This is a genomic window from Herbidospora cretacea, from assembly GCF_001570605.1.
GTDB lineage: Bacteria > Actinomycetota > Actinomycetes > Streptosporangiales > Streptosporangiaceae > Herbidospora > Herbidospora cretacea.
Genome location: NZ_BBXG01000004.1, coordinates 567,727 through 622,997, shown reverse-complemented (window position 1 = coordinate 622,997; position 55,271 = coordinate 567,727). Strand labels below are relative to the sequence as shown.

General features: G+C 72.0%; 58 protein-coding genes (2 of these 58 only partly in view). 27 read left to right on the top strand and 31 right to left on the bottom strand.

Annotated elements, in window-relative coordinates; genetic code table 11:
- The 5 genes from AW270_RS10925 to AW270_RS10905 form a co-directional block, all read right to left on the bottom strand.
- Positions 1-707, bottom strand: partial view of an NAD(P)/FAD-dependent oxidoreductase gene (locus AW270_RS10925; protein ID WP_061293404.1) — the 5' portion only. It extends 523 nt beyond the left edge of the window; 707 of the gene's 1,230 nt are visible here — the first part of the coding sequence; it begins with the start codon at positions 705-707; its stop codon lies beyond the left edge, outside the window.
- A 122-nt stretch (positions 708-829) separates the two neighbouring features.
- Positions 830-1,558 carry a hypothetical protein gene (locus AW270_RS10920; protein ID WP_061293403.1) on the bottom strand — a complete coding sequence of 243 codons (729 nt, stop codon included), beginning with the start codon at positions 1,556-1,558 and terminating at the stop codon, positions 830-832.
- Positions 1,545-3,068, bottom strand: a complete 1,524-nt coding sequence (locus tag AW270_RS10915) for a VWA domain-containing protein (protein ID WP_061293401.1) — start codon at positions 3,066-3,068, stop codon at positions 1,545-1,547. Before AW270_RS10915 ends, AW270_RS10920 begins: the two co-directional genes overlap by 14 nt.
- Positions 3,065-4,333 (bottom strand): hypothetical protein, encoded by a 1,269-nt coding sequence (locus AW270_RS10910; protein WP_061293399.1) that lies wholly within the window; start codon positions 4,331-4,333, stop codon positions 3,065-3,067. The genes AW270_RS10915 and AW270_RS10910 overlap by 4 nt, the downstream gene beginning before the upstream one ends.
- Before the next feature lie 313 nt (positions 4,334-4,646).
- Positions 4,647-5,408, bottom strand: a complete 762-nt coding sequence (locus AW270_RS10905) for an SDR family oxidoreductase (protein ID WP_061293397.1) — start codon at positions 5,406-5,408, stop codon at positions 4,647-4,649.
- A gap of 189 nt (positions 5,409-5,597) precedes the next feature.
- On the opposite strand from AW270_RS10905, the gene AW270_RS10900 reads away from it, so the two are divergent.
- The 4 genes from AW270_RS10900 to AW270_RS10885 all read left to right on the top strand — a co-directional run bounded on the left by AW270_RS10900 (position 5,598) and on the right by AW270_RS10885 (position 10,958).
- Positions 5,598-6,470: a helix-turn-helix transcriptional regulator gene (locus AW270_RS10900; RefSeq protein ID WP_061293395.1), complete on the top strand. Its 873-nt coding sequence runs from the start codon at positions 5,598-5,600 to the stop codon at positions 6,468-6,470.
- Positions 6,471-7,161: 691 nt separating this feature from the next.
- Positions 7,162-7,497: a hypothetical protein gene (locus AW270_RS10895; protein ID WP_061293393.1), complete on the top strand. Its 336-nt coding sequence runs from the start codon at positions 7,162-7,164 to the stop codon at positions 7,495-7,497.
- 161 nt (positions 7,498-7,658) lie between these two features.
- Positions 7,659-9,371 carry a glycoside hydrolase family 6 protein gene (locus AW270_RS10890; RefSeq protein WP_169807287.1) on the top strand — a complete coding sequence of 571 codons (1,713 nt, stop codon included), beginning with the start codon at positions 7,659-7,661 and terminating at the stop codon, positions 9,369-9,371.
- Between the two features lie 96 nt (positions 9,372-9,467).
- On the top strand, positions 9,468-10,958 hold the full coding sequence (locus AW270_RS10885) for a sensor histidine kinase (RefSeq protein ID WP_245674653.1): 1,491 nt from the start codon (positions 9,468-9,470) through the stop codon (positions 10,956-10,958).
- On the opposite strand, the gene AW270_RS10880 is transcribed toward AW270_RS10885, so the two are convergent.
- The 9 genes from AW270_RS10880 to AW270_RS10835 are packed head-to-tail and all read right to left on the bottom strand — an operon-like array spanning position 10,955 to position 21,348.
- On the bottom strand, positions 10,955-11,332 hold the full coding sequence (locus AW270_RS10880; RefSeq protein WP_061293386.1) for a nuclear transport factor 2 family protein: 378 nt from the start codon (positions 11,330-11,332) through the stop codon (positions 10,955-10,957). The two genes, AW270_RS10885 and AW270_RS10880, sit on opposite strands and share 4 nt — an antisense overlap.
- The gene (locus AW270_RS10875; protein ID WP_061293385.1) at positions 11,329-12,567 is read right to left on the bottom strand and encodes an amidohydrolase family protein; all 1,239 of its coding nucleotides are present in this window, start codon (positions 12,565-12,567) and stop codon (positions 11,329-11,331) included. The genes AW270_RS10880 and AW270_RS10875 overlap by 4 nt, the downstream gene beginning before the upstream one ends.
- Positions 12,564-13,574, bottom strand: a complete 1,011-nt coding sequence (locus AW270_RS10870) for an LLM class flavin-dependent oxidoreductase (protein WP_218009159.1) — start codon at positions 13,572-13,574, stop codon at positions 12,564-12,566. The genes AW270_RS10875 and AW270_RS10870 overlap by 4 nt, the downstream gene beginning before the upstream one ends.
- Entirely contained in the window at positions 13,571-15,910 is a 2,340-nt protein-coding gene (locus tag AW270_RS37620; protein ID WP_218009158.1) for a DUF885 family protein, read from the bottom strand. Before AW270_RS37620 ends, AW270_RS10870 begins: the two co-directional genes overlap by 4 nt.
- Before the next feature lie 34 nt (positions 15,911-15,944).
- Complete coding sequence (locus AW270_RS10855) at positions 15,945-16,886, bottom strand: ABC transporter ATP-binding protein (protein WP_061293383.1); 942 nt, start codon at positions 16,884-16,886, stop codon at positions 15,945-15,947.
- Entirely contained in the window at positions 16,883-17,857 is a 975-nt protein-coding gene (locus AW270_RS10850) for an ABC transporter ATP-binding protein (protein WP_063819169.1), read from the bottom strand. The genes AW270_RS10855 and AW270_RS10850 overlap by 4 nt, the downstream gene beginning before the upstream one ends.
- Before the next feature lie 2 nt (positions 17,858-17,859).
- Entirely contained in the window at positions 17,860-18,696 is an 837-nt protein-coding gene (locus AW270_RS10845; protein WP_061293380.1) for an ABC transporter permease, read from the bottom strand.
- Positions 18,693-19,775, bottom strand: a complete 1,083-nt coding sequence (locus AW270_RS10840) for an ABC transporter permease (RefSeq protein WP_082801447.1) — start codon at positions 19,773-19,775, stop codon at positions 18,693-18,695. The genes AW270_RS10845 and AW270_RS10840 overlap by 4 nt, the downstream gene beginning before the upstream one ends.
- Positions 19,762-21,348 (bottom strand): ABC transporter substrate-binding protein, encoded by a 1,587-nt coding sequence (locus tag AW270_RS10835; protein ID WP_061293376.1) that lies wholly within the window; start codon positions 21,346-21,348, stop codon positions 19,762-19,764. The genes AW270_RS10840 and AW270_RS10835 overlap by 14 nt, the downstream gene beginning before the upstream one ends.
- 280 nt (positions 21,349-21,628) lie before the next feature.
- Here AW270_RS10835 and AW270_RS10830 point away from each other — a divergent pair, with 280 nt between their 5' ends.
- The 3 genes from AW270_RS10830 to AW270_RS10820 are packed head-to-tail and all read left to right on the top strand — an operon-like array spanning position 21,629 to position 23,507.
- The gene (locus AW270_RS10830; protein WP_061293374.1) at positions 21,629-22,165 is read left to right on the top strand and encodes a helix-turn-helix domain-containing protein; all 537 of its coding nucleotides are present in this window, start codon (positions 21,629-21,631) and stop codon (positions 22,163-22,165) included.
- Positions 22,162-22,482: a TIGR04076 family protein gene (locus AW270_RS10825; protein ID WP_061293372.1), complete on the top strand. Its 321-nt coding sequence runs from the start codon at positions 22,162-22,164 to the stop codon at positions 22,480-22,482. The genes AW270_RS10830 and AW270_RS10825 overlap by 4 nt, the downstream gene beginning before the upstream one ends.
- Positions 22,479-23,507 carry an LLM class flavin-dependent oxidoreductase gene (locus AW270_RS10820; protein WP_061293370.1) on the top strand — a complete coding sequence of 343 codons (1,029 nt, stop codon included), beginning with the start codon at positions 22,479-22,481 and terminating at the stop codon, positions 23,505-23,507. Before AW270_RS10825 ends, AW270_RS10820 begins: the two co-directional genes overlap by 4 nt.
- Here the strand turns inward: AW270_RS10820 and AW270_RS10815 are convergent.
- The gene (locus AW270_RS10815) at positions 23,479-23,928 is read right to left on the bottom strand and encodes an Lrp/AsnC family transcriptional regulator (protein WP_061293368.1); all 450 of its coding nucleotides are present in this window, start codon (positions 23,926-23,928) and stop codon (positions 23,479-23,481) included. The genes AW270_RS10820 and AW270_RS10815 overlap by 29 nt on opposite strands.
- Before the next feature lie 119 nt (positions 23,929-24,047).
- Here AW270_RS10815 and AW270_RS10810 point away from each other — a divergent pair, with 119 nt between their 5' ends.
- The 12 genes from AW270_RS10810 to AW270_RS10755 are packed head-to-tail and all read left to right on the top strand — an operon-like array spanning position 24,048 to position 35,401.
- On the top strand, positions 24,048-24,905 hold the full coding sequence (locus AW270_RS10810) for a tryptophan 2,3-dioxygenase (RefSeq protein ID WP_245674652.1): 858 nt from the start codon (positions 24,048-24,050) through the stop codon (positions 24,903-24,905).
- Positions 24,906-24,915: 10 nt separating this feature from the next.
- Entirely contained in the window at positions 24,916-26,151 is a 1,236-nt protein-coding gene (kynU, locus tag AW270_RS10805; protein WP_061293363.1) for a kynureninase, read from the top strand.
- Positions 26,148-27,467 carry an FAD-dependent oxidoreductase gene (locus AW270_RS10800; RefSeq protein ID WP_061293362.1) on the top strand — a complete coding sequence of 440 codons (1,320 nt, stop codon included), beginning with the start codon at positions 26,148-26,150 and terminating at the stop codon, positions 27,465-27,467. The genes kynU and AW270_RS10800 overlap by 4 nt, the downstream gene beginning before the upstream one ends.
- Complete coding sequence (locus AW270_RS10795) at positions 27,464-28,951, top strand: 2-hydroxymuconic semialdehyde dehydrogenase (RefSeq protein WP_245674651.1); 1,488 nt, start codon at positions 27,464-27,466, stop codon at positions 28,949-28,951. The genes AW270_RS10800 and AW270_RS10795 overlap by 4 nt, the downstream gene beginning before the upstream one ends.
- Positions 28,948-29,736, top strand: a complete 789-nt coding sequence (locus AW270_RS10790) for a 2-keto-4-pentenoate hydratase (RefSeq protein ID WP_061293359.1) — start codon at positions 28,948-28,950, stop codon at positions 29,734-29,736. Before AW270_RS10795 ends, AW270_RS10790 begins: the two co-directional genes overlap by 4 nt.
- Entirely contained in the window at positions 29,733-30,638 is a 906-nt protein-coding gene (locus tag AW270_RS10785; protein WP_061293358.1) for an acetaldehyde dehydrogenase (acetylating), read from the top strand. Before AW270_RS10790 ends, AW270_RS10785 begins: the two co-directional genes overlap by 4 nt.
- A complete protein-coding gene (gene dmpG / locus AW270_RS10780; protein WP_061293356.1) occupies positions 30,635-31,642 on the top strand; it encodes a 4-hydroxy-2-oxovalerate aldolase in 1,008 nt (335 codons plus the stop codon). The genes AW270_RS10785 and dmpG overlap by 4 nt, the downstream gene beginning before the upstream one ends.
- Positions 31,639-32,364 carry a 2-keto-4-pentenoate hydratase gene (locus AW270_RS10775; protein WP_061293354.1) on the top strand — a complete coding sequence of 242 codons (726 nt, stop codon included), beginning with the start codon at positions 31,639-31,641 and terminating at the stop codon, positions 32,362-32,364. Before dmpG ends, AW270_RS10775 begins: the two co-directional genes overlap by 4 nt.
- A gap of 46 nt (positions 32,365-32,410) precedes the next feature.
- Complete coding sequence (locus AW270_RS10770) at positions 32,411-32,836, top strand: RidA family protein (protein WP_061293352.1); 426 nt, start codon at positions 32,411-32,413, stop codon at positions 32,834-32,836.
- A complete protein-coding gene (locus tag AW270_RS10765) occupies positions 32,833-33,357 on the top strand; it encodes a 3-hydroxyanthranilate 3,4-dioxygenase (RefSeq protein ID WP_061293351.1) in 525 nt (174 codons plus the stop codon). Before AW270_RS10770 ends, AW270_RS10765 begins: the two co-directional genes overlap by 4 nt.
- The gene (locus tag AW270_RS10760; RefSeq protein ID WP_061293349.1) at positions 33,357-34,358 is read left to right on the top strand and encodes an amidohydrolase family protein; all 1,002 of its coding nucleotides are present in this window, start codon (positions 33,357-33,359) and stop codon (positions 34,356-34,358) included. Before AW270_RS10765 ends, AW270_RS10760 begins: the two co-directional genes overlap by 1 nt.
- Entirely contained in the window at positions 34,355-35,401 is a 1,047-nt protein-coding gene (locus AW270_RS10755) for an alpha/beta hydrolase (protein WP_061293347.1), read from the top strand. The genes AW270_RS10760 and AW270_RS10755 overlap by 4 nt, the downstream gene beginning before the upstream one ends.
- On the opposite strand, the gene AW270_RS10750 is transcribed toward AW270_RS10755, so the two are convergent.
- Genes AW270_RS10750 through AW270_RS10740 form a run of 3 tightly spaced genes read right to left on the bottom strand, consistent with a single transcriptional unit; the run spans position 35,385 to position 37,466 of the window.
- Positions 35,385-36,158, bottom strand: a complete 774-nt coding sequence (locus AW270_RS10750) for an SGNH/GDSL hydrolase family protein (RefSeq protein ID WP_061293345.1) — start codon at positions 36,156-36,158, stop codon at positions 35,385-35,387. The two genes, AW270_RS10755 and AW270_RS10750, sit on opposite strands and share 17 nt — an antisense overlap.
- Positions 36,155-36,727: a PadR family transcriptional regulator gene (locus tag AW270_RS10745; RefSeq protein ID WP_061293580.1), complete on the bottom strand. Its 573-nt coding sequence runs from the start codon at positions 36,725-36,727 to the stop codon at positions 36,155-36,157. Before AW270_RS10745 ends, AW270_RS10750 begins: the two co-directional genes overlap by 4 nt.
- A gap of 22 nt (positions 36,728-36,749) precedes the next feature.
- Positions 36,750-37,466, bottom strand: a complete 717-nt coding sequence (locus AW270_RS10740; RefSeq protein WP_061293343.1) for a FadR/GntR family transcriptional regulator — start codon at positions 37,464-37,466, stop codon at positions 36,750-36,752.
- A gap of 189 nt (positions 37,467-37,655) precedes the next feature.
- Between AW270_RS10740 and AW270_RS10735 the strand changes: the two genes are divergently transcribed.
- From AW270_RS10735 to AW270_RS10725, 3 genes are read left to right on the top strand one after another with little or no spacing between them, the layout of a single operon-like run.
- A complete protein-coding gene (locus AW270_RS10735) occupies positions 37,656-38,726 on the top strand; it encodes a sugar ABC transporter substrate-binding protein (RefSeq protein WP_061293341.1) in 1,071 nt (356 codons plus the stop codon).
- Between the two features lie 23 nt (positions 38,727-38,749).
- Positions 38,750-40,255: a sugar ABC transporter ATP-binding protein gene (locus AW270_RS10730; protein ID WP_245674650.1), complete on the top strand. Its 1,506-nt coding sequence runs from the start codon at positions 38,750-38,752 to the stop codon at positions 40,253-40,255.
- Positions 40,248-41,282, top strand: coding sequence for an ABC transporter permease (locus AW270_RS10725; protein WP_061293337.1), 1,035 nt, complete (start codon positions 40,248-40,250; stop codon positions 41,280-41,282). The genes AW270_RS10730 and AW270_RS10725 overlap by 8 nt, the downstream gene beginning before the upstream one ends.
- Before the next feature lie 27 nt (positions 41,283-41,309).
- Here AW270_RS10725 and AW270_RS10720 read toward each other — a convergent pair whose 3' ends face one another.
- Positions 41,310-42,032, bottom strand: a complete 723-nt coding sequence (locus AW270_RS10720) for a FadR/GntR family transcriptional regulator (RefSeq protein ID WP_061293336.1) — start codon at positions 42,030-42,032, stop codon at positions 41,310-41,312.
- Positions 42,033-42,054: 22 nt separating this feature from the next.
- Positions 42,055-43,350 (bottom strand): enolase C-terminal domain-like protein, encoded by a 1,296-nt coding sequence (locus AW270_RS10715; protein ID WP_061293332.1) that lies wholly within the window; start codon positions 43,348-43,350, stop codon positions 42,055-42,057.
- Between the two features lie 196 nt (positions 43,351-43,546).
- Here AW270_RS10715 and AW270_RS10710 point away from each other — a divergent pair, with 196 nt between their 5' ends.
- Together AW270_RS10710 and AW270_RS10705 are read left to right on the top strand one after the other, a co-directional pair.
- Positions 43,547-45,787: a S8 family serine peptidase gene (locus AW270_RS10710; RefSeq protein WP_061293330.1), complete on the top strand. Its 2,241-nt coding sequence runs from the start codon at positions 43,547-43,549 to the stop codon at positions 45,785-45,787.
- A gap of 287 nt (positions 45,788-46,074) precedes the next feature.
- The gene (locus tag AW270_RS10705) at positions 46,075-46,722 is read left to right on the top strand and encodes an HAD-IA family hydrolase (protein ID WP_218009157.1); all 648 of its coding nucleotides are present in this window, start codon (positions 46,075-46,077) and stop codon (positions 46,720-46,722) included.
- 110 nt (positions 46,723-46,832) lie between these two features.
- On the opposite strand, the gene AW270_RS10700 is transcribed toward AW270_RS10705, so the two are convergent.
- The 3 genes from AW270_RS10700 to AW270_RS10690 all read right to left on the bottom strand — a co-directional run bounded on the left by AW270_RS10700 (position 46,833) and on the right by AW270_RS10690 (position 48,740).
- Positions 46,833-47,303, bottom strand: coding sequence for a hypothetical protein (locus tag AW270_RS10700; protein ID WP_061293326.1), 471 nt, complete (start codon positions 47,301-47,303; stop codon positions 46,833-46,835).
- Positions 47,304-47,349: 46 nt separating this feature from the next.
- Complete coding sequence (locus AW270_RS39485; protein WP_169807286.1) at positions 47,350-48,339, bottom strand: AraC-like ligand-binding domain-containing protein; 990 nt, start codon at positions 48,337-48,339, stop codon at positions 47,350-47,352.
- Positions 48,340-48,431: 92 nt separating this feature from the next.
- On the bottom strand, positions 48,432-48,740 hold the full coding sequence (locus AW270_RS10690) for a helix-turn-helix transcriptional regulator (protein WP_061293321.1): 309 nt from the start codon (positions 48,738-48,740) through the stop codon (positions 48,432-48,434).
- 138 nt (positions 48,741-48,878) lie between these two features.
- On the opposite strand from AW270_RS10690, the gene AW270_RS10685 reads away from it, so the two are divergent.
- On the top strand, positions 48,879-49,238 hold the full coding sequence (locus AW270_RS10685; RefSeq protein WP_157521807.1) for an anti-sigma factor antagonist: 360 nt from the start codon (positions 48,879-48,881) through the stop codon (positions 49,236-49,238).
- A gap of 45 nt (positions 49,239-49,283) precedes the next feature.
- On the opposite strand, the gene AW270_RS10680 is transcribed toward AW270_RS10685, so the two are convergent.
- From AW270_RS10680 to AW270_RS10645, 8 genes are read right to left on the bottom strand one after another with little or no spacing between them, the layout of a single operon-like run.
- The gene (locus tag AW270_RS10680) at positions 49,284-49,700 is read right to left on the bottom strand and encodes a CBS domain-containing protein (RefSeq protein ID WP_061293316.1); all 417 of its coding nucleotides are present in this window, start codon (positions 49,698-49,700) and stop codon (positions 49,284-49,286) included.
- A 59-nt stretch (positions 49,701-49,759) separates the two neighbouring features.
- A complete protein-coding gene (locus tag AW270_RS10675; protein WP_061293314.1) occupies positions 49,760-50,431 on the bottom strand; it encodes a polysaccharide deacetylase family protein in 672 nt (223 codons plus the stop codon).
- A 1-nt stretch (position 50,432) separates the two neighbouring features.
- Positions 50,433-50,708, bottom strand: a complete 276-nt coding sequence (locus AW270_RS10670) for a hypothetical protein (protein ID WP_061293312.1) — start codon at positions 50,706-50,708, stop codon at positions 50,433-50,435.
- Positions 50,709-50,717: 9 nt separating this feature from the next.
- On the bottom strand, positions 50,718-51,533 hold the full coding sequence (locus AW270_RS10665; RefSeq protein WP_061293310.1) for a class II fructose-bisphosphate aldolase: 816 nt from the start codon (positions 51,531-51,533) through the stop codon (positions 50,718-50,720).
- Positions 51,527-52,417, bottom strand: coding sequence for a 1-phosphofructokinase family hexose kinase (locus AW270_RS10660; RefSeq protein ID WP_061293309.1), 891 nt, complete (start codon positions 52,415-52,417; stop codon positions 51,527-51,529). The genes AW270_RS10665 and AW270_RS10660 overlap by 7 nt, the downstream gene beginning before the upstream one ends.
- Positions 52,414-52,701, bottom strand: a complete 288-nt coding sequence (locus tag AW270_RS10655; protein ID WP_061293307.1) for a hypothetical protein — start codon at positions 52,699-52,701, stop codon at positions 52,414-52,416. The genes AW270_RS10660 and AW270_RS10655 overlap by 4 nt, the downstream gene beginning before the upstream one ends.
- A 2-nt stretch (positions 52,702-52,703) precedes the next feature.
- The gene (locus AW270_RS10650) at positions 52,704-53,606 is read right to left on the bottom strand and encodes an SIS domain-containing protein (RefSeq protein WP_245674649.1); all 903 of its coding nucleotides are present in this window, start codon (positions 53,604-53,606) and stop codon (positions 52,704-52,706) included.
- The gene (locus tag AW270_RS10645) at positions 53,603-54,529 is read right to left on the bottom strand and encodes a carbohydrate kinase family protein (RefSeq protein WP_061293305.1); all 927 of its coding nucleotides are present in this window, start codon (positions 54,527-54,529) and stop codon (positions 53,603-53,605) included. Before AW270_RS10645 ends, AW270_RS10650 begins: the two co-directional genes overlap by 4 nt.
- A 151-nt stretch (positions 54,530-54,680) precedes the next feature.
- Between AW270_RS10645 and AW270_RS10640 the strand changes: the two genes are divergently transcribed.
- Both AW270_RS10640 and AW270_RS10635 read left to right on the top strand, forming a co-directional pair.
- Positions 54,681-54,998, top strand: coding sequence for a Rossmann-fold NAD(P)-binding domain-containing protein (locus AW270_RS10640; protein ID WP_157521805.1), 318 nt, complete (start codon positions 54,681-54,683; stop codon positions 54,996-54,998).
- A 168-nt stretch (positions 54,999-55,166) separates the two neighbouring features.
- Positions 55,167-55,271 carry the 5' portion of an ABC transporter substrate-binding protein gene (locus AW270_RS10635; RefSeq protein WP_061293296.1) on the top strand. 1,230 nt of this gene lie beyond the right edge of the window, so 105 of the gene's 1,335 nt are visible here — the first part of the coding sequence; its start codon is at positions 55,167-55,169; its stop codon lies off the right edge, out of view.

Here is a 55,271-nt window from a genome sequence, read left to right as displayed (position 1 = left end):
AGGACCACGCCCGTGCCGCTCACCTCCCGCACCGGGCACTCCAGCCGCACGGCCCCGGCGGGCAGCCGGCCCGCAAGCTGCGCCGGGACCTCCCCCATGCCCAGCGCCGGCACGCCGATCGTGCCCCGCGCGAACGACCGCCAGATCAGATGGAAGACCCTGCTGGAGGTCTCCAGCTCCCGTTCCAGCAGCACACCGGCCAGGAACGGCCGGATCAGCCGCTCGACCATCACCGGCGACATGCCCCACAGACGCAGCTCGTCGAGGATCGTGCGGTCGCCGCCCCCGCGCAGCATCCCGGCCGGGAAGGTCATGTCACGCGCCGTCATGGCCGCCAGGACCGCCTTGTCGACCGGCGTGCCCAGATCGGCGGTCAGGCCGGTGAGGGCGTGCCGCGGATGCTTCCACGGCAGCATCACCCTCTCCTTGCCGCCCCCGTCGCGGAAGACGAGCATGCCGGAGTTGAACGCCCGCAGCCGCAGCGCCGCCACGTCCAGCACGCGCGGCACCTCCGGATAGCCGGTGTTCAGCACCTGGAAACCGCGATCGAGCCGGAAGCCGTCCACCACGTCGGTGCGCATCCTGCCGCCCACCCCGTCGGAGGCCTCCAGCACCGTGACGGGCACGCCCGCCCGATGCAGCCGCACCGCGCAGGCCAGCCCGGCCAGCCCCGCGCCGATCACGATCACCGGATGTTGGTATGCCATGAGCTGGTCGTACCCGACAGATCCCGTCGAATGCGACGCCCCACAGATCGGCATGGGCCGGCACCGGCGGCGGAGCGTCGACCGGCAGCGCGCCCGCGCCGGGGTGACCCCACCCCCGGCGCTCAGCGGAAGACCGCCACCGGGTCGACCGTCAACGTTCGCGTCCGGGCGTTCCAGGCCTGGACCTTGCCCAGGCAGGCGCGGACGTGAGAAGGCGGCGCGTGCGGCTCAAGGGGAACGAAGCTGATCGCCACCCGGGCGTCACCGCCGTAAGGAGCCTCGAAGGTCAGGCGCGGGCCGGCGTCCCCGGTGGACGCGAAGTCGCCGGTGACCCAGACGTAGTGGTCGCCCAGCCCGCTCAGCCGCGACGTCCGGCCGAAAGCCTCGGCGACGGCCGCGCCCGGAGCGACGGTCCCCTCCCGCAGATCCACCCGGAACAGGACGCGGCGCTTCTCCAGCCGCGCCATGACCGCACCCAGCGCGGCGACGGCCTCCGCCCGCGACGGCGCGTCGTCCTCCTGGGCGGGCGGCTCCTCCTCCTGGACATTCTCCCGCGCGACGGTCTCCTCGGCCGACAGCCCGGCCGTCAGCCCGGCCACCCCTACGTTCACCGCGAACGTCCGGTTCCGGGGCTCCCTTCGCCGCCTGCCCCGCCTGACCGCCAGCACCCGCGGCACGTCCAGGTAGACGCAGAGCAACAGATCCAGGTCGGGAAGGGACCGCCCGCGCCGGTCACGCCGGTGAACACCGGCCAGATGGACCGCCAACGCCGCCAGCCAGACGAACGTCACCGCCCACAGCAGCATCCAGCCCGCATTGACGCTCCGCCACAGCTCGTCAGTGACACCCACGGATCTCCTTGAGAGCGGCCGGCAACTCGCCGCCGTCCAGGGCCCGGCCCCCGGTCGCCTCCGCCACCCGGCGCAGATCCGAACGGTCGGCGTCGCCGAAAGCGATGGCGAACGTGGGAACCGCACCCGGGCGGCTCCGGTTCAGGAAGGCCTCCGCCGACATGCCGGCGTTGTTCCGGCCGTCGGTCATCAGGACGACCGACACCCGGCCGCCGCCTTTCAGCAGGCGGGCCGCGCGGGCGTAGGCGCGGTCGAGAGACGACCAGATCGCGGTACGGCTGTCGAAGCCGCCGGACGCCAGATGCCGCAGCAGCCCGTCCATGCCGCGAGGCGTCCCGACGGCGAAGGTCCGCTCGTCGAGGACCCGCCCGCCGAAACGCAGGACGGTGACGTCCTCACTCCGGCTGAACCGGACGAAACGCCCGCTCGACGACCGGTCCGCCCCGCCCAGCCCGGCCACGGCCGACCTCAGCGCCCTGATCCTCTCCCCCGCCATCGACCCGGAGAAGTCCAGCAGCAGCACCAGCCGCTCGGCCCCGCGCCGCCCCGGGGCGGCATAACCGGCCAGAAGGGAGTCCAGGACCTCCACCTCGCCGGGGAAGTAGACCGCGTTGCCGAGCGGGGCGGCCAGCCGGGGGTCCCGCTCGACGCGGGGAGACAGCGGCCGGCGCAGCGTCCGACTCATGATCTCCCGCTGGACGCGCTCACTCTTCAGCCACCCCACCACCTCGTCGTAGGCGGCACGCCGGGCAGGGTTCAGCAGCAGCACCGGATAGTCCGACACCACCGTGCCGTCGCGCGGATACACCAGTTCGAGCGGCTGCCGGAGCCGCCCGGCGGCGTTCAGCGACAGCAGCGTCGACTCGTGCGCGATCACACCCTCGGTCTCCTCCTGCCGCGAGACGAACTGGTCGACCACGTCACCGGACGTCGGCGCGCTGATGGTGTGACCCGTGAAGAAACCCCGGAGCCGGTCGCAGGTGACATCCTCGGGACGCAGCACTCCCCCTGTCCCGGCGGCGGCGGTCGCCACCCCGACCAGCGCGGCCAGCCCGCTGCCGCTCGTCCGCGGATCGGCCATCGCGAACCTGAAACGGCCCCGCGCGGCGGCGTCCGCGAGATCGGCCCACGTAGGAGCTCCCCCGCCCGGCGGACGCAACGCCGCGGCGGCCGACGGGGTCAGACCCACGACGACGGGCGAGAACATGACCGACGTGCTCAGCGGAGGCTCGCCACGGAAACCCGCGTCCTTCAGCCGGATCCGGAGATACCGATCGGACGACGGCCAGGCCAGATCGTACGCCGCCCCTCCAGGATCGAGCAGGTCACCGGGGGCCCGATAATCCATCGCGAGCTCGACCCCGGTGTCCCGCTCCAGTTCGTCCAGCAGCGGCTCCAGATCCGCGAGCTCAGCGGCGGCCAGGACCGTGAGCCGGACCGGCGGCTCGGCGCCCCACGAGCAGGCCGCCACGCCGAGGAGCACCCCGCACAGCAGAAGCCGGGCCCTCACGACGAGCCGCTCCCGGGGCAGCCGATCCTAACGATCATGCGATCCAGCAGAGCCAGGGCGGGCAGCCGCGTCTGGCTGTCGTCCGATCCCGCCATGACCGGCACCGGGATGCCCTGCCGCTCCAGCAGCTCCCCGAGCTCGGCCCCCGGCTCCACACCGTGCCGGGGATACAGACGGAACCCCAGCTCGGCGGCCCGCCCCCGCAGCTCGGGATCGTCGGTGATCAGCTCACCGAGCCGCTTGCCCGCGGGCGTCAACGCGATCAGCCTCGGAAGCGCGAGATAACCGTTCCGGGGATACATCAGCACCCGCTCCCGATCCACATCGACCGACCGCGCCCGCCGATCGAGCTGATAAGTGAAGAACTGGTGCTCGTACACCACCACGATCGGCCCCCGCTGCCGCCCGTCTGGTCCGATGTAGACCTCGAAGATCTCCTCCGAGGGCAGCCCCTGCTCGGTCAGCAACGGCTTGATCTTGTCGGCCACCACATCCGCCTCGGTGAAGCTCCGGACCACCCGATCGCCGTTCACCGCATACGCGACCATGCCCAGATAGGTGCCGGCCGAATTGCTCCCGCACACCTCAGGGGTGTTGGCCAGCACCCTGTTGCCGTTCGCCGGACCGTACCGGGTGATCCCCAGATCGTCCCAGCGCCGCCCGGCCCGCATCAGCCCGATGAAAGCGCTCAGATCGATCTCGTAATAGAGCGAGCCCTCACCCTCCAGCGGACGGGCCACCCCGTGATCCCGCAACGTCTCCGCGTAGTCGCGGAAGGTCGCCAGCACGATCGGACTCAGAAACGGACTGTACGGATCAGCCTGAAGCCGCTCCCTCTGACGCCTCTCCACGATCATCGTCGCGGCAGGCTGGCCCGAGAGGAAAGCGAAGTCGAAACCGTCGAGCGAATTCACCGCGATCGCACGGGAAGAGGCACTCGTCAGCTCCAGCCGGATACCGTGCCCCATCAGAATCCGCCGCACCTTCGGATCTTCGAGAAACTCCTTCTTGGACGCCAATTTCCCCCTGACCACCTGGACCCGGCTCAGCGGCAGCGCCCACTTGTCCTCGTTCACCAGCACGGCCGCGCCGGTCAACGGGAGCGCGGCCAGCGCCGCGACCCTCATCAGGAACGCGCGCCGCAGGTAGTAGGGCTTCGGAGACGGCGGGACCGTCAGTTCGGGTTCGTCGCCCGGGTCGGCGGACTCCGCCGCCCGCGACTCACCACGGAGCATGCTGCACACGGCAAAGCCCCCAAACAACACCCATCACCGCATATCGCGCCTCTTTTGGGAATAAGGCGAGAGCAGATTACCGACCACATGCGCGGACGGGCGGGAAAACGATAAATCGCCACAGGACACGAAATGCGATTTACCCCAAGCTGTCTCATTCACGGGGAAGAACTCTTTCAACCATGGAGCGATCAGCCAGACGGGCCCCGCGCTCTCATCGAACGCCACCCACCCCCTGACACGACACGACCCGCGTGGCGTGATCGCCAGACCTGGAACGGGGTTCGCACCCAGGAACCCGGCTGCCCGTCGGCCGGGGGAACGAGCGAGGAGGCCGATCGGGTCAGCCTTGGCGGCTGGGGAGCATGGCCAAAGCCTGCGAACGCTGTGCGACCAGGGCGTCGTAGGTGCCGTCGCGCTCAGCCCAGCGGTGCATGAGAACCCCCTTCACGAGAATCTCGCGAGGGGTGGGATCCTGCGAGAGCAGACGCATGACCTCGGAGGCGAAGTCGTCGAGCGGCAACGCGTGCGCAACCACCTTCTCCTGTCCCGCCCTGGCGACAGCCGGCGGGACGAGCTCGACGACACCCACCCCCGTGCCGTCAAGCTGCGCGCGCAGCGCCTCGGAATAGGCGTGCACCGCCGCCTTCGAGGCGGCGTAACTGGGCATGGGCGGGAACGGCAGGAAGGCGATGCCGGAAGTGACGGTGACGAAGGCGCCGAAACCCCGCCGGACCAAGTGCGGGGTGAAAGCGTCGACGACTCGGATCGTGCCGAGCAGATTGGTGTCGATCGTCGTCACCGCCGCCTCGAAGTGCGCGGGGTCCCGCACGTCCTCCAGCAGCATGACGCCCGACATCGTCACCACCGTGTCCAGCTCGGGGTACCGGGCGAGCACGACGTCACGCGCAGCCGCGACGGAATCACCGTCGGTGACGTCGACACGGATCGCGCCGAAGCCTTCATCGGCGAGTTCCGAAAGCGCCTCCGGGCTGCGGCCGCCAACTACCACAGCGCTGCCCGCCGCAGCGAACCGCCGGGCCAGCTCCCGCCCGATACCCGAGGTCCCGCCCACGACGAGAACAGTACGGTTGGAGAGATCCACAAGATCTTCCCTTCAATCCAGGGCGCCGCCGGCGTTCAAGCCCGCGGCGCAGGCAGTGATGCTCTCTGCCTCTTTCGAAACAGCGCTGTCGCAGTCTTGACCGCATCCGCCGGGTCTGGCAGGGCCCCCGCCTTCCCTGGTCCTCGCAGGGCCCCCTCTGGGACACGCGCACCGCACTACGGTGTCGGTATGAAGGACGCGGAAACCGGCAACCGGCTCGGCAGCTACCTCCGCGCCCGGCGCCAGCTGGTCTCCCCGGCGCAGGCAGGACTCCCACCCGGAGGCAACCGCCGCGTCCCCGGCCTGCGCCGCGAGGAAGTCGCCCTGCTCGCCGGAATCAGCCCCGACTACTACCTCCGCCTCGAACGGGGCCGCGACAACAACCCCTCACCCCAGGTCCTCGAATCACTCGCCCGCGTCCTGCGGCTCGACGACATCGAGCGGACCTACCTGCTCGGCCTCGCGGCGGCACACCCCAAGGCGCCGCGGCGCAAGCGGCCCGAACACGTACCCGGGCGCGTCCACGAACTCCTCGCCCACCTCCAGATCCCCGCCTTCGTCGAAGGGCGCGCCTTCGACGTCCTGGCCTCCAACCCCATGGCAGTCGCGCTCTCCCCCCGCCTGCAACCCGGCCAGAACCGGCTCCGCTCCCTCCTCCTCGATCCAGAGGAACAAGCCTTCCACCAGGACTGGACCAAAGCCACCGCCGACTTCATCGCCGCCCTTCGCACCACCATCGGGGACGACACCGACAACCCCCGGTTCGTCGAACTCGTCGGAGAACTCGCCCTCTCCAGCCAGCGCTTCCGCACCCTGTGGGCCCGCCACGACGTCCGCAGCCTCGAAGGAGGCACGACCACCGTCCACCACCCCGTCGTCGGCGAACTACGCCTCCACCGCGACAAACTCGCCATCGGCGACGTCATCCTCGTCGTCTACTACCCCGACAAGGACAGCGACAGCGACGAGAAACTGCGGCTCCTCGGCGCACTCTCACACCCCGAGTCCACCGCTACAGCACCCGGCAGACCGGCGGACGCCCCGCGCCCACAGACACCCTGACGAACACACGCCACCCCGGCGTCCCAAGAGGCGGTTATCGTCGTCGAACACGATCTGGGAGTTCGCCGACACCCGTGTGGCGACCTCGCGGTAGGGGCCGTCCAGCAGCGCAGCCCGAGGCCGCGGCGGCTTGGCGCACGATCTGACATGGATGCTCCTCAACCCCCTATGCGCTCCCCTGCGACGATTCCACCGGACCTTGATTCCACGAGCGCGCCCGCGCATGGACCACTGGTGCGTATCTCGTCCTGGCCGCCGCGCCACATCCTCCGGACCTCCTGAGTGCCGCGAGCACCCCTTGTCTGTGACGGGCAGCCCGGCCAGAGCGCGGCTTGGGCATTGGTGCTGGTTTTTGAGTTTGGTATCAAGATCAATTACGTAACAACCCGACGCCTTTACAAAGTAGATTTCTAAGCAGGTCGTCCGTGCTGATCTTTCGCCAGATGGAGTCGGCTCGAACGCGTCGGTTGCTCAGGAAGAGGTAGGGAGTGGCGCTCGTGTTCCTCGGCGGGCGCCACTCTCCTGGACGACCTGCGCAGCGAGGAGCTGGGCTCTGCGTCGGATGAGGCGCTCCCCCGCTTTCGACGGAACCGCCACCGAATGCGGCAGGTGGACCTGGGTCGAAGCAGAACAGCGATCCCCGGGCGAACCTTCGCGCACGGCGATGAGCGCCTGACTTCAGAATGGGGCGATGGCCAGACGGAAGCTGTATGTGGGCGCGGCGGTCCTGGCGGTCGGGCTCGTCGTGGCCGTGCCCTGGGCGGAGGACCTGCGCTTCGCGTACTCGTCCGAGGAGATGGAGGAGTTCGCGCGCACGCTGGAGGACGGCGTCGAGATCCGGGACGCCGACGTCGGGCTGCTCTCGTTCATGTTCATTCGTGAGGAGAACGGCCAGGTCGTGTTCTACCGGGGTCGTACATGGGGGCAGGACGGCTACGGCTACATCTGGAGCCCGGACGGCCGGCCGGCGGAGACCCGCCACCTGAAAGGGCCCTGGTACGGGTTCCGGGACGATGCGCACATGTGACCCGGCCCGCTGAAGATCATCGCGGCGGGAACCTCGCCACGGGGTGAAAGGTTCAGGACTGACCTGGTGGTTCGTCGGCCCAGGTTGCCGGGGGCGGGTCCTCCGGGGGGACGATCGGGGGTCGGTCTCCGCGTCCGGGGGGTGCCATGAGGCTCCTGCGCGTGCTTGTCGGGGTTGTACTCGTTTTCGGCCTGCTGCCGGGGGTGGCCTGGGCCGCTCCGGGATGTGTGGTGACCTACGGGGCGACCACGTGGCCGGGTGGGTTCACCACGGTGATCACCATCAAGAACACCGGCGACCGGGTCGACGGCTGGACGCTGCGGTTCGACTTCACCGCCGGGCAGACGATCACCCACGGCTGGTCGGCGCGGTGGAGCCAGTCCGGAGCGCGGGTCCAGGCCGAGAACGAGCCGTACAACCGGGTTCTCGCACCGGGCGCGACGGTGACCCTCGGCTTCAACGGCCGCTGGACCACCGCCAACCCCTCCCCCACCAGCTTCACCCTCAACGGCACCACCTGCGGCGGCCCCCCATCACCAAGCCCCTCCCCGAGCCCCTCCCCGAGCCCCTCCCCGAGCCCGACGCCCAGCCCCTCCCCTTCGCCCAGCCCTTCCCCGTCGCCCACGCCTGGGCGGGTCGACAACCCCTACCTCGGGGCGCGGGGCTACCTGAACCCCGACTACGTCGGGAACGTCAATGCCGCCGCCACCGCCGCCGGTGGTGAGGTCGGGACCGCGATGCGGAAGGTCGCGTTCCAGCCGACCGCCCTGTGGCTGGACTCGGTGGCGGCGATCGGGTCCGTCAAGGGTGGCCTGGGGTTGCGGGGGCACCTTGATCGGGCACTCGTCCAGGCCCTGTCGCAGGGGAACACGGATCCCGTCGTGGTCACGCTCGTGCTGAGCGACCTGCCGGGCAAGGACTGCACGTCGTGGTGGCCCACGGCGGAGTTCCCGATGACGGCGGCGGGGGTGGCGGCGTACCGGAGCCAGTTCGTGGATCCCATCGCGGCCATCCTGGCCGACCCCCGTTACGCCCCGCTCAGGATCGTCACCCTCCTTGAGCCGGAGACGCTGGGCAGCATGGTCAGCTGGCCCCAGGATCCCCCCTGCGTGGAGGCGCGCACCTCAGGGGTCTATGTCCAGGGCATCCGTCAGGCCATCACGGCCCTCAGGGCGGTCCCGAACGTCTACGTCTACCTGGACGCGGCCCGGTCGTCGGTCGCCGGCTGGACCGAGGTGTCGGGGCCCTTCGTCGAGCTGCTGGCCGACGTCGTCGAGGGGACCCCAGGGGTGGACGGGTTCGTCACCAACGTCGCCAACTACGTCCCCGTCGAGGAGATCTTCCTGCCGGACACCGCCAAGCTGGTCACCGGCCAGCCGCTCCTGTGGTCACGGTGGGTCGACTGGAACCCCCACATCGACGAGGACGACTACACCCGGTTCCTGCGGACCGCCCTCATCGGGGCGGGGTTGCCCGCCGACATCGGCATGCTGATCGACACCTCGCGCAACGGCTGGGGCGGGCCGGCCAGGCCGACCGCCGTCAGCGTCTCCTGGGACGTCAACACCTACGTCGACCAGTCGAGGCTCGACCGGCGCATCAACCGCTACAACTGGTGCAACCAGCTCAACGCGGGCATCGGCGAGCGTCCGGCCGCCGCTCCGAAGCCTGGGGTCGACGCCTACGTCTGGGCCCGGCCGCCGGGTGAGTCGGACGGCGCGAGCGACGGCCCCAACCGGTGGTGCGACCCCACTTACACCCCTCCGAGCGGGTCGTACCGGCCGTCCGGAGCCACGCCGGGAGGACCGGCCTACGGGATCTTCTGGCCGTCCTATTTCGAGACCCTCGTCAGGAACGCCTATCCCCCTCTCTGACCCTGGCCCCTGGAACTTTGCCTGCCGATGGGAAGTTTTGGCTGGTCATCGGGGTTCCTTGCCCATATGGACAGCAGTCGGGCAAAGGGAGGGCCGGTGGGTAGGCGACGGCCCTCGTTCCGCACGCGCAGGACACTCGCCACCGGCGTTCTCATGGTGCTCATGTGCCTGGGGCTGAGTTTCCTCTTCCTCATGTACGTGGGCGGCAAAGAGAGCGACAACGCGCTGCAGCAGGGCCTGTCGGCCTGGAACAGCGTCGAGTCGCAGATCCAGCAGAAGCGGCTGCCCTCCGTGCTGCCCCACGCCGACGACGAGGCGGTCCAGGTCCTGGACGCCCACGACAACGTGGTCGCGGCGAGCAGCCAGTTGGTCGGCCAACCGCCGATGGCCACTTTTCACCCCCCCGGCGACAAACTGGCTGCCACCCGGGTCCTGTGCTCCCCCGTGGGCCTGGACGGGTGCCGGACCGTGACGTCGATCAACGTCTACCAGCCGGACGGCATCTGGTCACTGTACGTGGCCACCCCCACCGTCCCCTGGTACGGCAACTCCACCGCCGTCCTCCTCGCGATCGGCACGTCCCTGCTGGTGACCGTGGCGGTCACCGGATGGGTGTTCCGGGACATCACCAAGGCCGTGAAGCCCGTCGCCGCGATCCAGCGGCAGCTGGCCGACATCACCGCCGCCCAGCTCGAACGCCGGGTCCCGGTGCCCGGCGTCTACGACACCTACGAGGAGGTGAAGGTCCTGGCCGACACGGTCAACGGCACCCTGGACCGCCTGGAGGAGGCCTACGAGCGGCTGCGCCGCTTCACCTCCGACGCCTCCCACGACCTGCGCAGCCCGATCACGGCCATGCGCCTGCAACTGGACGACGCGCTCGCCCACCCCGAGGACGCCGACTGGCCGACGGTGGCCACCACCGTGCTGACGGGAGTGGACCGGCTCCACGCGATCGTGACCGACCTGCTGACCCTGGCCCGCCTGGACGCGGGCGCGCCTCTCAGCAGCGAGCCGACCGACCTGTCCAGCCTGGCCGGGGCCGAACTGGACCAGCGGCCCCCTCGCGCGAAGATCGTCCGGCGTCTCCAGCCGGGCGTGTGCGTCGACATCGACCAGCTCCGCATCTCCCGGGTCCTGGTCAACCTCCTCGACAACGCCGAACGGCACGCCACGTCGCAGATCACCGTCACCGTGCGGGCCGAGAACGGGATCGCCGTCCTGGAGGTCCAGGACGACGGCGCCGGGCTCGCCGTCGAGGACCGGGAACGGGTCTTCGAACGGTTCACCCGCCTGGACGCGGCCCGCGCCCGCGACGCCGGAGGCACCGGGCTCGGCCTGGCCATCGCCAGGGAGATCGCCCAGGCCCACCAGGGCACCCTGACCGTCGAGGACAGCGACCGGGGCGCGCGTTTCGTGCTGCGCCTCCCTCAGCGCGGCCCCTCGTCGGAGCCTGTTCCCGAGGCCCCTCGTCAGGCCGCCGACGACCGTCCCGCCGGGAGGCCGAGCCCGGTCGGGCTGCTGAGCCGGGCCACGGCGACCCTCGTCAGGGACGCGCGGCGGGTGTCCAAGGGCGTCGGGGCCTAACGGACGAGTTCCGCGTGGTGGTGGACGATGGCCCAGCCGGTCGGCGACCGCCGCAGCACGTCGGTGACCCGGGTGTGCTCGGGCTCCTCCCCCGGCGCGACCGCGACCAGCACGTAACGGGCCACGGCGGTGTCCCCCCACACGTCGACGCGCATCTCGCCGGTGGTCAGCGACTCCAGCGGCGGCCGGGGCCCGGCGGCGTCCCGTTCGGCGCGGTAGGCGTCGAGTTCCGCGCGGGTGCGCAGAGGGCCGGGCAGGTGGGTCTCCCAGGTGGTCACCTCCGGGTGGAGGTGGCTGTCGAACCGGGCGCGGTCACCGGCCAGGAAGGCGTCGTACATGTCGTCGAGGGCGGCGGCGACGTCGGAGACGGTCATGAGAGGGTCCCCCCGTTCCGGTCGTCGCGGACGATCCGGCCGCCGGACATCACCCAGCGCACCCCCCGGAACGCCGACGTCGACTCCAGCGGGTCGGCGTCCATGGCGATCAGGTCGGCGTACTTGCCCGGCTCGACGGTGCCGAGGTCCGGCTCCGCCTCCAGCCAGCGGATCGGGCCCAGGGTCCCGGCGTGCAGCGCCCGGGCGGGGCCCAGGCCGGCGTCGGACATGTGCTCCAGTTCGCGGACGGTGGCGTTGGTGCCCTCGAAGTGCCAGAACGGGGGCATGTCGCTGCCGAGCAGCACCTCCACCCCGGCCGCCAGGGCCATCGTGTAGCTCTCCAGGTGGCGGGGGCCCGCGCCGAGCGAGCGCCGCTGCATCCACTCGGGCACGCCGAGTTCGTCGAAGAACGCCTTGCAGCGGGTGACCAGCAGGGTCGGCACCAGCGCGGTGCCCCGGGCGGCCATCGCCGCGACCACCTCGGGCGTGAGCTGGTAGCCGTGTTCGACGCAGTCCAGGCCGAGGTCCACCGCCTCGGCGATGACGGGGGCGGGGCCCGCGTGGGCGGTGACCTTGCGGCCCCAGGCGTGGGCGGTCTCGATGACGGCGGCCAGTTCGTCGGTGAAGAGCTGGCGGGTGTGGATGTCCTCGTGCTCGCCGGCGATGCCGCCGGAGATCATCACCTTGATCAGGTCGGCGCCGGCCTTGACCTGTGCGCGCACGCCCCGGCGGAAGCCGTCGGCCCCGTCGCACTCCAGGGTGTCGGTGCCCTCGTGGCCGTGGCCGCCGGTGGAGACCAGGGCGCGTCCGGCCGTGAAAACGCGCGGGCCGGTCACGCGGCCCGCGGTGATGGCGCGGCGCAGCGCGAAGTCGGCGTGGTCCTTCTCCGCGACGCAGCGCACGGTGGTCACCCCGCAGAGCAGGGTCCGGCGCGCGCCGTCGGCCATGTAGTGGGCCAGGTCGTGCGGGCCGAGGTTCTTGACCGCGTCGCCGCCCTCGCCGGGCAGCGACAGGGACAGGTGGGTGTGCATGTTGACCAGGCCGGGCGTCAGGAAGGCGCCGCCTAGGTCGACGCGCGGGTGGTCGCTCCCGGCCAGGGCCAGGATCTCGTCGGCGGGGCCGACGGCGGCGATGCGGTCGCCGCGGACCCACACGGCGGCGTCCCGCAGCGGGGCGACGCCGTCCAGGACGCGGGCGTCGGCCACCGTGCAGCCGGTCAGGACGGTCGAGTTCATGAAGATCGGCTCCCCTCGTCGGCGCGGAGGGCCGGCAGGACCTCGCTGCCGAGCTTCTCCACGGCCTCCCGCAGGTCCGGGCCGAGCGGCGGCCCGAACGACAGGTGGGTGGCGCCCGCCGCCCGCAGCGACAGGCAGCGTCCGACCACGTCGGCGGTGCTCCCGGTGATGCCGAGCGACAGCATCCGGTCGTCGACCAGGCGCGCGGCGGCGTCGAGGCCGTCGCGCTCCAGGACGGCCGTGACCGGCCCGAAGTCCTCGACCGCGAGCCCGGCCCGGCCGAGCAGGTAGGGCGCGAACGACGGCCCGTAGTAGGCGATCTTGGCGGCCATGGCGAGCCGGGCCTGGTCGTCGTCCCCGCCGGTCGACACCCAGAAGCAGGCCGGGATGTCGAGATCGTCCACCGACCGCCCCGCCTCCTCGGCGCCCTTGGCGATCTCGCCCCGCGCGGTGGTGAAGTGTTCCGGCGGGTAGAGCAGCGGCAGCACGCCGTCGGCCAGCCGTCCGGCCATCTGGAGCATCTTGGGGCTCATCGCACCCACGTACACGGGCACCGGATCGCCCGGCGGCAGCCGCAGCCCGGACAGCGGACCGAACCATTCCGGCAGTTCCCCGCGCTGCTCCTCGGCGCCGAGCAGGGCCCGCAGCACGGTGACCGCCTCGGCGGTTCTGGACAGCGGGCGGGGACGCCCGATCCCGGCCCAGCCGAGGAACTCGGCCGACCCGGCGGCGACGCCGAGCAGGAACCGGCCGCCGGTGGCCTCCCGCATGGTGGCGGCCATCATGGCGATCTCCGAGACGTGCACGGAGTAGGGGTTCATGATCCCGACGCCGAGCTTGATCCGCTCGGTCCTGGCGGCCAGGATGCCGAGCAGTACGGGGGCCGAGCGCAGGAACAGGTCGTTGGAGACCCAGAGCTGGTCGAAGCCGTGGCGTTCGGCCCGCTGCGCCAGGTCGACCAGGGTGGGGATGTCCAGGTCGTTGTTGACCCGCAGGGAGTACGTCACGCGCAGGCCGCCTTCGCGTCGATCTCGACCTCGACCAGGAAGCCCTCGCCGATGAGCGCGCCGACCACATAGGTGCTGTTGGCGGGGGCCACGTCGCCGAGCACCTCGGCGTGGGCGCGCGCGGCCTCCTCCCAGTCGGCGTCGGGGGTGAGCAGCAGGCGGGTCCGGAACACGGTCGCGCGCGACCCGCCCAGGGCCTCCACCGCCGCCACACCCCGGCGCAGGGCGTCGAGGGTCTGGGCGTAGGTGCCCGCGCCGTCGGCCGTCGTGCCGCTCACGGCGATGAGATCGCCCTCGCGGGCGGCGCGGGAGTAGCCGGCCTGCTCCTCCCAGCCCGAGCCGTCCTTGAACCGGGTGACCGAGGGGACCGAGCCCTGGGCCGGGTCGGTGTACTCCTCGATCCGGGTGACCCGGCCGTTCCGCACCTCGACGCGCATCATCGCGTCGACCGCCATCTCGGCGCCCTCCTCGCGGTCGCGGCCCCGGTAGACGCAGCGCTGCACGTAGCCGCCGGGCACCGGGTCGACGCGCACGTCGGTGGCGTGGAAGTTCTCGATCCCGGCGTCGATGAGGCGGACCGCGTCGAGGCTCTCGGCCTTGTCCCGCTCGACGCCGTCGTAGTTGTGCCAGACGCGGATGTCGTCGGCGTACAGGTCCTGGAGGCGGTCGACGTCGCCGGAGGTGATCGCGTCGAGGAGTTCGGCCGCGAAGGCGCGCATGTCGCCCGCCAGGGCGTCGGCCCTCTCCAGTTCGCTCGCGTCGCCCAGCAGGTGCAGGCGCTGGACGGCCAGCGGGATGTTGCCGTCGGACCACAGGGCGTCGTGGAAGGCGCGCAGGTCGAAGCCGTCGCGGTCGCGGCGGGCGGCGTCGGCCAGCAGGCGCGTCACCTGGACCTTCCCCACCTGGTACGACAGCCCCTGCCCGGGGGTCGCGGCGAAGAAGGCGGCCTCCTCCCTGGCGGTGCCGAGGTCGACCGGGACGAGTTCGTGCAGCATGCGGGCCGCGCCGTCGATGTCGATCTCGCCGAGCGCCAGGCGCACGTCCACCTCGACCCTGATCGCGCGCAGCCGCATGAAGTTGTAGACGATGGCCCGGGTGAGCGGCGCGTCCTCGAAGAGGCCGGCCTGGAGCATCATCTCCTCGTTGTAGAAGGCGATGCCCTCGTTGGGCACGGAGTCGTAGAAGCGCCGGTGGGCCGGGTCGGGGTGCCGCCAGGTCAGCGCGAGCTGCTGGTAGTGGACGCCCTCGTGGATGATCCCGGCCCGGGGGTCGGCGGCGTTGGCCCGGTAGAAGTAGGGCAGGTCGGGGCCGGGCACCGGGACGTAGCTGACGCCGTCCTGGTCGAGCCGGTTCTCGTCGGTGAGGTCGTCGCTGACGCCCAGCCAGCGCAGCGGCTCCAGGTAGTCGGGCCGGGGCAGGTTCCGGTAGTGCCGCAGCTCCGGCGGCTGCGACAGCAGGCCGCGCTCCTCGTAGAAGGCGCGCACCTCCAGCTCGGCGGCCCGTTCGGCCGCGCTCTGCTCCTCGGCGCTCGCCGGGGGCGGCGGCCATTCGAGCGGGCCCGACCTGGCCCGTTCGAACAGCTCGAACGCCTCGGCGCGGTCGCGCTCCTGGGCGGCCAGGGCGAGGATCTCGTCCGCCGACCAGGGCAGCAGGGCGACCTGGTGCAGGAAGAAGCCGAACGCCTCCGCGCCGACCGGCCGGTGGGGGGCGAAGGACGGCAGCCGCTCGGTCAGCCAGGCCCGCCAATCGGCGAGCGCCACCGCCGCCGCCTCGGCCGCCTCGGTGGCGTCGTCGCGGACGGCCGGGTCGAGGTGCGGCAGCAGCAGCGCGACGGCGGTCCGGAGCTGGCCGGCGACGTCCAGGCTGTCGGCCAGGGCGAGGTCGGCGAACTCACGGGTGGCGGTGCCGTCGAGGTTGTCCCTGGCCGTGGCGAGGGTGCCGGGGATCCAGCGCAGCCGTTCGACCAGGTCGGCGCTGCGGGCCGGGTCGAAGGGGGCGGGCGCGAGCAGCGCGTCGTAGACGTGGCCGACGGTCTGGTCGAGGTAGAACCAGGGGTCGCGCCGCCAGCTCCGTACGACGTCGAGCTCCCAGCGCGCCCGCGCGGCCGCCGAGCCGAGCAGCCGGCGCGGCACCTCGACGGCGGGGTCCGCCGACGGGGCGACGGCCGCCAGGTCGCTCTCGATCGCGGCCAGGAACCGCCGGTCCTCCTCGACGGTGACGGCGTCCCACTCCGGGCGCCACCCGGCGGGGCGGACCACCCGGGGGATGTCGTCGCGGCTACGCGGCGTGGTGGCCAGCCGCCAGGCCCAGAACCGCTCGGTCAGCTCCGCGAGCACGGGATGTCCTTCCATAGGGTCACTTCCCACAGGGTCACTTCGCCAGGACGCAGGCGGCCGACCGGCCGTCCCGCAGGATCGTGAGCGGCGGGTCGTCGTGCGCGCACGACGGCAGGGCCACCGGGCAGCGCGGGTGGAACCGGCAGCCGCCGGGGGGCCGGGAGGGGTCGGGCACGTCGCCGGGCAGCTCGACCGGCAGCACGCCCGCGCCGTCGGCCCGGGGCACCGCCGAGATGAGCGCCTTGGTGTACGGGTGGGCGGGCTCCGACCACACCTGCCGGGTCGGCCCGACCTCGACGACGCGGCCCAGGTACATGACCGCGGTGCGGTCGGCGATCTGCCGCACCACCGACAGGTCGTGCGAGATGAAGACCAGGCCCATGTCGAGCTCGCGGACCAGCTCGACCAGCAGGTTGGCGACCGACGCCTGGGCCGAGGCGTCGAGCGCGCTGATCGGCTCGTCGGCGATGATGCAGCTCGGCTCGGCGGCCAGGGTCCTGGCGATCGCGATGCGCTGGCGCTGGCCGCCGCTGAACTCGTGCGGGTAGCGCTTGACGGCGTCGGCCGGGAGGCCGACGCGTTCGAGCAGCTCACCGGCCCGGCGGCGGGCCTCGGTCTTGGACGTCCCGCCGAGCAGGTACCCGTCGCCGACCTGGTCGCCGACGAGGCGGCGGGGGTTGAGGGAGGCGTACGGGTCCTGGAAGACCATCTGCAGCCCGCGCATGCCGGGCGGGCGGCGGCGCAGCCCGAGCGGCGCGACCGGGCGGCCGTCGAAGCGGATCTCCCCGGCGGCGGTGGGCTGGAGCCCGACGACCGCGCGGCCCAGCGTCGACTTGCCGCACCCGGACTCGCCGACCAGCCCGAGGATCTCGCCCCGGGCGAGGGTCAGGTCGGCGTGGTCGACGGCGCGCAGCGGCGGCGCGCCGGTCCGGTGGTATTCGACGGCGACCCCGGTCGCCTCCAGCAGCGCGCTCATGCGGACTCTCCCAGCGGGTCGGGCGGGCAGGCCAGCCGGTGATCGGACCCGATGAGGACCGGCTCGGGGCGGTCCACCCGGCAGGAGTCGACGGCGAACGCGCAGCGCGGGTGGAACGGGCAGCCGTCGGGCACCGCGCCGAGCGACGGCGGGCTGCCCGGGATCGGCCGCAGCGCCGCCGCCCCGCCCTCCGGGTGGGGCAGCGCGTCGAGCAGGCCCCGGGTGTAGGGGTGGCGGGGGTGGGTCAGCACGGTCTCGCGCGGGCCGACCTCGGCGGTGCGGCCTCCGTACATGACGCAGATGCGGTCGGCCACGGCCGACATCACGCCCAGGTCGTGGGTGATCACGACGACCGCGAGGTCGCGCTCGCGCCGCAGCCGGTCGAGCAGCCGCAGGATGCCCGCCTGCACGGTGACGTCGAGCGCGGTCGTCGGCTCGTCGGCCAGCAGCAGCCGGGGCTCGCACGCCAGCGCCACGGCGATGGCGATGCGCTGGCGCATGCCGCCGGAGAACTGGGCCGGGTGGGCCCCCAGCGCCCGTTCGGGGTCGGGGATGCGTACCGTCGACAGCAGCTCGACCGCCCGGCCGCGCGCCTCCGACCTGCCGATGCCCAGGTGGTGGCGCATGTGCTCGGTCACCTGGGTCTCGATGCTGAGCATCGGGTGCAGGCTCGTGGAGGGGTCCTGCGACACCATCGCGATGCTGCGCCCGCGCACGTCGCGCAGCTCGCGCGGCTTCATGGCCAGCAGGTCGCGGCCCTCGAAGACGGCCCGGCCGCCGGTCCTGGCGGCGTGCGGGAGCAGGCCGAGCAGCGCCATCGCGGTCATCGTCTTGCCGCTGCCGCTCTCCCCCGCGATGCCGAAGACCTCGCCGGAGTCGACCCGGAACGACAGGCCGTCGACGGCCTTGCGGGGGCCGTTCCTGGTGGCGAGCCACACGGTGAGGTCCTCGACCTCCAGTAGCGTTCCCACGGTCACCCCCTGATCGCACGCGCGGTGCGCGGATCGAGGGCGTCCCGCAGCGTGTCTCCGACGAAGTTGAAGGCGAGCACGACGGTCAGGATGGACAGGCCCGGATACAGCCACAGCCACCACAGGTCGAAGTAGTCCATCCCGGACACCACCATGGAGCCCCACTCGGCCATGGGCGGCTGCGCGCCGAGCCCCAGGAACGACAGGCCCGACAGCAGCAGCACGGCGTTGCCCACGTCGAGCGCCGCCATGACCAGCACCGGCCCGGCGACGTTGGGCCGCAGGTCGACGATCATCGTGCGGACCGACGAGGAGCCGAGCAGCCGCCCGGCGGCGACGTACTCGGAGTTGCGGGCCGACATGACCAGGCCGCGCACCAGCCGGGCGTAGGAGGGCCAGGACACCACGACGACCGCGAGCACGGCGTTGCGCAGCTCGGGGCCGAGGGCGGCGGCGACCGCCATGGCCAGGATGATGCCGGGGAAGGCGAACACCAGGTCGGCCAGCCGCATGAGCGTGCCGTCGACCCAGCCGCCGAAGAACCCGGCCACCGCGCCGACGACCGACCCGATCACCGCCGAGAGGGCGACGAGCAGGAACGCCAGCGGCAGCGACACCTGCGCGCCGTAGACGACCCGGCTGAGCACGTCGCGGCCGAGCTGGTCGGTGCCGAACAGGTGCTGCGCCGACGGTTCGAGCAGCTTGTCGGCGATCTGGTCGAGCGGGCCGTAGGGGGCGAGCACGGGGGCGAGCAGCGCCACCAGCACCCACAGCACGACGAAGGCGGCGCCGACCAGAGCCAGGGGCTGCCGCCACGGGGTGCGGGATCCAGTCGTCATGAGAGCCTGATCCTCGGGTCGATGACCCCGTACAGCAGGTCGACGAGCAGGTTGATGAGGATGTACACGGCGGCGACGACGATGCTGACGCCCATGATGCCGGGCAGGTCGAGGTTGACCGCGCTGCGATAGGCGTACTGGCCGACGCCGGGCCAGGAGAAGATCTTCTCCACCAGCACGGCCCCCGACAGCAGGCTGCCGAAGGCGACTCCGGCCACCGTGATGATCGCGACCATCGCGGGGCGCAGGACGTGCCGGACGATGACCACCCGCTCGGGCAGGCCCTTGGCCCTGGCCGCGCGCACGTAGTCGTTGCCGAGGATCTCCAGCACCGAGGCCCGGCTGAAGCGCATCAGCATGCCGACCGTGTAGACGGCCAGCACGAGCGAGGGCAGCACCAGGTGGCCGATCGCCGACCACATGACGTCCCACTGTCCGGCCAGCGCCGCGTCCACCGAGTAGAAGCCCGTCGTGTACGGCGGCGGGCTCAGCACCGGATCCAGTCGTCCGGTGCCCGGCAGCAGGTCGAACTTGAACGACAGCAGGTAGAACGCGACGAGCGCGACCCAGAAGGTCGGCATGGACACCCCGCCCAGGCTGACCACCCGGAGCACCTGGTCGGGCCAGCGGTCGCGGTTGACGGCGGCCACGACGCCGAGGGCGACGCCCACGACGAGCGACAGCACGATCGCGAACAGCGCGAGCTCGATCGTGGCCGGCACGAACTCGGCCAGGTCCTCGGCCACCGGCCGGTGGCTCTGCTGCGACACGCCCAGATTCCCCTGGAACACGTTGCCGATGTACGTCAGGTACTGCACCGGGACGGGCTGGTCCAGCCCGTACTTGGCGCGGAACGCGGCCACCGCGGCCGGGTCGTCGACCGCCGACTGCCCCAGGTTGGCGGCGGCGGGATCGCCCGGGACCAGCTGGGTCAGGGTGAAGGCCACGAGCGTGATGCCGACGCACAGCAGCAGGGCGGCCGCCAGCCGCCGGACGAGGAACCGCAGCAGCACCCCGCCGGGGCGGGCCGGACGCCGGCCCGCCCCCGGGGTACCGCTTTTCGGCTTAGCCGAGCTCACGGACGTTGACCAGCCAGAGGGCGTTGGACTGGAGGTTGCGCACCGACTTGGCGCCGACCAGGATCTGGGCCGGCTGGATCAGCGGAATGATCGGGCCGGCCTCGTTCATCTTGTGCTGGATGTCGACGTACAGCGCCGAGCGGGCGGCGTCGTCGACGGTGGTGCGGGCCTTGGCGCCGAGCTCCTCCAGGTCGGGGGACGCGCCCTCGGCCCATCCGGCGCGCAGGCCCACGGTCTGGGCCGGCAGGAAGTTGAGGTAGTTGCTGGGGTCGGGGAAGTCCGGGCCCCACTGCCACAGGCCCATCTCCTCGGTGCCGCCCCGGTAGGACTCCAGCGCGGTCTGCACCGACGCCGGGGCCAGCTCCACGTTGATGCCGACCTCCTTGAGGTTGGCCTGCACGCGGGCGGCGAGGTCGCCGAAGTTGAGGCCGTTGACCTGCACGTCGCTCGGGTAGTTCAGCTTGACCGTCGGGTTCTGCAGGCCCGACGCCGCCAGCGCGGCCTTGGCCTTCTCGACGTCGCGCTTGATCCCGTCGGCGGCCGGAAGCGCGCCGAGGAAGAGCGAGGGGACGATGCCGGGCGCCTGCACGGCTCCCTCACCGGCCAGGTCGACGAGTCCCTGGTAGTCGACGCCGTACCGCACCGCCTCCTGGAACTTCGGGTTCGAGGAGATCTTGGAGATCTCCGGGTTGTCGTTGGCGAACAGGAAGAACACGTTCGGCGAGGCGCCGTTGACGACCTGGAGGTCGCCCATGCCCTTGGCCTGCTCGGGCGACAGGTCCACCGCGATCTGCGACTCGCCCTTCTGCACGTTGAGCCGCTGCACGTTGGCCTGCGTGTTGCGCACGACGACCTTGGAGTACACGGGCTTGGGGCCCCAGTAGTTCTCGTTCAGCTTCAGCACGACCTGCGAGGTGGTGCTGTAGCTCTCCAGGACGTACGGGCCGCTGCCCTGCGACTGCTTGTTGAAGAACGCCTCGGCGGTGTCGGTCTTGTCGGCGTCCTCGGCGTCCGTGGCGCCGTTCTTCTTGGCCACCGCCGAGTTGACGATCCCCAGGGCGGGGTTCGGCAGGATGAACGGGATGGCGGTGTTCGGCTCCTCGCTGGCGATCACGACGGTGGCGGGGTCGGGCGCGGTGACCGTGAGGCCCGCCATCAGGAACGACGGGTTGCCCTTGACGTTCTTCACGCGGTTGAGCGAGAAGGCGACGTCGGCCGAGGTGACCGGGGTGCCGTCGGAGAACTTCGCGTCGGTGCGCAGCTTGAACGTGAAGGTCTTGGCGTCGTCGGAGGCGGTGAACGACTCCGCGAGCGCCGGGACCGGCTTGGTCACGTCGCTGCCCTTGAAGGTGAGCAGCGTGTCGTAGATCGTCTGGTCGATCAGCAGACCCGAGGGCTCGTACATGCGGGCGGGGTCGGTCGTCTTGAGCTGGAAGGCGGTGTCGATGACGAGGGTCTTGCCGCCCTGCCCGCCGGGCGAGGACGGAGCGGCGGCGTTGCCACCGCCGCAGGCGGCGAGCAGGCTCAGGGCCACAGCGGCGGTGAGCGCACCGACAGACCGGCGGATCTTCATGAGGGACTCCAAGGCCGGGCTACGGGGGCCCGCTCAGACATATGGGGCGATGTCATGACTCTCCTGAGCGGCGGCGGCACGAGGCCACAGCCGAACGTGCAGCCTTACTGCACGTTGACCGGGCACGCTAGGCCGTGGGCAGCGACCGCGTCAAGACCCGTCACCGCTGATCACCTGCTCACAACTGTCTGTTGACGGCGAACATCGGCACCCTTACGGTGCTGCCCACGCGTGTAGTTAACCTGCACGTGACACTGCGATGGTAGGAAGGACGGCGTAGGTGATCGGAGATCGCTTGCACGAGCTGCGCACCGAACGGGGGATGAGCCTGCGCGCCCTGGCCGAGCAGGCCGGGGTCTCCCCGACGCTGCTCAGCCAGATCGAGCGGGGCGTCACCGAGCCGAGCCTGTCGACCCTGCGCCGCCTGGCCGGGGTCTTCGGCGCGTCCATCGCCTCGCTGTTCGAAGACCCGGCCGCGCCCGCGGTGTGGATCAGCCGGCCCGGCGAGCGCACCACCCTCGGCGCGCCCAACGGCCAGATCCGCTACGAGCGGCTGACCCCCGGCAACGGGCAGCTCGAGGTGCTCCACGCCGTGCTGGCCCCGGGCGAGGTCTCCAGCGAGGAACTGTGGAGCCACCCGTCCATGGAGTGCGTGTACGTCGTCTCCGGCACTCTCACCGTCCAGGTCGAGCGGTCGAGCTACACCGTCGCGGCGGGCGAGAGCCTGACGCTCGACTCCAACCGGCCGCACCGCTACCTGAATGACTCTGCGACCAACACGGAGATCGTCTTGGCCATAAACCCCCCGACACCATGACCGAGCCCGACATGGAGATCTACGACCTCCGGGTCACCGTCGAACGCATCGAGGGCCGGTCGGTCTGCGGCATGAACGTCGGCGACCACTTCGACCTGACCGACAGCGCCCACCTGAAGATCCCCGACGGCAAGCACTTCTGCGTCTACGCCCTGGCCTCCGTGCTGCCCTTCCTCGCGGCCAAGCAGCGCGACCTGGCGGCGGGCGACTGGCTGGCCCAGGACACCCAGTTCGCCTGCCCCGACCCGGAGGAGCGCCTGATCATGCAGGTCTCGCGCACCTGCCGGCGGCGGATGAACTCGGCGGACCTGACGTGACCACCGCGCGCACCGTGGAGATCGGGCTCGGCCTCCAGAGCGACAAGGGCGCGGGCGACTACGCGGAGCTGGCCCGCAGCGCCGAGGACCACGGCTTCGACGTGCTGACCGTCTTCGGCGACCTCATGTACCAGCCGCCGATCTTCCCCCTGCTGGAGATGGCCGCCGCCACCGAGCGGGTGCGCCTGGGCGTGGCCTGCCTGAACCCCTACTCGCTGGCTCCCTACGAGATCGCGGGCCAGATCGCCGCGCTCGACCTGGCCTCGGAGGGCCGGGCCTACCTCGGCCTGGCGCGGGGCACCTGGCTGGGCGCGGTCGGCATCGACCAGCAGCACCCGCTGACCACCCTGGAGGAGTCGGCGCAGGTCGTCTACCGGCTGCTGCGCGGCGACGCCGGAGGGTTCGAGGGGAAGGTGTTCCGGCTGGCCCCGGGCACCACGCTGCGCTACCCGGTGCACCGCCCCGACCCGCCGCTGCTGCTCGGCGCGTGGGGCGCGAAGGGCGCGGCGCTGGCCGGGCGCGTCGCCGACGAGATCAAGGTGGGCGGCAGCGCCAACCCGGACATGGTGAAGGTGATCCGCGAGCGGCTGCGGCCGGGCGCGGAGGCCGCCGGACGGGACGCCGAGGACGTCGGGATCGTGCTCGGCGCGGTCACCGTCGTCGACACCGACGGCGCGGCGGCGCGTTCGCGGGCGCGGGCGGAGGTGGCCATGTACCTCGCGGTGGTGGCCGGGCTCGACCCCACCCTGGAGATCCCGGCCGACCTGGTGGCCCGGGTGAAGGAGCTGGTCGACGCCGGCCGCCACGACGAGGCGGGCAAGCTCATCCCGGGCGACCTGCTCGACCTGTTCGCCTTCGCGGGCACCCCCGACCACGTCGCCTCGCAGGCCCAGGCGCTCATCGACGCGGGGGTGCGCCGGGTCGAGTTCGGCACCCCCCACGGGCTGAGCGACCGGCGCGGGGTGGAACTCCTGGGGTCGGCGGTGCTGCCCGAACTCAGGCGGACGAGGTCCGCGGCGGCGTGACGGAGTGCCACGGGAGCGGGGTCGACAGCACCATCGTGCTCGACGGCTGGCCGTAGGGCGCGAGGCGGTCGATCACGTGCTCGAAGGCGTCCATCGACTCGGCGGCGACCTTGAGGATGCAGCAGGCGTCGCCGGTGATGCGGTGGATCTCCAGGACCTCCGGCCATTCGGCGACCGCCGGGTCGCGGAGCATGCAGCGGGGGCCGTAACAGGACATCCGGATGATCGCCATCACCGGCCAGCCAGTCCGGGTGAGGTCGACCCGGGCGTGGTAGCCGGAGATGACGCCGGTCTCCTCCAGCCGCCGCACCCGTTCGGCCACGGCGGGCGGCGACAGGTGGACCCGCCGGGACAGCTCGCTGAAGGACAGCCGCGCGTCGACCTGAAGCTCGCGCAGCAGCGCCCAATCCATATCGTCCATGGGGACCTTCGGTTCGTTAAGCGGTTGAGCGGTTTGGCCGTGAAACCACAGGCCAGGGGTGAATCGTACCTTTAAGTGCTCCTTCTCGACAGATGACCGTTTGGTGGAGCATGAGGTCCGTGGAGAGCACGAACAGCACGCGCGCCGCCAGGGCCGCCGCCAACGGCGGGAACCCCACCCTGGAGTACGCCGACGGCCTGCCCTACGACGTCTACGTGCACGCCGACACCCTGCACTCGCTCCAGCAGACCATCAGCAAGGACCCGGGCGAGATGTCCTTCCTCATGGTCAGCCAGATCATGGAGCTGTACTTCGGCCTGACCTGCTTCGAACTGCGCGAGGCCCAGCGGCTGCTGCGCGAGGACGACGTCTGGGGCGCGCTCGCCCCGCTGAAGCGGGCCACTCTGGACATCGAGGGGCTCAACGCCGCCTGGCGCGGGCTCGACTGGATGACCCCGGCCGACTTCAACCGCTTCCGCGACCAGCTGGGCGAGGCCTCGGGCTTCCAGTCGGCCATGTACCGGCACCTGGAGCTCCTCCTGGGCCTGCGCAGCGCGACGCTGCTGCGGCCCTTCCACCGCCAGCCCGAGGTGTACGCCGCCCTCCAGGAGACGCTGCGCGCGCCCAGCCTGTGGGACGACGTCATCGCGGCGCTCGCCCGCCAGGGCTTCGCCATCCCCCGCGACCTGCTGGACCGCGACGTGGCCGTCGAGCACGAGGGCCACCCCGCCGTCGAGGCCGCCTGGGTCGAGATCTACCGGGAGAACACCCCCGGCAACCACCTCTGGTCGCTCGGCGAGGCGCTCACCGGACTGGCCGACGGATTCGCCGACTGGCGCTGGCAGCACCTCAAGGCGGTGCAGCGGACCATGGGCGAGAAGGCCGGCAGCGGCGGCTCGGCCGGGGCGAACTGGCTGCGCCGCAGCATGGCCCGCGTGGTCTTCCCCGAACTGTGGTCCGCCAGGACCCTGGTCTGAGGGGGCGGCGATGTTCACCGAGGCCGAGGCCCTCCGGCGCGACGCCGCCGACCCGGGCCACCGCGACCTGTTCCACGTTCCCCCCGCCGAGGGCGGCCGGTACGCCGAGACCGCCTACCTGGCCGGCAACTCCCTGGGGCTGCAGCCCCGGGCCACCAGGAGCGACCTGCTCGGCGACCTCGACGCCTGGGCGAGGCTCGGCGTCGAGGGCCATCTCGACGCGGCCCGTCCGTGGCTGCCCTACCACGAGTTCCTCACCGGCACCGCGGCCCGCCTGGTCGGCGCGCTGCCGTCGGAGACCGTGGTGATGAACTCGCTGACGGTCAACCTGCACCTGCTGATGGTGTCCTTCTACCGGCCGGCCGGCACTCGCACGAAGATCGTCATCGAGGACACGGCCTTCCCGTCCGACAGCTACGCGGTCCGCAGTCAGGCCCGCTTCCACGGCCTGGACCCCGACGCGACGGTGGTCCGGCTGGACCCCGCCGACGTGCTCAGCTACCTCGCCCATGAGGGCCACGAGGTCGCGCTGGTGCTGCTCGGCGGGGTCAACTACCTCACCGGCGAGCTCATGGACATCCCGGCGATCACCCGCGCGGGGCACGAGGCCGGCGCGCTGGTCGGCTGGGACCTGGCGCACGCCGCCGGGAACGTCCCGCTGGAGCTGCACGAGTGGGGGCCCGACTTCGCGGCCTGGTGCTCCTACAAGTACCTGAACGCCGGGCCGGGGGCGCTCGGCGGGGTGTTCGTGCACGAGCGGCACCTCGCCGACCCGGCCGTCCAGCGGTTCGAGGGGTGGTGGAGCACCGAACCGGCCACCCGTTTCGAGATGGCGCCGGTCTCCCGTCCCCCGGCGACGGCCGACGCGTGGCAGGTCTCCAACCCGCCGATCTACGCCATGGGCCCGGTCCGCACCTCCCTGGAGATCTTCGACCGGGTCGGCATGGCCGAGCTGCGCGCCCGGAGCCTGCGCCTCACCGGCTACCTGGAAGCGCTGCTCGACGAGCTCCCGGTCACCGTGGTGACCCCGCGCGATCCCGGCCGGAGGGGCAGCCAGCTCTCCCTGCGGATCACCGGCGGCAGCGCCCACGAGCTGGCCAGACGGCTGCGTTTCGAGTTCGGTGTGATCACCGACGCCCGGGAGCCCGACATCGTCCGGGCCGCGCCGGTGCCCCTCTACTGCACCTACCACGACTGCTGGCGTCTGGCCGACGCCCTCGCGCACGTCATCGAGGAGGTCCGATGAGCGATGAGATAGCGGTGGTCGGCGCCGGTCTGGCCGGTTGCCTGCTCGCCTGTTTCCTGGCCCGGCGGGGCCTGCGGGTCGCCCTGTACGAACGCCGTCCCGACCCCCGCGAGGGCGCCGTCGAGCGGGGCCGCTCGATCAACCTCGCCCTGTCGGAGCGCGGCCTCGACGCGCTGCGCCGGATCGGCCTCGACGAGCAGGTCATGGCCGACGCGCTCCCGATGCGCGGCCGGGTCATCCACCCCGTGAAGGGCGAACTCGACTTCCAGCCCTACAGCCACGACGGGCGGCGGGCGATCAACTCGATCAGCCGCTCGGCCCTCAACAACGCCCTGCTCGACGCGGCGGCCCAGCAGCCGGGCGTGCGCATCGCCTTCGACCACCGGCTGGCCGCCCTCGACCCCAAAACGGGCGAGATGACGTACGAGACCCCCCACGGCACCACGAAGGCCAGGGCGGCCGTGGTGCTCGGGGCCGACGGCGCGGGTTCGGCGGTGCGGGCCCAGCTGCTCGCGCACGCCGGGCTGACCGAGAGCCTCGACTTCCTCGACTACGGCTACAAGGAACTGCGCATCCCGCCCCGCGACGGCGAGTTCGCCCTCGCCCCGGGCGCGCTGCACATCTGGCCGCGCGGCACCTCCATGATGATCGCGCTGCCCAACCCCGACCGCTCGTTCACCTGCACGCTGTTCTGGCCCAACAGCGGCACCAGCAGCTTCGCCTCCATCGGCAGCCCGGCGGCGATCGAACGCCACTTCGCCGAGCACTACCCCGACCTGATGGAGCTCGCCCCCACCCTCGTCGAGGACTACCGGCACAACCCCGTCGGCCTGCTCGGCACCGTCCGCTGCGCCCCGTGGCACGTCGGCGGGAAGGCCGCCCTGGTCGGCGACGCCGCCCACGCGATCGTGCCGTTCTACGGCCAGGGCGCCAACTGCGCCTTCGAGGACGTCGTCGAACTCGACCGCTGTCTCGACGAGACCGGCGGCGACTGGACCCGGGCGCTGCCCCTCTACGAGGAGCGCCGCCGCGACAACACCGAGGCCATCGCCCGGATGGCGTTGGCCAACTTCGTCGAGATGCGCGACAAGGTCGCCTCGCCGGTCTTCCAGCTCCAGAAGAAGGTGGAGCACGCGCTGGAGCGGGCCCTGCCCGGCCGCTACGTCTCCCGCTACGAGCTGGTCTCCTTCTCGACCGTCCCCTACGCGCAGGTGTGGCGGCGGGTGCGCCGCCAGCACCGGATGGTCGGCGCGGCCGTGGGGGCGGGCGCGCTCCTCGCCGTCGGCGCGCTGCTCGCGGGGAGGCGGAGCGCATGACCGTGTGGACGCCTGACCTGATGTCCGGCCGCGGTGAGCCGGGCCTGCTGCGCAACTTCGTCGACGGCCGGTTCGTGCCGGAGGGGAAGAGGTTCGCCAAGATCAGCCCGGTCACCGGCGAGACGGTCTTCGAGGTCGCCGAGGCCGACGCCGGCACCGTCGACGCGGCGGTGGCCGCCGCCCGCCGGGCGATGCGCGGGCCCTGGGGCCGGATGGACGAGCGGGAACGCGCGAAGATCCTGAACGCCGTCGCCGACGAGCTCGACCGGCGCTTCGACGACCTGGTCACCGCCGAGGTCGCCGACACCGGCAAGCCCGTCTCGCAGGCCAGGACACTGGACATCCCGCGCGGCGCGGCCAACTTCCGGGCCTTCGCCGAGATCGCCGCGACCGCCCCCACCGAGTCGTTCGGCACCGCCGGCCGGGCGATCAACTACGCGGTGCGCAAGCCGGTCGGCGTGGTCGCGGTCATCGTGCCGTGGAACCTGCCCTTGCTGTTGCTGACCTGGAAGGTCGCCCCGGCGCTGGCGTGCGGGAACGCGGTGGTCGTCAAGCCCTCGGAGGAGACGCCCGCCTCGGCCACGCTGCTGGCCGAGGTGATGGCGGCGGTCGGCGTGCCCGACGGGGTGTTCAACCTGGTGCACGGCTTCGGCCCCGGCTCGGCGGGCGAGTTCCTCACCACCCATCCGGGGGTGGACGCGATCACCTTCACCGGGGAGTCGGCGACCGGCAGCGCGATCATGCGGGCCGCGGCCGACGGGGTGAAGGCGGTCTCGTTCGAGCTCGGCGGCAAGAACGCCGGGCTCGTCTTCGCCGACGCCGACCTCGACGCCGCAGTGGAGGGCTCGGTCCGCTCCAGCTTCACCAACGGCGGCCAGGTCTGCCTGTGCACCGAGCGGCTGTACGTGCAGCGGCCGGTGTTCGAGGAGTTCACCGAGCGGCTGGCCCGGCGGGCGGCCGAGCAGGGGTTCGGCTGGCCGTCCGACCCGGCGACCGGCACGATGCCGCTGATCTCCCGGGGGCACCGCGAGAAGGTGCTCGGCTACTACGACCTGGCCCGCGCCGAGGGCGCGACCGTGCTCGCCGGGGGTGACGTGCCGGTCTTCGGCGACGCCCGGGACGGCGGCGCGTACGTGCGGCCGACGGTGCTCACCGGCCTGGCGCAGGACGCCAGGACCAACCGGGAGGAGATCTTCGGCCCGGTCTGCCACGTCGCGCCCTTCGACACCGAGGAGGAGGCGTTCGCGCTGGCCAACGACAGCGTCTACGGCCTGGCCGCGACCGTCTGGACCCGCGACGTCGGCCGGGCCCACCGGGCGGGCGCGCGCCTCGACGCCGGGATCGTCTGGGTCAACACCTGGTTCCTGCGCGACCTGCGCACCCCGTTCGGCGGGGTCAAGGCGTCGGGGGTCGGCCGCGAGGGCGGCGTCCACTCGCTCGCCTTCTATTCGGAGCTCACCAACGTCTGCGTGGACCTCTCATGACCGACATCCAGCGCGCCGCCCGGCTGCTGCGCGACGCCTACGACACCGGCACCCCCTGTCCTCCCCTGCGCGGCGACCTGCTGCCGGAGGGGGACGTGGCCACCGCCTACGCCGTCCAGCAGACGCAGGTCGAGCAGTGGACCGCCGAGGGGCGGCGGCCGGTCGGCGCGAAGATCGGGCTGACCAACCCCGTCGTGCAGAAGGCGCTGGGCGTCTACCAGCCGGACTTCGGCGTGCTGTTCGCCGACATGGCGGTGCCCGACGGCGCGGAGGTCGCGCCCGGCCGGGTGCTCCAGCCCCGGGTGGAGGCGGAGATCGCCTTCGTGCTCGGCGCGGACCTGCCGCACGACCAGGTGACGGTGGCAGACGTGATCCGCGCGACCGACCACCTGCTGCCGGCCATCGAGATCGTCGGCTCGCGGGTGGCGAACTGGGACATCTCCATCGTCGACACCGTCGCCGACAACGCCTCCAGCGGCCTGTTCGTGCTCGGCGCCAGCCCGCGCCGCGTCGCCGACGTGGACCTGCGGCTGTGCGGCGCGGTGCTCGAACACGACGGCGAACCGGTCTCGGTCGGCGCGGGCGCGGCCTGCCTGGGCAACCCGGCGCACGCCGTGGCCTGGCTGGCCGGGACGCTGGCCCGCGCGGGCCGTCCGCTGCGCGCCGGTGACGTGGTGCTCTCCGGCGCGCTCGGCCCGATGGTGCCGGTGACGCCGGGTGCGGCCTACGAGGCGCGCATCTCGGGGCTCGGCTCGGTCAGGACCTGTTTCGGAGGGGTGGCATGAACACCGGAGTGGCGGTGATCGGGTCGGGCAACATCGGCACCGATCTGATGATCAAGGTGCTGCGCCTGTCGAAGACGCTCCGCATGGTCGCGATGGCCGGGATCGACCCCGCCTCCGACGGCCTCGCACGGGCCCGCCGGATGGGCGTGGCCACCACCGACAAGGGCGTCGAGGGCCTGGTCGCGATGCCGGAGTTCGCCGACGTCGAGGTGGTCTTCGACGCCACCTCGGCCGGGGCCCACCGGCACAACGACGAGGTGCTCCGCTCCCATGGCAAGGTCGTCGTCGACCTCACCCCGGCCGCGATCGGCCCCTATGTGGTGCCGCCGGTGAACCTCGGCGAGCACGTGGGCGAACGCAACGTCAACATGGTCACCTGCGGCGGCCAGGCCACCGTGCCGATCGTGGCCGCCGTCGGCCGGGTCACCCCGGTCGTGTACGGGGAGATCGTCGCCTCCATCTCCTCCCGGTCGGCCGGGCCGGGCACCCGCGCCAACATCGACGAGTTCACCGAGACGACGTCCCGCGCGATCGAGGTCGTCGGCGGGGCCGAGCGCGGCAAGGCGATCATCGTGCTCAACCCGGCCGAGCCCCCGCTGCTCATGCGCGACACGGTCTACTGTCTCTGCGCCGACGCCGACCGCGAGGCGATCGCCCGCTCGGTGGCCGAGATGGTGGCCGCGGTCCAGGAGTACGTGCCCGGCTACCGCCTCAAGCAGGAGGTGCAGTTCGACCCCGTGGACGCCCACGTCCCCGCGCTGGGCCGGAGGTTCGCCGGCCTCCAGGTGTCGGTCTTCCTGGAGGTCTCCGGCGCGGGCCACTACCTGCCCGAATACGCCGGGAACCTCGACATCATGACCTCGGCGGCGCTGCGCACGGCCGAACGGATGGTGACCCGGTGAACCGCCTCTACGTCCAGGACGTCACCCTCCGCGACGGCATGCACGCCATCGCCCACCGCTACACCCCCGCCCAGGTCGCCGAGATCGCCGCCGCGCTCGACGCGGCCGGGGTCGACGCGATCGAAGTCGCCCACGGCGACGGCCTGGCGGGCTCCAGCGTCAACTACGGCCACGGCGCGGCCACGGACGCCGAGTGGATCGAGGCCGCCGCCTCCGTCATGACCAGGGCCCGGCTCACCACCCTGCTGCTGCCCGGCATCGGCACCATCGCCGACCTGAAGGCCGCCCGCGACCTCGGCGTCACCAGCGTGCGGATCGCCACCCACTGCACCGAGGCCGACATCGCCGCCCAGCACATCGCCTGGGCCAGGGACAACGGCATGGACGTGGCCGGATTCCTGATGATGTCGCACATGGCCGACCCCGCCACCCTGGCCGGGCAGGCCAAGCTGATGGAGTCGTACGGCGCGCACTGCGTCTACGTCACCGACTCGGGCGGCCGGCTGCTCATGCGCGACGTCGCCGAACGGGTTGACGCCTACCGGCAGGTCCTCGACGAGGGCACCGAGATCGGCATCCACGCCCACCACAACCTCTCGCTCGGCGTCGCCAACAGCGTCGTCGCCGTCGAACACGGCACCACCCGCGTCGACGCCTCGCTCGCGGGCATGGGCGCGGGGGCCGGCAACGCCCCGCTGGAGGTGTTCGCCGCCGTCGCCGAACTCCACGGCTGGCCCCACGGCTGCGACGTGTTCGCGCTGATGGACGCCGCCGACGACCTGGTCCGGCCGCTCCAGGACCGGCCCGTGCGGGTCGACCGCGAGACGCTCTCGCTCGGCTACGCCGGGGTCTACTCCAGCTTCCTGCGCCACGCCGAACGCGCCGCCGACCGCTACGGCGTGGACGTCCGCGCCATCCTGGTCGAACTGGGCCGCCGCCGCATGGTCGGCGGCCAGGAGGACATGATCGTCGATGTGGCACTCGACCTGGGAGGAACCCGATGATCGGCGAGCTCGCCGACCGCCTCGACCGGGCGGCGCTGACCGCCACGGCCATCCCGCGCCTGGCCGCCGCGGCCGGTCTCGACCCTTCCGGGGCCTACGACGTGCAGCGCGCGCTCGTCGAGCGGCGGCTGGCCCGCGGCGAACGGCTGACCGGCGTGAAGATGGGCCTGACCAGCCGCGCCAAGATGGCCCAGGTCGGCGTGGACGAGGTCATCTGGGGCCACCTCACCGACGGCATGCGGATCGGCGACGGCGGCCGGCTCGACCTGACGCGGCTGATCCACGCGCGGGCCGAGCCGGAGGTCGCGTTCCTGCTCTCCGGCTCGGGCGTCGAGGCCGTCGCCCCGGCGCTGGAGGTGATCGACTCGCGCTTCGAGGGCTTCGACTTCTCGCTGCCCGACGTGATCGCCGACAACACCTCGGCGGCCGGTTACGTCGTCGGCCCGTGGCGGCCGGTGCCCGACGGGTTGGACAACCTCGGCGTGCTGCTGGAGGTGAACGGCCGGGTCGTCCAGACCGGCTCGACGGCCGCCATCCTCGGCGACGCCCGCCGTGCCTTCGATGCGGCGGTCCGCCTGGCGGGCGGCCGGGGCGTGGAGCTGCGCGACGGCTGGATCGTGCTGGCCGGGGCCGCCACGGCGGCGGTGCCGCTGCACCCGGGGGACCACGTCCGCGCGGTGGTCGAAAAGCTCGGCACGGCGTCGTTCAAGGCGGCGTCGTGAGCGGCCTGCGGATCGCGCCGGAAGCCGTCATGGCGGGAGTCTCCTCATGAGCGCGGGCAAGATCGTTCCTGGGAAGGCCACTCCCCGGGGCCGTTTTCCCCATCTGAAGATCGCCGGAGGGTTCGCGTTCGTCTCGGGGACCTCCAGCCGTCGTCCCGACAACACCATCGCGGGGGCGAGCGCCGACGCGATGGGGACCACCGCGCTGGACATCCGGGCGCAGACCCGGGCGGTGATCGAGAACATCGGCGACATCCTCGCCTCCGCCGGGGCGGGCCTGTCCGACCTGGTGCAGGTGACGACCTACCTGGTCAACATGAACGACTTCGGCGGCTACAACGAGGTCTACGCCGAGTACTTCGACGAGACCGGCCCCGCCCGCACCACCGTGGCGGTGCACCAGCTCCCGCACCCCCATCTGCTGATCGAGATACAGGCCGTGGCGCTACTCCCGGAAGGAGTCGACGAATGACCGACATCACGGAGCCGGTGAACTTCCCCGGCTGGATCGAGGGCAACAGGCACCTGCTCAAGCCGCCGGTCGGCAACAAGGAGATGTTCCCGGGCGGGTCTGACTTCATCGTGCAGGTCGTGGGCGGCCCCAACCAGCGCACCGACTTCCACGTCGACCCCTACGAGGAGTTCTTCTACCAGGTCAAGGGCAACATGCACGTCAACCTCATGACGCCCGAAGGGCCGCGCACCGTGCACGTCCGCGAGGGCGAGATGTGGATGCTGCCGGGCAACGTCCCCCACTCGCCGCAGCGGCCGGAGGCGGGGTCGATCGGCATGGTGGTCGAGCGGGTGCGCGAGGAGGGCACGCTGGAGAAGTTCCAGTGGTACTGCCTCGACTGCGGCAACCTGCTGCACGAGGTCGAGCTCCAGGTCCGCGACATCGTCCACGACCTGCCGCCGGTCTTCCAGGCCTTCTACGCCGACGAGACGGCCCGCACCTGCGCCGGGTGCGGCGCGCTCCACCCGGGCAAGGGCTGATGGCCGGGCCCGTCGTCGACGTCCACACCCACCTGGTGCCGAAGGGGTGGCCCGACCTGGCCGCCCGCTGTGGCGGCACCGGCTGGCCCTGGCTCCGCGTCGACTCCGAGCGCGCCGCCATGATCATGGTGGGTGAGACGGAGTTCCGCCCGATCGGGGCGGAGGCCTGGGACCCGGGCACCCGCCTGGCCGACATGGACGCCGACGGCGTCGACGTGCAGGTCGTCTCGCCCACGCCGGTCTTCTTCTCGTACGACCGCCCGGCCGGCCAGGCCGTCAAGGTGGCCCGGATCTTCAACGACCTCACGCTGGAGATGACCGGGCACGACCGGTTCGTCCCGTTCTGCCAGGTGCCGCTCCAGGACCCGGAGGCGGCGTGCGAGGAGCTCGACCGCTGCCTGGCCAACGGCCACGTGGGCGTCGAGATCGGCAACCACGTCGGCGACCGCGACCTCGACGACCCGGGCATCGTGATGTTCCTGCGGCACTGCGCGGAGGTCGGCGCGCCGGTCTTCGTCCACCCGTGGGACATGCCCGGCGGCCCCCGGCTCGACCGCTGGATGGCGCGCTGGCTGACCGGCATGCCGGCCGAGACGCACCTGTCGGTGCTGGCGCTCGTCCTCGGCGGCGTCTTCGACCAGGTGCCCGAGTCGCTGCGCCTGTGCTTCGCCCACGGCGGCGGCAGCTTCCCGTTCTGGCTCGGCCGCGCCGACAACGCCTGGCACCGGCGCGGCGACGTGGTGCGCGGCCGGTCGGCCCACCCGCCGAGCCACTACGTCGGCCGGTTCTCCGTCGACAGCGTCGTGTTCGACCCGGCGGCGCTGCGGCTGCTGGTGGACGTGATGGGCGACGACCGGGTCATGGTCGGCAGCGACTACCCCTACCCGCTGGGCGAGCGCCCGGCCGGCAAGGTCGTGCACGACGCGGAGTTCCTGGACGCGGCCCAGCGCGACAGGCTGCTGTCCGGCAACGCCCTGCGCTTCCTCGGGAGGACACCATGATCCTGGTGGCGCTCACCCCCGGCCTGACGGCCGACCCCGACCTGGTCCGGCACATCGCCGAGACCGAGTTCCGGCACCTGGGGGTCGAGGGCCGCGTGGTCACCGGCCTCGGCAAGACACTGGAAGAGACAGGCGACGCCGTGGTCGCGGTGGGCCCACCGGTCCCGCACCCCGCGCCCGTCGTCTGGTACGACCCCGCCGACACCGGCCCGGTCGAGGTCTCCCCCGGCTCCGTCCACCTGTACGGCCGGGGCCTCTGGGGCCTGACCTGGGCGATCCGGCACGCCTTCCACCGCCTGCGGCACCCCGCCGAGCGCATCGCCTACGGCCCCGGCGACGAGCAGTGGGGCGAGCTCCGCCTGCCGCCGCGCCACGACGGCGGCCCGCCGCCGGTCGCGGTGCTGATCCACGGCGGCTACTGGCGCTCGATCTGGGCCGCCGACCTGATGGACGCCCTCGCCGTCGACCTGGCCGGGCGCGGCTACGCCGCCTGGAACCTCGAATACCGCCGCCCCGACCGGCACGGCTGGCAGGCCACCGTCGCCGACGTCGAGGCCGGTCTCGACCGCCTGACCGGCCTCGACGCCCTGGACCTGGGCCGCGTCGTGGTCCTCGGTCACTCGGCGGGCGGCCAACTCGCCCTGCGCGCCGCCGCCGACGACCGGGCCCGGGTCGCCGTGGCCGTCTCCCTCGCCGGGGTGCTCGACCTGACCGAGGGAGAGCGCCGCCGCGTCGGGACCGGCGCGGTCGCGCACGCCCTCGGCGGCCCCTCCGCCGAGATCCCCGGGGTGTACGCCGCCGCCGACCCCCTGAGCCGCCTGCCCCTCGGCGTGCGCCAGGTCGTCGCCGTCGGCGCGGACGACGACCTGGACCTGCTCGACTTCAGCCGCCGCTACGCCGCCAAGGCACACGCGGCGGGCGACGACGTCACCCTCGTCGAACGACCGGGCGGCCACTTCGCGGTGATCGACCCGGCGTCGGAGATCTGGGCGGCGACCATGGACGAGGTGGACCGGGCGATCGGCCTCACCCGGGCGGGATGACCGGGAGCAGGGCCGGGCGTTTGGCCGTCCGGCCGTCGCCGGTGGAGCGGCCCCGGATCCGGCGCAGCGCCCACGGGCCGAGGAAGGCGGCGGCCCAGCGCACCTCGGCCCCGGTGCGGAGCAGCGCGTTCGGGCGGCGGAGCGGCGGCAGTTCACCGGCCCAGGTGAGGTCGCTGCCGGGCAGACCCAGCGCGTGGGCCGCCGCGGCGGCGATGCGCTCGTGGCCCAAGGGGGCGGCGTGGAGGCGGTCGCGGCTCCACAACCGGGCGTCGGTGGAGACGGGGTAGGGGAAGGTGTCCACCACGACCGCGCCGTGCCGCCGGGAGGCGTGGCGGAGCCGGTCGTTGAAGTCGAGGATCCGGGGCAGGAAGCGGCGGGCCATCGGAGCGATCTCGGCGATGTTGGGGAAGGTGAAGGTCAGCACGGTCGCGCCGACGCCGGTGAAGGCGCGGATCATCTCCTCGACCTCCCCCGCGACGACGGCCGGGTCGCCCCCCGGCCGGGTCATGTCGTTCATCCCGGCCATCACCGACACCAGGTCGGGCTTGAGCGCCAGGGCCGGAGCCACCTGCTGGGCCCGGATCTGGGCGGCCAGCCGTCCCCGGACCGCCAGGTTGGCGTAGTGGACGTCCGGACTGCACACGGCGAGGTGATCGGCCAGCCGGTCGGCCCAGCCCCGGTAGCCGGACACCTCGTCGCCGTCGCCCAGGCCCTCGGTCTGGCTGTCGCCGACGGCCACGAAACGCAGGTAGCTCATCCGGCCGCCGCCGATCTGGCCGTCCGGCGGTCGAGCACGTCCAGGGCCCATCGGCACCAGTGGCGGTTCTCGCGTTCGAAGGCCAGGCCGCGGGTGACCGTGAGGTAGGGGCCGATGCGGTCGGCGTGGTCGAGGAACTCCTCCTCGTCGCGGCCCGCGAGGATGCGGGTCCGCAGGCGTTCGTACCGGGCGATCTTGGCCTCGGCCCAGCCGAGGCGCTCCTCGATCGCCGCGCGCACGGCGGCGGCGTCGCCCGCGTCGACGGCCTGCACCTGGACGAACAGGTCCTCCCTGATCGCGCCGGGGCGGACCGGCTCCCTGGTGAAGGCGTGCAGGTCGCGGCGGCCCTCGTCGGTGAGGGAGAACAGGCGTTTGCTGGGGCGGCGGTCCTGGTGGACGAGCCGGGCGTGCACGAGTCCCTCCTCGTGCATGCGGTCGAGCTCGCGGTAGAGCTGCTGGGGCGTTGCCATCCAGAAGTTGGCGACCGAGGCGTCGAAGCCCTTGGCCAGGTCGTATCCGCTGGCCTCACCCTCCAGCAGGGCGGCCATGACGGCGTGGCGCAGAGACATGCTCAACACCATACCTAATCAATTAGTTGACTATGCGCTCGTCGGGCTCCGGGGTCGAGGACCGCACGAGGTTCTCGCGGAGCCAGGTCTCGGTCGTGCTCACGTGCATGAGGGCGGCGGCCTGGGCGAGCACCACGTCCCCGGCCTCCAGCGCCCGGTAGATGGAGACGTGCTCGGCGACCGTGCGGCCGGTCACGTTGCCCTCCAGGAGCCCCCGCCAGACCCGGGTGCGGACCGTGCGGCTGGCGATGCCGCCGAGCAGGGCGCACAGCGACTGGTTGCCGGTCGCCTCGAAGACGGCGCGGTGGAAGGCGTCGTCGTGGTGGGTGAGCAGCTCGATGTCGTCCTGCGCGCCGATCATGGCGTCGAGGTGCCGGTGGACCTCGGCCAGCTGGGCCGCCGTGATGCGGCTGGCGGCCAGACCCGTGGCCACCGGCTCGAACAGCCGCCGCACCTCGGTGATCTCCAGCAGGTCGTCGCCCTGCATCATCTCGACCGCGACGCCGACCCCCTCCAGCAGCAGCGCGGGCTCCAGCGAGGTGACGTAGGTGCCGTCCCCCCGCCGCACCTCCAGCACCCGGGTCGTCACGAGGGAGCGGACGGCCTCGCGCAGGAGGTTGCGGGACAGCCCGAGCGAGGTCGCCAGGTCCTGCTCGGGAGGCAGCCGCGCTCCCGGAGGGAGCATTCCATCCTTGATGAGCTGCCGGATGCGCACGATGGCCTGCTCGGTCAAAGACATAGGTGCATCCTGCACCAACGCTCCGCCCCGGACGCCATCCGAGATAGACATGTGATGTCTCTCCGTCCGCGCGGCTCCGCGAGACCCTCGAATACGCAGGCCGAAGCGTCGATACTGACTGCCTCTAGACACTGGCGGGGTTCCGGCCGTAGAAAGACATCCCATGTCCTGTGCTCCCAAGGAGTGATGATGAGAAGCAGACGCTTATCCGTGGCCGCGGCGTTGTCGATGACGGCCTGTCTGGTGGCGGCGTGCGGCGGGACCGACACCCCCGCCGAGACGACCGGCGGCGCCCCGGCGAAGCCGGTGATCGGGGTCGACTATCCCCGTTCCGACACCGACTTCTGGAACTCCTACATCAGCTACGTGCCGAAGTTCTCCGGCGAGCTCGGCGCCGACCTGAAGACCACCAACTCCCAGAACGACATCGCGAAGCTGACGGCCAACGTGCAGAGCCTCGTGAGCCAGGGCATCAAGGGCCTGGTCATGGCGCCGCAGGACACCGCGGCGGTGGCCCCCACGCTCCAGCAGCTCGAAGGCAAGAAGATCCCCGTCGTCCTGGTCGACACCCGACCCGACCAGGGCAACGCCTTCATGGTGGTGCGCGCCGACAACCGCGCGTACGGCGAGAAGGCCTGCCGCTACCTCGGCGAGAAGCTGAAGGGCGCCGGCAAGGTCGTCATGCTCCAGGGCGACCTGGCCTCCATCAACGGCCGCGACCGCACCGAGGCCTTCAACGAGTGCATGGCGCAGAACTACGCCGGCATCAAGGTCTTCGGCGAGGCCACGAACTGGGACGGCGCGGTCGCCTCGCAGAAGCTGTCGACGGTGCTCACCGCCAACCCGGACGTCAAGGGCGTCTACATGCAGTCGAGCTTCGCCCTGGCCGGCACCCTCCAGGTGCTCAAGCAGCGCGGCCTGCTGGTCCCGCCGACCGACCCCAAGCACGTCTTCGTGGTCTCCAACGACGGCATCCCGCAGGAGCTCAAGGACATCGCGGCGGGCAACATCGACGCGACCGTGTCCCAGCCCGCCGACCTCTACGCCAAGTGGGCGCTGGAGTACACCAAGGCGGCGATCGAGGGCAAGACCTTCGCCCCCGGCAAGACCGACCACGACAGCACCATCATCGAGGTCCGTCCGGGTCTGCTGGAGGACCAGCTCTCCGCTCCGCTCGTCACGCTCGACGGCGGCACCTACGGCGGCATCCCCAGCGTGAAGCACGACGACAAGTCGCTCTGGGGCAACAACCTGAGCTGAGAGGCACGGCGATGGACGCTTCCGTGAGCCCTTCGGCCGTCGCCGAGGCGGTGCGCATCACCAAGAAGTACGGCGAGACCGTGGCGCTGGACGGCGCCCACATCACGATCACGCCGGGCGAGGCCCATGCCCTCGTCGGGCGCAACGGCGCGGGCAAGTCGACCCTGGTCTCCATCCTGACCGGCCTGCAGGAACCCGACGAGGGCGAGGTCCGCTTCGCCGGACGCCCCGCCCCCCGCCTGTCCGACCGGTCGGCGTGGCGGGAGCGGGTCGCCTGCGTGTACCAGAAGTCCACGATCATCCCTGAGCTGACCGTGGCGGAGAACCTGTACCTGAACCGCCACGACCACAACGGGCTGCGCCTGGTCAGCTGGAAGAGCGTGTGGCGGAAGGCCGCCGACCTGCTGGAGGCGTGGTCGGTGGACGTGGACGTCCGGCTGCCGGCCAAAGAGCTCAACGTGGAGCAGCGGCAGTTCGTGGAGATCGCCAGGGCCCTGTCCTTCGGCGCGCGGTTCATCATCCTGGACGAACCGACCGCGCAGCTCGACGGCGCGGCGATCTCCCGCCTGTTCGACCGGATGCGGGCGATGCGCGAACAGGGGGTCACCTTCCTGTTCATCAGCCACCACCTGCAGGAGATCTACGAGATCTGCGACACCGTCACGGTCTACCGCGACGCCCGGCACATCCTCACCGCGCCGGTCGCCGAGCTGCCCCAGGGCGACCTGGTGGCGGCGATGACCGGCGAGGCGGCCGGGCTGAGCGACCGGCACGCCCGTCCGCCGGTCTCCGCGCAGGCCCCGGTGGTCCTGGACGCCCGCGGCCTGGCCGACGGCGAGGTGTACGCCGGCGTCGACCTGCGCGTCCGGGCGGGCGAGATCGTCGGGCTGGCGGGCCTCGGTGGCAGCGGGAAGACGGAACTGGCCGAGACCCTCGCGGGGCTGCGAGCTCCCCGCGAGGGCACGGTCGAGGTCGGCGGACGCCGGCCGCGCGCGGGCAGCGTGCCCGACTCGCTGGCGGCGGGGGTCGGGCTGGTCCCCCGGGACCGCCACCACCAGGGCCTGATCCCGCTGATGTCGATCGCCGACAACGCCACGATGACCGTGCCCGAACGGCTCGGCGCCGCGGGCCTGGTGAGCGGCCGCCGCCGGGACGGCCTGGCCCGCGAGATGATCACGAACCTGGCCATCAAGACCCCCGGCCCGGAACTGCCCGTGAACGGCCTGTCCGGCGGCAACCAGCAGAAGGTGGTGATGGCCCGCGCGCTGGCGAGCGACCCCCGCCTGCTCGTGCTGATCACCCCGACCGCCGGTGTGGACGTCCGGTCGAAGGAGTTCCTGCTCGCCAAGGTGGAGGAGATCGCCGGGAAGGGCACCGGCGTGGTGATCGCCTCCGACGAACTGGACGACCTGCGCCTGTGCGACCGCGTGCTGGTGATGTTCCACGGCCGGGTCACCACCGAACTGGCCGCCGGCTGGCACGACCACGACATGGTGGCGGCCATGGAAGGAGTCGACCTCGATGCCTGAGACCACCGCCGCCCCCGCCGAGACGGGCAGTCCCGCGCCTAAGGGGCCGAGGAGGCCACCGGCGGGGCTGCGCCTGGCCCGGTTGCGGGACCTGGCGCTCGTCCCGGCGATCATCGCGATCGCGATCGTCGGGCAGATCGTGCACCCGATCTTCCTGCAGGCCGACAACGTGATCAACATCCTGCAGACCATGTCGGAGATCTCGCTGCTGGTGCTGGCGCAGACGCTCGTGCTGATCGTCGGGAAGATGGACCTGTCGCTGGAGTCGACCTTCGGCCTGGCGCCCGGCGTGGCCGCGTGGCTGACGGTCGCGGTGGGGACCGGATCGGGGCTCGGGCTGCTGTCCGGCTTCTGGGCGATCCCCATCACCCTGGCGGTCGGGGCGCTGGTCGGGGTGGTGAACGCGCTGTTCATCGTCCGGTTCGGGCTCAACGGGTTCATCGTCACCCTGGGCATGCTGATCGTGCTGCGGGGTCTGCTCACCGGCATCTCCGGCGGGCAGACGTTCTTCAACCTCCCGGAGTCGATGACCTATCTGGGTTCGGCGATGTGGCTCGGCGTGCCCGCCTCGATCTGGATCTGCCTGCTGCTGTTCGCGGTCGGCGTCCTGGTCATGGGCTTCACCGGGTTCGGCCGCTCGCTGTACGCGATCGGCGGCAACGTCGACGCCGCGAAGGCCGCGGGCATCCGCACCGACCGGGTGCTGTGGATCACCCTGATCGCGGCCAGCGTGCTGGCGGCGGTCGGCGGCCTGCTGCTGACCGGGCGGCTGGCCTCCGTAGCCGCCGCCCAGGGCGACGGGGCGATCTTCACGGTGTTCGCCGCCGCCGTCATCGGCGGGGTCAGCCTCAACGGCGGCAAGGGCACGGTGTTCGGCGCGTTCACCGGCATCCTGCTGCTGTACATGATCCAGAACGTCCTCACCCTGGCCGGCGTGCCGGCGCAGTGGATCGAAGCGCTCAACGGAGCGATCATCCTCACCGCGCTCGCCCTCTCCCGGCTCACCGGGGGCAAGACGCAGGAGTGACCCTCCTCCCGGACCGCGTCCGGGCGCCTACGACGGCAGCGGGGGCGCCGTCGTGCCGAGGCGCCCGGACGCCTGGGTGAGGCTCTCCTCGACGCCCAGCACGTGCATCGCGGCGTGGATGCGGGCCCGGTCGGGGTCGCGGGCGAGCAGCGCGAGATAGACGGCGCGGTGCTCGCCCAGCGTGCGCTGCACGGCCTGCGGGTCGGTCATGCCCCGCCAGATCCTGGCCCGGACCGTGCGGCCGGACATGTTCGCGATCACGGCGGCCAGCACGGCGTTGCCGCAGTGGGAGGTGATCAGCGCGTGGAAGTCCTGGTCGAGGGCGACGAGCTTGCCGTGGTCGATCTCGGGCTCGGCGGCGAGCCGCTCGGCCTCCTCCAGCAGGCCGCCCAGGACGACGAGGTGCTCGTCGGGGATGCGGACGGCCGCCAGGGCCGTCGCCTCGGCCTCCAGGATCCGGCGCACGTGCAGGAACTCCCCGGCTCCGGCGTGCTGGTGGATGTCGGCGACGAAGCTCATGCCGTCGAGCAGCAGCGCCGGGGAGAGGCTGGTGACGTAGGTGCCGTCGCCCTGGCGCGTCTGCAGGACCCTCATGGCGATCAGCGCCCGCACGGCCTCACGCAGGGTGTTGCGGGCGATGCCGAGCTGGTCGGCGAGTTCCTTCTCGATGGGGAGTTTCTGACCGGGACGCAGCTCGCCGTCGACGATCATCTGCTTGATCGTGTCGATCGCGGTCTCGATGACTCCCACTTCGCCGTCCCCACTGCCGTCCCTACTGGCGGGCCCACTCCGCGCCATCAGGGTAGCGGTAGGCGTCGACGGAGCCCGCGTGCATGCGGGCGCTGTAGCCCGGGGCCCCGGGCAGGCGGTAGCGTCCCCGCTCGATCCGGACGGGGTCGGTGAAGTGCTCGTGCAGGTGGTCGACGTACTCCAGGACCCGTCCCTCCATGCTGCCGCTCACGCAGACGTAGTCGATCACCGACAGGTGCTGGACGATCTCGCACAGGCCGACGCCCCCGGCGTGCGGGCACACCGGCACGCCGAACTTGGCGGCCATCAGCAGGATGGGGATGATCTCGTTGACCGAGGCCAGGCGGCAGGAGTCGATCTGGCAGAAGTCGATCGCCTCCGCCTGGAGGAGCTGCTTGAACATCACCCGGTTGTGGCAGTGTTCGCCGGTCGCGACGCCGACGGGGGCGACGGCCTTGCGGATGGCGGCGTGGCCCAGGACGTCGTCGGGGCTGGTCGGCTCCTCGATCCACAGCGGCTCGTAGGCCGCCAGCCGGTTCACCCAGGTGATGGCCTCGGGCACGTCCCACACCTGGTTGGCGTCGATCATCAGGTTGCGGTCGCCGAGCTCCTCCCGGGCGATGGCCAGCCGCCGCAGGTCGTCGTCGACGTTCGCGCCGACCTTGAGCTTGACGTGCGTCCAGCCCTCGGCGACCCCTTCCCGGATCAGCCGCCGCAGCTTCTCGTCGTCGTAGCCGAGCCAGCCGGGCGAGGTGGTGTAGGCGGGGTAGCCGTGCGCCTCCAGGACGGCGACGCGCTCCTCACGGGTGGGGTGCAGCCGCGCGAGCATCTCGACGGCCTCGGCGGGGGTGAGCACGTCGGACAGGTAGCGGAAGTCGCACGCCGCGACGATCTCCTCCGGCGACATGTCGGCCACCAGGCGCCACAGCGGCTTGCCGGCCCGGCGGGCGGCCAGGTCCCAGGCGGCGTTCAGCACGGCGGCGGCCGCGAGGTGGACCACCCCCTTCTCCGGGCCCAGCCAGCGCATCTGGCTGTCGGCCATGATCTCCCGGTAGAGACCGCCCAGGTCGGCGGCCATCTCGTCCACGTCCCGCCCGGCCAGCCTCGCGCCGATCTGGCGGGCGGCGGCCACGCAGAGGTCGTTGCCCCGTCCGATGGTGAAGGTCAGGCCGTAGCCCGCCAGGTCGCCGTCATCGGTCGCGAGAACCACGTAGGCGGCCGAGTAGTCGCCGTCCGGGTTCATCGCGTCGGAGCCGTCGAGGGTGGCGGACGTGGGGAACCTGACGTCGACCACGTCCACTGAGGTGATCGTCGACATAAGAGACTCCAATTGATCCGATGAATATGGATTGAACGGTAGGACGAGACCCGCCCGACGTCAACAAATCAGCGAGTCCTTGATGGGCTTAACCCGATGAATCTGGCGAGAACGGCGGTGATGCCCGTTCTATTACGGATCATTTCTGGCAGATTTGCGCAATCCTGCTAAGGAATTGCAGATATATGCTGCCAAAATGATGATCACATCTGTTCGAGGCCGCCGGCCCCGGAAGACCGCGTACCTGCTGTTACTCGGGCTGCTGGGCTGGACGGTCACGACCGGCCCGGCGGCCGCCGACCCCGCGCCCTCTCCGAAGATCTCGGCCGAGGTCAGGTCGGAGGCGGCGGACGGAGGCGAGACCTCCTTCTGGGTGCGCTTCGCGCGGAAGGCCGACCTCACCGCCGCGACCGACCCCATGAAAGTCATCGAGGCCAGGAAGGCCGTCGCCACCGCGTCCCAGCGGGACGTCCTGGCCCTGGCCGACGACGCCGGCGCCGGCCACACCGCCTTCTGGATCTCCAACACCGTCCTGGTCACGGGCGACCGGGCCCTCATCGACCGGATCGCCGCCCGTCCCGAGGTGACCGCGATCGAACCCGACGAGCCGATCGAGCTGCACACCGCCGTCACGCGGCGGGCGGGGGCGATGGCCGGGGTCGAGTGGAACGTCGAGAAGATCCGCGCCGACGACGTCTGGAGCGGCTACGGCACCAAGGGCGAGGGCATCGTCGTCGCCAATATCGACACCGGCGTGCAGTGGGACCACCCCGCGCTGGTCGGCTCCTACCGGGGCGGCGCGGCCGGGAACCACGCCTACAACTGGTACAACCCCGAAGGCGGCTGCCCGTCCGCCGCGCCCTGCGACGTCAACGGCCACGGCACCCACACCATGGGCACGATGGTCGGCGACGACGGCGTCAACCAGGTCGGCGTCGCCCCGGGCGTGAAGTGGATCGCCGCCAAGGCGTGCCCGAGCACCACCTGCACCGCCGCCTCGCTGCTGCTGGCCGGTCAGTGGATGCTCGCCCCGACCGACGCCTCCGGCGACAACCCCCGGCCCGACCTCGCCCCCGACGTGATCAACAACTCGTGGGGAGGCATGGGCTACTCCGACTGGTACTCCGACGTCATCTACTCCTGGACGCAGGCCGGCATCTTCCCCGCCTTCTCCGTCGGCAACGACGGGCCGGGCTGCGAGACGGGCAGCTCCCCCGGCATCCAGCTCGGCGCGTTCGCGACCGGCGCGTTCGACGTGAACGACGTCATCGCGCCCTTCTCCAGCCGGGGCTCGGGCATGTCCTGGTACAAGCCCGACCTCGCGGCCCCCGGCGTCGACGTGCGCTCCTCGGTGCCCGGCGGCGGCTACGGCGTGGCCAGCGGCACCTCGATGGCCTCCCCCCACACGGCGGCCACGGTCGCGCTCGTCTGGTCGAGGGTGCCGAGGCTGCGCGGCATGGTCGACCTGACCCGGATCATCCTGAACGACAGCGCGGTGGCCATGCCCGACACCTCGTGCGCCTCGGCCGGCGACGTCAACGACACGTGGGGCAACGGCAGGCTCGACGCGTACGCGGCCGTGCAGCTCGCTCTGGCCGACCCGGTGGCCGTCGGGGCGGAACTCCCGCTGGTCGTGGGCTACAACGTGGGCCTGCCCGGCACCTCCGACCACTGGGGCTACATGACGGTCGACGGCGACCCCGCGACCTACTGGGAGGTGCCCTCCGACCGGGTCTTCGCCAACATCAACCTGGCGTTCGACGGCGGGCGGCGCACCTTCGACAAGGTGACCGTCACCCTCCCGGCGGGCGAACCGGCCCGCACGCTGCGGTTCGCGGTCCGCGCCGCTTACGAGGGGTACAGCGACTACGTCACGGTCCTGCCGGAGGCCAACCACTCCTTCAACCCGGCCACCGGCAACAAGGTGACCGTCACGCTGCCGCCCGTCCACGGCTGCTGCGTGGCGCTCCAGTTCCCGGCCGGGCCGTGGTCGCCCACGCTGAAGATCGCCGAGATCGAGGCGTTCTCGGCGACCGGCACGAACGCCGCCCAGGGCCGCCCGGCCACCGCCGGGCACGTGGCCTCGTTCACGCCCGGCAACGCCCTCGACGGCAACACCGCGACCTACTGGGAGAGCCCCAACAACGCCTTCCCGCAGAACTACACCGTCGACCTGGGCGCTCCGGTCAAGCTCCACCAGGCCGAGATGACCCTGCCCCCGGGCTGGCCGGCCCGCACCCAGACGATCGCCGTCTCGGGCAGCAACGACGGCAGCACGTACTTCCCGATCGTCGCCTCCCGCGCCTACGCCTTCGGCGCGTCGGCCACCACGGTCGGCTTCAACATGACGACCGCCAGATATGTCCGCCTGACGTTCACCGGCAACACGGGCTGGCCGGCCGGCCAGCTGTCCGAGCTGCGCCTGCTCGCGTCCTGACCGCCCACCCCCGCCGTGAGGGTGGAGCCCGCTCCACCCTCACACCCGGCGGCAGGCAGGATAGTTCGGCTGACCTGCGCTCGCACGGCGTCGAGGCCCAGCTGACCGACCTCGGGACGCCCGGCTACGGCGGCTCCCGGCACCTGGGCTCCCACCAGAGGACCACCGCGTCCGTGGTCCGCTGGTTCACCACGCTCTTCCCGTGAAGCCGCAGGTCGGTGCCGGTCGCGGGCCTGACTACGCTGTCGCCTGGAGCAGGATATTTCCGGACGTATGGCGAGGTGCTCGTGCCCGACTTCTGCGCGGTGCTGTTCGACCTGGACGGCACGCTGGTCGACTCCGACGCCGCGGTGGCCAGGACGTGGGCCGCCTGGTCCGTCAAGCGCGGCGTCGACCTGGAAGTGATCATGAAGGTCTCGCCGGGACGGCCGGGCGTCGAGACGATCGCCGAGCTGGCCACCGGCCTCACCCCCGCCGAGGTCGTCGCGGACGCCGAGGAGAACCTCCGTCTCCAGGAGGCGGACCTCGACGGCGTCGTGGCGATGCCGGGAGCCCTCGACCTGCTCGCCTCCTACGAGCAGCTCGGGGTCCGCTGGGGCATCGTCACCTCGTGTCCCCGCCCGCTGGCGCTGGCCCGGATGAGCGCGGCCGGGCTGCCCCGGCCCCCGGTCCTCGTCACCGCCGACGACGTCGTCCACGGCAAGCCCGACCCGTCCTGCTACCTCCTGGGGGCCGAGCTCCTGGGCGTCGCGGCACGTGACTGCCTGGTGGTCGAGGACGCGGCGGCGGGCGTCCACGCCGGCAGGGCCGCCGGGATGACGGTGGCGGGGGTGGGAGGCGTCGCGGGCGCCGACCTCGACCTCGCGAGCCTGCGGGACCTGACGACGGTCCGGGTGCGCCCGGCGCACGAGCCGCTCACCCGCGGTTGCACCTGACCGCCACCGGCCTCACCGTCACCGGCGAGATCCGGGCCACCGCGTGCCCGCCGCCGCCCTCGCGAGCCCGCCGCGCCCGAGCCGCTTTCGGTGGGCCGGCAGGAGAACGGTCATCCGTTCTGGTCCGCGTACCAGACGTCGTGGCAGACCAGGACCCCGGCCCGGCGCAGGCAGACCCGCACGGCGTGTTGGTAGCCGTCGACGGTGGGCGTGCGCGTGGGTCCGCCGAGGCCTTGGTAGCGCTGCTCGCAGTATGTCCAGCCGCCCGCGCGGACGGCTCCGTCGGAGGGCCAGTAGGTGGTGAACCTCGTGTTCGAGCGGTCGATCGAGAGGATCTCGTCCGAGCGGAGGTCGCGGTCGATCTTCGCGTACGCGCGGCTGTTCGTCCGGCCCGAGTAGAGGCGGACCGTGGTGCCGTGCAGGGTCACGGGGTAGCCGACGCCGGCCGAGTTCTTCTGGATCTGTCCGTAGGCGCTGTCCTCCCCTACTCCGCAGGTGGCCGCTTGAGCGGTGGGTTGCAGGGCGACGACCGCGGTTCCGGCCATCAGCAGAGCGGCCAGTGCGGCCCGTGCTTTGAGCATGTCGTCTCCATCCGTCGTGGCGTGCGGAGTCGACGATGGCAAGGGGCTAGCGGTGTGTGTTGTCGTCATGTGCGGTCTTCTTGGCGATCCGTGCACGACGGAAGGCGCCGGGAGCGACGCCGTAAACCGTCCGGAACGCCCTGCTGAACTGGGAGTCACCCATGAAGCCCCAGCGTGCGCCGATCATGCCGACGGTGAGATGGTCGCAGCGGGGATCGGCGAGGTCGTGGCGCGCGTTGGTCAGCCGCCGTCGCCGGATCCAGTCGGCCACGGTGAGCCCCTCCTGCTCGAACAGGGCGTACAGATGACGCAACGACACGCTCAACGCCGCCGCGACCGCCACCGGGGACAGGACCGGATCGTGCAGACGCTCCTCGATGTAGGCGTGCGCGCGGACGAGAAGCGACCGCCGACTGGGCGGCGGGCCGGGCGGCGGCTCCCCGGCGGCCCATTCCAGCAGTCCGTCCAGCAAGGACAGCAGCGTCGACGCGACGCGCGGCGAGTAGGCGGGCGGCAGTCCGGCGGGATCGGAGGTGAGCTGCCGCAACGACGCCGCGAGCAGCCCTCCCAGACCCGTCCGACCGGGCAGCCGCAGCGCCATCAGGCTCTGCAGCCGCCTCTCGGGAACGGTCAGCGCATCCCGGGGCAGCTGCATGACGATGCCCTCGGACACCTGTCCCAGCCGCCCAGTCCAGGCGCGGAACGGGCGTGAGGTGTCGTAGAGGACCAGATCACCCGCTCGCAGGTCGGCTTCCATGCGGTTCTGGTGCAGGCCGGAGCATCCGTGCAGGGTGAGAGACAGGTGCAGCGTGCCGGGGTCGCGATCGCGGATGAGCCGGGACGTTCGGCACGCCTCGAACGGCAGGCAGGTGACCCGCGACACCTGGACCTGCCCGAAGTCGGCCGATTCCATCCGCGCCCAGAACCTGTGGGCGACCTCGCTCGACGCCTCGACCGAGACCACCGACCGGCCCACGCTCTCCCACCAGTAGTCGAACCGCTCGGACACCGGCAGCTCGTCCAATCGGATCAGCAATGTCCCGCGCACCTCCGAAGCCCGTCTCGCCGACCCGGGCTTCCCCGCTGACGGAACCCGCAACGGATTCCCGCGATCCTGGCGCTGACGGGTCAGCCGGGGAGGGTCTCGACGCTGGCGAACAGTTCGACGAGGGCGCGGACGGGCGCGTGGGCCTCGGTGTGGTGGCGGAAGTGCTGGTCGAGGTTGAGCTGGTAGCGGTTGCGGCGGCCGACCCGGTCCCTGGTGAGGTAGCCGGCCTCGTGGAGGTCGGCCACGATGCCCTGGACCGCCCGCTCGGTGATGCCGATGACCTCGGCGACCTCGCGCAGCCTGACCTCGGGATTGCGGGCGATCTCCAGGAGCACCCGGGCGTGGTGGGTGAGGAACGTCCAGGAGGAACGGTCTTTTGCGGTGGTCATCGGAGTCACGCTCTCGGCCTCGGACGGGTCGTTCCTCCACCCTCGCACAGCGAACTGTCTTTCACGAATTCTTCTTCGGGTTTATGGTGGGTGGACGACTCCTGCCGTTGGAGGCCACTCCATGAAGGAGGAACGGCGGTGACCCCCTTGATGCTCACCCTGGACCAGCTGCCGGACAGCACCGTCGTCCACGCCGCTGGGGACATCGACGCCACGAACCGCACCTTCCTGGCCGACGCGCTCACGGAGGGCCGCCGGCGCGGCAAACCCCTCATCGTCGACTTCAGCGCCGTCACCTTCCTCGACAGCAGCGGCCTGCACGTCCTGCTCGACGCCCGGACGCGCACCACGCTCGGGAAGAGCGGCTTCCACCTCGCGGCCCTCCACCCACGCGTCCTGCGGCTTCTCCAGATCGCCGGGGTCGCCCACTTCCTCAACGTCCACGACAGCGTCGAGCAGGCCCGCACCGCCGTGGAGCGGTGGTCCGTCACGAAGTGAAGGACCCGGCCCGACGTCCCGGCCGGGTCCCGCAGCGGTGAGGGGTCAGTCGGTGGTCAGGGCGTCCATCAGGTCGCCGACCGACGTCTCGGGCAGCGCGCGGGCCACGTCGGCCAGCGCCACCATCCCCACCAGTTCGTGGCCGTCGATCACGGGCAGCCGGCGCACCTTGTGCGAGCCCATGGTGCGCAGGATCTCGCGGGCGTCGTCGTCGGCGCCGATGGTGACGACCTCCGCTCCGGAGAGCTCACCGGCCAGGCACGACTTCGGGTCCTTGCCCTGGGCGATCACCTTCACCACGATGTCGCGGTCGGTCAGCATGCCCTTGAGGCGGTTGTCCTCACCGCAGATCGGCAGCGAGCCGACATCCAGGCTGCGCGTCTTCTCCGCGGCCTCGGCGATGGTCTGGCCCGAGTTCACGCATTCGGCGTTCGGGGTCATGATCTCGCGTGCGGTTGTCATCGTTCTCCTTCCGATGACAACCCCGCTGCCCCCGTCCGCCGGGCGTACGCCCGCCCCGGTCAGGCGATGCGCTGGATCATGGTGTTGCTGATCTGGTAGCGGTATCCGGCGTCGAGCACCGCCCGGTCCTGGAAGTCGCTGGTGCCGAACGGGGTGCCGTACAGGTAGACGTTGGCGGCGGCCTCCTGGCCGGTGACCTCCTGGACGCGGCGGCGCGGCTCGGCCAGTTCGCGTTCCACGTCGGCGGCCGTGACGATGGCGCCGATCGGCGAGTGGCTGCCGGTGTGCGGGACCACGACGTGGCGGCGGCCGATCTCGGCGACCTCGTCCCAGGTGAGGGCCAGGCGATCGTACGAGAGCTCCTCCTCCACCAGGTCGATGTCATGGGCGTCGGCGAAGGCGCGCTGCTCGGCGGGCGGGCAGTCGACGAACCTGGTGATGATCGGGAACCACGCGGTGAGGCCCAGTTCGTCGCAGATGGGGGCGGCGACGGTGTGGTTGTTGCGGTAGCCCTCGTAGAAGACCGGGATGAAGCCGGGGCGGTCCAGGCCCCACTCCCCGGTCTCGTAGAACCGGTCGAGGTCGGCCACGGTCACGCAGGCGAACGCCTCCGCGTAGGCGGCGAGCTCCGCGCGGAGCTGGCCGGCGGTCGACGACGGGGTGTTGTGGTAGTTGACGACCCGCAGGTGGCGGCCCTCTTCCAGGGCGGTGCGGTAGGCGGCGAATCCCATGTCAGTCCTCGGTCGGGAAGAAGTGGACGCGGGCCACGACGGTGACGACCGAGGCCAGGGCCGCGAGGTCGTCGTCGGCCGCCTCGGGGCGGACCGACGTGGCGTACCGGCCGGTCAGGTCGGCCAGGGCGGGGCCGTCGGCGAGGTCGGCGGCCGGTCGCGCCGGGCCGCGCAGGTCCTCCAGCGCGAGGAACATCGGGATGCCCTCGCGTTCCAGGGCCCGCCGCTCGTTCTCGGCGAGGATCGCGCCCGGGTCGGGGTGCGGGGTGAGACTCATGGTCATCTCCTAGTGCAGGACGCACAGCAGGTGGGCGACCTGCGCGGCGACGGCGTCGCGGGCGGGCCGCAGGTACTTACGCGGGTCCACGGTCGCCGAGGCGGTCAGCGCGCGGCGGACCTCGGCGGTGAACGCCTTGTTCAGGTGGGTGGCGATGTTGACCTTCGTCATGCCCGCCGCGACGGCCTCGGTCAGCCCGTCGTCGGCGACGCCCGAGGAGCCGTGCAGGACCAGCGGCGCCGGCACCGCCGCGCGCAGTCCCGCGATCAGCTCCAGGTCGAGCACCGCGTCGCGGGTCAGCATCGCGTGGGAGGTGCCCACGGCGACCGCCAGGGCGTGCACCCCCGTCGCCGCGACATAGGCCGCGGCCTCGGCGGGGTCGGTCCGGGCTCCGGGCGCGTGCACGCCGTCCTTGCCCCCGATCTCGCCCAGTTCGGCCTCTACGAACACGCCGGTCCGGCGCACCACCTCGGCGGTCGCGGCCACGTTCTCCTCGTAGGGCAGCGCCGACGCGTCGAACATGACCGAGCCGAACCCGAGCGCCACCGCCTGGTCGACGAGGTCGCCCCGGGTGGCGTGGTCGAGGTGCACGGCGACCGGCACCGGCGCCTCCCGGGCGATCTCCAGGCACGCCGCCCCGATGGCGGCCAGGCCGCCGTGGTAGTCGACGGTGTTCTCGCTGATCTGCAGGATCACCGGCAGGTCCGCCCGGGCGGCGCCGGCCACGATGCCCTGGGCGTGCTCGACCTGGATCACGTTGAACGCGCCGACGCCGCGACCGGCGGCGTACGCGGCGGAGATGATCTCGGCGGTGGGGGTCAGCACTCTCGCTCCAGTGGTTCCGTGGTGACGACGGTGAGATTGGCCCGGTAGGCGGCGTGGTCGGCCTGACCGGCCAGGGGCGCCCTGACGGCGGCGGCCGACAGGGCGGCGGCGTGCTGGAGCGTCTCGGCCCAGTCCCAGCGGGCGACGACGCCCATGGCGATGGCCGCGACGGCGGCGTCGCCCGCGCCGGTCGGGTTGCCCTCGGCGAGCGGCGGCACCGCCCGCCACAGGCCGTCGGGGGTGTCGGCGTGCAGGCCCCGGGGTCCGTCGGAGACGACGGCGGCCCGCGCGCCGAGTTCGCGCAGCCGCATCGCGCCGTCGCGGACGGAGGTCGCCGCACCGAAGGTGCGGCTCAGCTCCTCGGCGTTGGGCTTGACGACGTGGGGCCGGGCGGCCAGCGCGTGCACCAGGGCGTCGCCCTCGGCGTCCACGATCGTCGGCACGTCCCCGGCCAGAGCGGCGAGCACCGCGTAGGCGTCGGGCGGGACGCCCGGCGGGAGGCTGCCGGACATCACGACGGCGGAGGCGCGCGGCAGCCAGGCGCCGAAGTCGGCCAGGAAGGCGGCCCACTCCCCCGGGGAGATCAGCGGGCCGGGCTCGTTCAGCAGGGTGACGTCTCCGGCCACGACCGCGACGGTGCGGCGGGTCTCCCCCGCGATGGGAGTGAAGGCGTTCGGCAGGGCGGCCGACGCGCCGAACCGGGCGTCGGCCAGGCCCAGCGCCGTCACCTCGTGGCCCAGCTCCCGCAGCAGCCGTGCGACGTTGAGGCCCTTGCCGCCCGCGCGGACCGCCACCTCGCCGACCCGGTTGGTCGCGCCCCGGCGCAGGTCGGCCACTTGGTAGGTGACGTCGTAGGCGGGGTTGAGCGTGACGGTGAGGATCACCCGACGACCCCCGGATCGGGCCAGGAGACGAAGACGTACCCGGGGTCGACGCCCAGGTCCGCGCTGAGCAGCGCGGCGGCCCGGCCGACCGCCGCGCGCATGAGCTCCGGATCGCGGAGCCGCCCGCGCACGACGGCCGTGACACCCGCGCCGTCGAGGGCGGCCAGCCGCTGGGCGACGACCGCGCCGGGCGGCAGGCCCAGGGCGTCGGCGACGGTGAGCGCGAGCCGGTCGGACAGGTCGCCGGGGACGGGCGCGGCGGTGGCGTACTGGACGAAGGGCACGGCTACTCCACGACGACCGAACGCGACAGGTGCTCGGGGGTGTCGCACTCCAGGCCCCGGTGGCGGGCGTAGGCGACGGCCAGGCGGTGCACCCTGACCAGCTCGGCCTGCGGGTCGGCGGTCGCGACGCGGAGCGTGGCGCCGGTCGCGTTCACCGCCTCGACGACGTCGGCGGGCAGCGGGCTGAGCGCCCACACGAGGCTGCGCGGCGAGGCGCAGGCGATCGGGCCGTGCCGGTATTCGAGGCTCGCGTACGACTCCGTCCACAGCCGGGCCGACTCGCGCAGCTTGAGCGCGCCCTCCTCGGCCAGGCCGCGCGCCCAGCCCGTGCCGAGGAAGACGACGTGGTCGTAGTCGGCCGGGTCGGCGACCAGCGGCTCGGCCAGCGCGGCGCGGGCGAGGTCCGGCAGGCTGGACACGTCGTCGCCGACGGAGGCGCGCAGCAGGGTCAGCGCGGAGGTGGCGTAGCGGGTCTGCACGACCGACTGCTCGTCGGCGAAGTCCATGACGATCGTCTCGTGCGCGGCCTCGGTGATCGGCGAGCCGGGGGTGCCGGTGATCGCGATCGTGCGGGTGCGCCGGGACAGGTCGCGGGCGACCCGGACCAGGTCGCTGGTGGTGCCCGAGCGGGACAGCAGGATCGCCGCGTCGTAGGCGTCGTCGTCGTCGAGTTCGGTGGCGATGGCGGCGCGGGTGCGGCCCCGGCCGAGCTGCTGGCGGCGGCGGGCGTAGCTGTCGAGGATGTAGTAGGAGGTGCCGCAGCCGACACCGAGCACGTTCGCGCCCGTTCCCGGCAGTGCGCCGGTCGCGGCGGCCAGCTCGATGGCGCGGCGCCAGGTGTCCGGCTGGCTCTCCACTTCGGCCTGCGTGCGCCGGGCCAGCTCGGGGGCGGTCGTTGCGGTCACTTCTGGGTCTCCTGAAGTTCGTGAACGGTGAGGGTGCCCGCGACTTCGAGCGCCTCGGGGAGGGTGGGCTGCGCGGCGGTGCCGCCCATGCCCTGGGTCGAGAGGGCGCCGCAGGCCGAGGCGACCCGGAGCGCGTCGGCGTAGGTGCTGCCGCGCAGGAGGGTGGCCAGGAAACCGGCGTCGAAGGAGTCGCCCGCGCCGGTCGTGTCGACGGGGGTGACCGCGGGGGCGTCCACGCTGAGCGCGGTGCCGTCGGGCAGGTTCAGGGTCGCGCCGTCGCCGCCGCGTTTCACCACCAGGCCGCAGGTGAGCGGGCCGCCGTTGGCGCGCGCGAGGTGCTCGGCCTCCTGCTCGTTGGGGAGCAGGTAGTCGAGGTGCGGCAGCAGCGCCGGCAGCCCGTGGTCGAAGGAGCGGGAGGGGTCCCAGTTGGGGTCGACCGAGGTCGTCCCGGCGAACTCCTTCACCAGGGCGGGCAGGCCCTCCCACAGGTCGTACTGGAGGAAGTAGGAACTGACGTGCAGGTGCCGCGCGGCGGCGAGCGCCTCGGCGGGCACGTCGGCGGCGGACAGGCGGCCGATCTCGCCGGGGAAGGTCAGCATCGAGCGGTCGCCGCGCGCCCCGAGGACCACCGTCATCCCGGTGCGCCGGCCAGGTCTGCGCAGGCAGTAGCGTGTGTCGACCCCGCGCTCGGCCAGCCGGTCGAGCACGAAGTCCCCGAGCCAGTCGTCGCCGACCACACCTGCCATGGCGACGCGGGCGCCGAGCCGGGCCGCCCCGCAGGCGGTGATCGCGCCGGAGCTGCCGAGGACGATCGCGGCATCCTCCACGATCTCCTCGACCTGCCCGAACGTCGGCCGCACGTCGCCGCACTCGACGATGACGTCCGCGTTCAGCTCCCCTGCCACGAGGAGGTCGAATTCCATGTCAGGTCACGTCCTGGTCGTCGGAGGAACGGGGATCCTGGCTCCGGCCGTGGTCGGCCTGGCCGCCAGAGGGATGGTCGTTTCTATCGTTTCGCGCAACAAACATCGCACTTCAGACATTGGCGACATAGTGGTCGCAGACGTTACAAATGTGCCCAATTTCGTGACGGCCCTGGGCGACCGGCGGTTCGACCTGGCGCTGGCGTATCTGCCGTTCGGCGACCAAGCCGCCTGGGACGTCATCGACGCCCGCGCCGACCGGGTCGTCCAGGTGCTGACCAGCGCGTACGCCGCGCCGGACGGGCCGGAGCCCCCGCTGCCCGGCCGTCCGCGGCTGATCCTCGGCTGGCATCCGAGCGGCCGGTGGCACACCCCGGAGGAGATCTCCGCCGCTGCCCTGGCGCTGACCGAGAGCGGGGACGAGGCGGTGCTCGGCGTGACCCGCCCATGGGACGGGCGTCCCGCCTGATCACCCACATCAACCTCCCGAAAACTCTCAAAAACGAGCAGATCTGTCATTTCAGGACCGTAGAGACGGCCGTCGTGACTGTCAAGTGACCTTTTTGCGATGTATTGACGTTTTCTGCGTGAAGTTGATAGGAACTCCACACCAGGCCGGAGCCCCAGGGAGGCCCCCATGAATTTCAACCGCCGCCAGTTCCTCCGCGCGGCCGGCATGACGGCCGCGGGCGCCGCCGCGACGAGCGCCCTCGCCGCCTGCGGCGGGGGCGGCACCGCCCCC

Bases quoted from the DNA above. Each gene is read 5' to 3' on its own strand.
- AW270_RS10900 (WP_061293395.1), top strand. From the start codon at position 5,598: ATGAAGGACGCGGAAACCGGCAACCGGCTCGGCAGCTACCTCCGCGCC.
- AW270_RS10895 (WP_061293393.1), top strand. From the start codon at position 7,162: ATGGCCAGACGGAAGCTGTATGTGGGCGCGGCGGTCCTGGCGGTCGGG.
- AW270_RS10880 (WP_061293386.1), bottom strand. From the start codon at position 11,332: ATGACCGTCTCCGACGTCGCCGCCGCCCTCGACGACATGTACGACGCC.
- AW270_RS10875 (WP_061293385.1), bottom strand. From the start codon at position 12,567: ATGAACTCGACCGTCCTGACCGGCTGCACGGTGGCCGACGCCCGCGTC.
- AW270_RS10855 (WP_061293383.1), bottom strand. From the start codon at position 16,886: ATGAGCGCGCTGCTGGAGGCGACCGGGGTCGCCGTCGAATACCACCGG.
- AW270_RS10845 (WP_061293380.1), bottom strand. From the start codon at position 18,696: ATGACGACTGGATCCCGCACCCCGTGGCGGCAGCCCCTGGCTCTGGTC.
- AW270_RS10835 (WP_061293376.1), bottom strand. From the start codon at position 21,348: ATGAAGATCCGCCGGTCTGTCGGTGCGCTCACCGCCGCTGTGGCCCTG.
- AW270_RS10825 (WP_061293372.1), top strand. From the start codon at position 22,162: ATGACCGAGCCCGACATGGAGATCTACGACCTCCGGGTCACCGTCGAA.
- AW270_RS10815 (WP_061293368.1), bottom strand. From the start codon at position 23,928: ATGGACGATATGGATTGGGCGCTGCTGCGCGAGCTTCAGGTCGACGCG.
- kynU (WP_061293363.1), top strand. From the start codon at position 24,916: ATGTTCACCGAGGCCGAGGCCCTCCGGCGCGACGCCGCCGACCCGGGC.
- AW270_RS10800 (WP_061293362.1), top strand. From the start codon at position 26,148: ATGAGCGATGAGATAGCGGTGGTCGGCGCCGGTCTGGCCGGTTGCCTG.
- AW270_RS10795 (WP_245674651.1), top strand. From the start codon at position 27,464: ATGACCGTGTGGACGCCTGACCTGATGTCCGGCCGCGGTGAGCCGGGC.
- AW270_RS10790 (WP_061293359.1), top strand. From the start codon at position 28,948: ATGACCGACATCCAGCGCGCCGCCCGGCTGCTGCGCGACGCCTACGAC.
- AW270_RS10785 (WP_061293358.1), top strand. From the start codon at position 29,733: ATGAACACCGGAGTGGCGGTGATCGGGTCGGGCAACATCGGCACCGAT.
- AW270_RS10775 (WP_061293354.1), top strand. From the start codon at position 31,639: ATGATCGGCGAGCTCGCCGACCGCCTCGACCGGGCGGCGCTGACCGCC.
- AW270_RS10770 (WP_061293352.1), top strand. From the start codon at position 32,411: ATGAGCGCGGGCAAGATCGTTCCTGGGAAGGCCACTCCCCGGGGCCGT.
- AW270_RS10765 (WP_061293351.1), top strand. From the start codon at position 32,833: ATGACCGACATCACGGAGCCGGTGAACTTCCCCGGCTGGATCGAGGGC.
- AW270_RS10760 (WP_061293349.1), top strand. From the start codon at position 33,357: ATGGCCGGGCCCGTCGTCGACGTCCACACCCACCTGGTGCCGAAGGGG.
- AW270_RS10755 (WP_061293347.1), top strand. From the start codon at position 34,355: ATGATCCTGGTGGCGCTCACCCCCGGCCTGACGGCCGACCCCGACCTG.
- AW270_RS10750 (WP_061293345.1), bottom strand. From the start codon at position 36,158: ATGAGCTACCTGCGTTTCGTGGCCGTCGGCGACAGCCAGACCGAGGGC.
- AW270_RS10745 (WP_061293580.1), bottom strand. From the start codon at position 36,727: ATGTCTCTGCGCCACGCCGTCATGGCCGCCCTGCTGGAGGGTGAGGCC.
- AW270_RS10740 (WP_061293343.1), bottom strand. From the start codon at position 37,466: ATGTCTTTGACCGAGCAGGCCATCGTGCGCATCCGGCAGCTCATCAAG.
- AW270_RS10735 (WP_061293341.1), top strand. From the start codon at position 37,656: ATGAGAAGCAGACGCTTATCCGTGGCCGCGGCGTTGTCGATGACGGCC.
- AW270_RS10725 (WP_061293337.1), top strand. From the start codon at position 40,248: ATGCCTGAGACCACCGCCGCCCCCGCCGAGACGGGCAGTCCCGCGCCT.
- AW270_RS10715 (WP_061293332.1), bottom strand. From the start codon at position 43,350: ATGTCGACGATCACCTCAGTGGACGTGGTCGACGTCAGGTTCCCCACG.
- AW270_RS10710 (WP_061293330.1), top strand. From the start codon at position 43,547: ATGATGATCACATCTGTTCGAGGCCGCCGGCCCCGGAAGACCGCGTAC.
- AW270_RS10700 (WP_061293326.1), bottom strand. From the start codon at position 47,303: ATGCTCAAAGCACGGGCCGCACTGGCCGCTCTGCTGATGGCCGGAACC.
- AW270_RS10690 (WP_061293321.1), bottom strand. From the start codon at position 48,740: ATGACCACCGCAAAAGACCGTTCCTCCTGGACGTTCCTCACCCACCAC.
- AW270_RS10680 (WP_061293316.1), bottom strand. From the start codon at position 49,700: ATGACAACCGCACGCGAGATCATGACCCCGAACGCCGAATGCGTGAAC.
- AW270_RS10675 (WP_061293314.1), bottom strand. From the start codon at position 50,431: ATGGGATTCGCCGCCTACCGCACCGCCCTGGAAGAGGGCCGCCACCTG.
- AW270_RS10670 (WP_061293312.1), bottom strand. From the start codon at position 50,708: ATGAGTCTCACCCCGCACCCCGACCCGGGCGCGATCCTCGCCGAGAAC.
- AW270_RS10645 (WP_061293305.1), bottom strand. From the start codon at position 54,529: ATGGAATTCGACCTCCTCGTGGCAGGGGAGCTGAACGCGGACGTCATC.